Here is a 43,515-nt window from a genome sequence, read left to right on the forward strand (position 1 = left end):
GCATGATTCGATCTCCAGGCCCGGGTGCACAGACCGGATTTCCTCCAGCAGGGCGTAAAACGCCAGGGCAAAACAGCATCTACTGCTACCTAGTTGGGTGACCAGCCGTGATTTATCAACGCCGTTCGAACTTTCGCCACGGCAGACCGCGCACCATTGGCCATATGTCGCTTAGAGAGTCGAACCAGCGTCCATCCAGCACGGACGAAGTCCTCTTCCCTGGCAATGTCCTTGACGATCTGCGCCGTTTCCGAATGTCCGTCCCCGTCATACTCCACGGCCACAAGGAACTGCGGATAAGCAAGATCCGGTTGACGCACGACGTCGTCACTCAGGACTGCGGGAATGTTCAGTTCCGGTTCGGGCAACCCAGCGCTCTCCAAGGCCAGCCGAAGGCGGGTCTCAGGGGCTGAATCCGCTCCAATGCGCGCTTGTTCAAGGGCAAGACGTGCCTTCTGAATCCCTGGCGTGCCCTTGTGTCTGTCCAGCATGTCGGCCAGTTCATCAAGGGTTGCGTAAGGTTTCGTCCGTCCTTCAAAGTCCGGTCGTGGAAGCCGCACAAGATGATCTGCCACTACTGTCAGTTCGTCGATGCTCATTCGCCTTGCGCAATCCAGCCATGTCCTGGTCCGCGAAGTGACGAGCAGGCCGTGCATGCTGACAATCTCATCTGCAAAGAACTGCCCGCGATGTCCCACGACTCCGGTGCGTCTCGGGATAGCCACGGTGTCAGGTCGGGAGATGTGGATTCCTGGTTCATCATGCCCCGGATGGAAGCCCGGGAAAGACCAAAGGGAGAAGGCTGTTGCATGGGATGCGGCCGAGAACTCGGTGATCAGAGTGAACGGCCGGACCTGCTCTGAAAGAACGGGAGCGACTTCATTTAAGGGCTGCCTGATCCCACGACTAGGTGCGGCGAGCGAGCGGTGCCGCAAGCGCACTGGCGTGACACCGGCGTCGAGCGCTTCCTGAATCGTAAAGCCTGCGAACCCCAAGTGTTCCGGCAGCGGCCGGGGAATCTTCATTGCCCTATCGTGGCAAATAGCGCTGGGGTATAGGGAGTTATCCACAGCCCGATGTCGCGCCAGCCCAACTAGGTAGCAGTAGGTGACGTTTTGAGCGCTGAAAACAGCATCTACTGCTACCTAGTTGGGGAAGAAGGCAGAGGCATTAGCCGCGGGGCGCCAATTGGCCGGCCTTGTGCTCTGCCGCCAGCATGGCCAGGGTCGAGACGAGGAGCCGGCGCTCCACCAGCTTGATGCGCTCGTGCAGGCTCTCCTCGGTATCGGTGTCCTCGATGGCCACGGCTTCCTGCGCGATGATGGGGCCTGTGTCCACACCGGCGTCGGCCCAGTGCACTGTGCAGCCCGTAACCTTCACGCCGTAGGCCATGGCATCGCGAACGCCGTGGGCGCCAGGGAAAGCGGGCAGCAGGGCAGGATGGGTGTTGAGGTATTTGCCTTCGAACGCCTCGATGAAGCCAGGGCTCACAATGCGCATAAAGCCCGAGGACACCACAACATCCGGGTTGTAGGCGGCGACGGCGTCGGTCAGTGCCGCATTCCATTCAGCACGGTCCGGGTAGGCCTTGAAATCGACCACAAAGGTATCGAGGCCGGCTGCGGCTGACCGTTCCACGCCGTAGGTCCCGGGACGATCCGCGCCTACGGCTGCGATCTCGACGTCCAGCCCGCCTGCCTTGACGGCGTCGATGACTGCCTGGAGGTTGGAGCCAGTGCCGGAAACGAGGACTACGATGCGCATGGCTCTAGCTTAGGGGCCGCTCGCGTAGGCTTGAAAACATGAACCCCACACAGGATCCCGGCAGCATGCAGCGCGCCAGGCAACCGCTCAGCGAGGCCGCCCAGGCTTCGCTCGCCAAGACGCACACCCTCTTCCGCCTTTTTATCGTGGTGGTCCTGGGATCCCTCTTCGTGATCCAGCTGGATATCGCCTACGTTTGGCTGTCGGCCATCCTCACGGCAGCCAGCCTGGCGCTGGGGATTATCGTGTTGATCCGTGCCATCACGCGGAAGGAGTCCAAGCTGGTGCTGTTCGGGGTCATCACCGGGCTGCTGGTATCCGGTGTCATGGTCCTGGTGCTCCTTGTGATGGGCGCGTTCTTCAACCAGTTCAGCGACTTCCAGCAGTGCCAGCGCGAGGCTCTGACGCAACGCGCCACCTCTGAATGCCGCACGGACCTTGAGAACAGGCTGCCCGGAATGTAAAGGCGCTAAACAGCGCTTTGCAGGTCTTCTTCCGGCACGTTCTGCTGCCGTTCCAGCCAAGGTCCTGCCGCGTAACCGATCACGACGCCGGCGCCCACTTCCGCTGCCAGCCAGACTGCCGTCCACATCGGGTCGGGGCCGATGTCCGTGAGGCGTCCGATTCCGACGGAACCTCGCGCCAGCCAGGCCAGCACGCCTCCCAGGGCTCCGGCCACGGCACCTATCACAATCCCCAGGGCCAGCGTGGAAACCGTCGCAGTGAACCAACGGGCCCGGATCTTGATGGCCAGCCACTCATCGAAGTGGTTCTCCCCTGCCCGCAGGAACCACCATCCACCCAGGATCCCCGCAAGTACCGGCACCACCAGGGCGACGAACCCGTACTCGAGGTAACCCGAGGGCAATGCGGCGAAAACGGGGATGGACGGCAAGGGACCCACGGCGGTGGCGAGCGGACCGGCCTGCGATCCCGCCCCGAGGGCGAAGCCCGAGCCTGACGCCCAGGCGAGCGCATACACGGCGAGGTTGGGCAGGTATCCCAGCTGTGCAATAGTGAGCACCGCACCGCCGATCGCCCCGGCGTCGAGCCCTTCATACACTGCGATGATCAGGTCCCAATGGATCAGCAGATTCACAGCCAGCAGTGCCGAGGAGAGCGCGAAGGCGGCTATGACTGCCACCGTGGCGGCCTTGGCCACCGATGCCACGTACGAGCCCGCCCAGCGTGAATGCTGGCTGGTCCGCGAAATCCAGGCCACGGCGTCGACGCCGATCAGCCGGCTCCAGGAACCTGCTTCGCGGCGAGCGCCAACCACCATGCCCAGGGCAAATGGCACAAGCGGTATCAGGGCAGCAAACCAGAGGTTGATGGCGACGTCCGTGGTGCGGCACACGAAACCGGTCGCTGCTCCGAACGCTCCGTATACCAGCCAGGATCCCAGCAGAGCCTGCCACAACTGGTCCGTATAGGAGGCCCTGGCGAGGCGGCGTCCCGCGCGCCAGGCGAGCAGGAACGGAATAAGGGTCAGCCCCAAGGGAATCAAGGAGAGCGTCCCTGCGTCCGACTGGCTTGCCGCAGACCCCTCGATGGTTGTCAGATGCAGCGGCACTCCGTGAATCAACAACCACGCTTGTCCGGCCAGGCGGGCAAGGACCTCGAAACCGGAGTTCTGGAAGCCGGACGTAGCCCAGGCAGCCACAATCGGTGCAATCACCACCAGCGCTGAAATGATGGCTGCCTGCGCCGATTCGAGCGCTCCCTGCAGCCACAAGGGCATGGGAAGGCCACGTTCTCCGGTCTGATCAGCGCGCAGTTTCATCGTGTTCCATCGTGCCATGTACGGGCCGCTTCCCCCTGTTTCGACAGGCACCCCAGGCAACTACCAGAGTTCGTAATTGTCCACGCTGATCAGGAATCCATGGCCGGTCCGCAGGTGGGCGCACGTGACCGCGCCGGGTGCCCGCTCACACACCATATTGCCGACCCGAACCGCCTGGCCGTCTTGCAGCCACGGCCCGGGAAACGCCGGGCCGGCCACGTTCTCGGCCTCCATGGGCGATATTCCGTCACCGCAGAGTCCGTACTGTGCACCGGCGTCGACCGTTACCGCGGCATAGCCGCCGTGATACTTGCTGTCTCCGCCGCACTGGCTGCGCACATCGTCCGGTCTGGGCACCACGTCGCTCACCAGGTGGCACGCGGCGGCGTCGGCACTGATGGAACACTGCATATCCTTGTTGCCCGACTGCACCACCACCGGCACGTCCTTCTGCCAAGGTTGCAGATGCACCTTTTGCAGGAGCTGCTCGGCCCGGTTGATCGACGGCGCCGCCGTACTACCGGCGGGAGCGCCATCAGCAACGCGGAGGGCACCCAGCTCGGGAGCGCGGCTTTCCGGCACCGCAACGCTGCATCCGGCAGTGAGCAGCAGCACGGCTGCTGTCAGGATGGTCTTTGCGAGGCGGTTTTGGGGGCTCATGGTGTCCCAAGTCCAGCAGAAGAGGCCGGATCTGTCGCTGGGCAGAAGTACCCATCAGGGGTTCCTAACAGGGCTTCATCCAGCGCTTTTTGCGTCCACCCGCCGTAAACTTGGAATGTCCGCAAGTCAGTGGTTGGAGGCAGAAAATGACTACCGCATCCCCACATGCTCACGGTATACATTTTGGGCGCACAGACGTCCAGAACGTGGGCATGGGTGTTGGTATCCTCTTGATCGTGGTCGGTATCCTGGGCTTTATCCCGGGAGTCACCACGCAGTACGACGAACTAAGGTTCTTTGGACCTGATTCGAATGCAATGTTCCTTAACCTGTTCCAGGTTTCCATGCTGCTCAATATCGTGCACTTGGTCATCGGCGGAATTGGATTGGGAATGTGCCGCAGCGGTATGGGCGCACGGAACTTCCTGATGGGATTTGGTGCGTTGTACATTGTTCTCAGCATTTACGGGCTTAGTGTCGGAGTGGATTCGGCGGCCAATTTCCTGTCGCTGAACACCCCTGACAACTGGACCTTCATGGTGCTGGGTCTTTTGATGATTGGCGCCGGCTGGATTCTCTCCCGGCATCTGGCCGAGGACCGCAGGTAACCCGGATATTCGTAAGCCGGGAATAAGGAGCCGCGAATGAGGAAAGATTCATAGCAATCTGAAATGTTCGTATCTACCGGTTGGTGCAGTTGTTCTGCGATTCCCGCAGACAACTGCACCGACTTTTTAATGTCCACGGATAGACTTCCGAATAAGACACTACGAGGGTTATGCAGAGTACTAAATCCGCCGCTATCCAAAGCAGATCGAATCCAAGGAGCAAGCCATGATTCCAGAGATCAACTTTTGGGCCGTGCTATTGGCCACGCTTTCGAGCATGGTGGTGGGCTCCGTCTGGTACACCCCAAAGGTGTTCGGCAATTACTGGATGAAGAAGGCCAACGTCACCCCCAGCGGGAACTCCAAGGATGCCATCCGGCCCATCGCCATAACCCTGGTCGTCAGCTTCGTGACGGCGTGGGTCCTGGCCGGTTCGGTGGCCATTGCCCAGGATTTCTACGGCGGCAGCTTCCTGGCCAACTCGCTCATCACCGGGGCGATCCTGTGGGCCGGTTTCACCGCTGCCCGCTTCATTACCCACGATGCCTTCGACAACCGACCCGCCGGGCTGACTGTACTGAACTGCGCGCACGAACTGGTAACCATCCTGGTCATGGCCCTCATCATCGGACTCTTCGGTATCAGCGGCGCCTGAGGGTTCTCCTGTGCGGGCACTCAGCCCATCGTGTCCCCCTGCCCGTAACCGTGGCGCAGCCGTAAGCTCGTGCCATGGCCAGATTCTTTGATGTTCATCCTGAGGACCCCCAGCCGCGCGCCATCAACCAGGTGGTGGACATGCTCCGGGGCGGCGGGCTCATCGCCTACCCCACCGACTCCTGCTACGCCCTCGGTGCCCAGCTCGGTAACAAAGAGGCACTGGACCGGATCCGTACCATCCGCCAGCTGGACAATAAGCACCACTTCACCCTGGTGTGCAGCGACTTCGCGCAGCTGGGGCAGTTCGTGAACATCGGCAATGATGTCTTCCGCCAGATCAAAGCCGTGACGCCGGGCAGCTTCACCTTCATTCTGCCGGCCACCAAGGAGGTTCCCCGCCGTCTCCTGCACCCGAAAAAGAAGACCGTGGGCGTGCGGATCCCGAACCACAGGTTTGTCCACGCACTCCTGGCCGAGCTGGGGGAACCGTTGTTGACCAGCACGCTGCTGCTGCCGGACCAGGAGGAGCCGCTCACCCAGGGTTGGGAAATCAAGGAACGCCTGGATAACGAAGTTGATGCCGTCATAGATTCCGGCGACTGTGGAACGGAGCCGACGACGGTGGTGGACTTTTCGGGAGGAACCGCTGAAGTTGTGCGGCGCGGAGCCGGCGACCCTTCACGGTTCGAATGAGGGCCCGGCTTCGCTGAGGGGAAGCGTTGAACAGGGGGCAGAGTTGGATCAGACGCAGCGTTCAATCAGGGCAGCGGAGAGTTGAGCCATGACAGCCGTCATCCTGGCCTGGAATCCGGACCACTGGAACGACTGGGATTATGAGGCCGTCCGGAAGCAAGTGACCGAAACCGGTCAGTTCCTGCGCAGCTGGAGTGTGGGCGGGCACCTGGACATCCCCATAGGAGCGGACGCCTGGCTTCTTCTGCAGGGCCGCCCGGGCAGGGGCCTGATCGGTCACGGCAGAGTTCTTTCGGAGCCATACGCCACGGAAGGCGCAGCATCCCTGCACGTCGACGTCGCCTTCGACGCCTTCCTCCCGTTCGGTGAACAGATTGCCCCGGAGACACTTGTGGATGCAGTGCCTGGAGTGCGATGGGAGACCGCTTCCGGTTCGGGGCTCCCCATAGATCCGTCCGAGGAGCTAAGAGTCCGTCTGCTGTGGAGCGAGTTGGGACCGGCGCCCATCGCTGACCCCACCCTTCCCGCGCCTGGGACCTATCCGGAAGAGGCCCTCAGCAGGGTCGAGGTGAACCGCTATGAGAGGAACCCGGAAGCACGGAGGGCCTGCCTGGCCCATCACGGCACCACCTGCGCCGTCTGCGGTTTCTCCTTCGAAATCAAATACGGCGAGATAGGGAAGGACTTCATCCACGTCCATCACATCGTTCCGGTCTCGCAGCTCGCGGCCGACTACGAACTGGACCCGGTGACGGATCTGGTTCCGCTTTGTGCCAATTGCCACGCGATGGCCCATCACGGCGTGAGCATCCCCCGTACTGTGGCCGAGCTGCGAAGGATCATCTCCGGAGCCGGTTTCCTGGCCGGTCAAACCCTCAGCCCCGAGGAAGTCGAAGCGCAGAACGAAGCCCGGCGGATCCTGGGCCCGCCGTAGCCCGCCCTCCGGGTCGGTGTGCCCTCCGGGTCAGTGTGCGCTCCGGGTCGGTGTGCCCTCCGGGTCAGTGTGCGCTCCGGGTCAGTGTGCGCAGCAGGAGTCGCCGCGCCAGGCTTCACGGCCTTCCTTGATCGCGACCCCCGCGATGACCAGGGCGGCGATGGGATCGGCCCAGGTCCAGCCGAGGGTGCTGTTCAGGACCAGACCGGCCAGCAGGACCGCGGAGAGGTAGGTGCACAGCAGCGTTTGCTTGGAATCGGCCACGGCGGATCTGGATCCAAGTTCCCTGCCCGCACGGCGCTGGGCCCAGGAAAGCACCGGCATAATAGCCAGGCTCACGGCAGCCAGGACGATGCCCACCGGCGAGTGCTGCGGCTCGGCGAAGCCCAGGAGGCTGCGGAACGAATCGACTGCCACGATGACTGCGAGCCCGAAGAACGAGAAGGCAACGAGCCTTAGGGCTGTCTTCTCCCTGGCCTCAGGGTCGGGACCGGCGAACTGCCACGCGACGGCGGCTGCGGAAAGAACCTCGACTACGGAATCAAGACCGAAGGCCACCAAAGCCGCGGACGAGGCTACCGTTCCCGCACTGATGGCCACCACAGCTTCGATGATGTTGTAAGTAATGGTGGCCGCGACGAAGAGCCTGATCCTGCGGGATAGCACGGCCCGGCGCTCCAACGTGGGTGCCGTCGGGTGCAATGCCCCGGCGCTCATCAGCAGCAGTCCTTCGGGTCGTTGCTGCAATCGCACTCCGGCGCCACGGCAACGACGCCCAGAAGGTCCGTGAGTGCGTGGCCCAGTTTGGGGTCGGCGAGCTCATACTTGGCCTTGCGGCCCTCGGGGACGGAGACCACCAGCCCGCATCCGCGGAGGCAGGTCAGGTGGTTGGACATGCTTTGGCGGCTGACTCCGATCAGCTCGGCAAGGTCACTCGGATAGGCAGGGGCCTCCCGCAACGCCAGCAGGATCTTCGCCCGCGTCGGATCAGACAGGGCATACCCGAATCTTGCCAGGACGGCCGAATGCGTCAGTGTCTCCATGACAGCCCAAAGTACAGGGCAAGCTGGATTCACGCAAAGCTGTATCAAAATGCGTCGGAGCCCGTGCCAGCCATCAGCCGAAATGCGTAACTTTTGAACCTGGCAGCTCACGCCGGCCCCTGGATCGCGGGCAACTCTCGCGGGCCCCGGCGCATAAGTCACGCATTTCTGCCTGCCCCGGCCGACTTCCTAGCCGGCAACGGCAACGGTTAACCCAAACTTCCCCTCGCCGTCACGCTCCCTCCCCCGCGGAGTAAGCCGCCGCCCACACGGTGGAGGGGTGAGGATCGCAATTGTTGCCGAATCATTCCTGCCGCTGATGAACGGGGTTACGCACTCCATCCTGCGGGTGCTGGAGCATCTGCAGGAACGGGGGGACGACGTGCTGGTCATTGCGCCGTCAACACAGGACACGGAAGTCCTCGATGTTGTCCACGGCGCCTATGTTCACCGGCTTCCCTCAGTACCGCTGGCCGGGTACACCAACGTGCGTGTGGCGCTGGGAGGTGTGAATCGGGTCAAGCGAATCCTTGCCGATTACGCACCCGACGTCGTCCACCTCGCCTCTCCTTTTGTCCTGGGCTGGCGGGCGGCCCAGGCTGCACACCAGCTCGGCATCCCGTCAGTGGCCATCTACCAGACCGAGGTCCCCAGCTACGCAGCCCGCTACGGCGTCCCGTTCATGGAGAACTGGGCCTGGAACCGGGTGGAGAACATCCATCTCCTCGCCAGCAGGACGCTGGTCCCTTCCACTTTCGCGCTGAACCAGTTGCGCGGCCGCGGGATTCCGCGGGTGGATCTGTGGCGGCGCGGTGTGGATACCGCGCGGTTCAGCCCGGAAAAGCGCGACGACGGCTGGCGGGCTTCGGTGGCACCTGGCGGTGAGCGGATCATCGGCTATGTAGGGCGGCTGGCGGTCGAAAAGCAGGTGGAGGACCTTGCCGTCCTGGCCGACATCCCGGGCACCAGGCTGGTGATCGTCGGCGACGGCCCCCAGCGCGAAACCCTCCAGGATGCCCTGCCCCGGGCCGTGTTTACAGGTTTCCTCGGCGGCGAAGAACTGGCCAGCGTGGTGGCTTCCTTTGACCTTTTCGTCCATCCCGGCGAGCTGGAAACCTTCTGCCAGACCATCCAGGAGGCCATGGCCTCGGGGGTGCCTGTGGTGGCTACCGGCCGCGGGGGGCCCTTGGACCTGGTGGAAAACTCCCGCACCGGCTGGCTCTACGAGCCGGGAAATCTTGCCGAGCTGCGGCGCCGCGTGGTGGACCTGACGGGCGACGACGCCAAGCGCCGGGCGTTTGCAGCGGCAGCCCACACTTCTGTCCAGGGCAGGACGTGGCCTGCGCTCAGCGCCGAGCTGGTGCGCCACTATCGGCAGGTCATGGCCTCGCACAGCACTGCAACCACTCCGACAGTTAGGAACCCGGTATGAACATCTCCGTGATCGGCTGCGGCTACCTTGGCGCTGTCCACGCCGCCACGCTGGCATCCATGGGGCACAGTGTGGTGGGCATCGACGTCGACGCCGCAAAAGTTGACCAGCTGGGGCGTGGCTTCGCACCGTTCTACGAACCCGGCCTGGACGAACTCCTGCAGGACGGTCTCACCACCGGCAGGCTGAGGTTCTCCACCGATTTCGCGGACGCCGCCGACGCGCAGGTCCACTTCCTGTGCGTGGGTACACCGCAGTCCAAAACGTCCGACGGCGCCGACCTCAGCTACCTGCTCGCCGCCACCGGAGCGCTGCTCCCCCACCTGGGCCGCCGCGCCGCCGTCGTCGGTAAATCAACCGTGCCCGTGGGCACCGTCGACGTGCTGGGCGGCATCCTGTCGGAGCGCCCTGACGTGCTCCTCGGCTGGAACCCGGAATTCCTGAGGCAGGGAACCGCAGTGAAGGATTCGCTGGTGCCCGACAGACTGGTCTACGGCGTGCCCGGCGGAAAGCACTCGGTGGAAGGCCGCGGCGTGACAGTCGCACTGGACACCGTGTACGAACCCCTGCTCTGCGCCGGCATTCCGCGGATGGTGTGCAACTATGCCACGGCGGAGCTCATCAAGTCGGCGTCGAACGCGTATCTGGCCACCAAAGTGAGCTTCATCAACGCCATGGCCGAGCTGTGTGATGCCTCCGGCGCGGACGTCACCGAGCTCAGCGAGGCGATGGGCATGGACCCGCGGATCGGCGGCCGGTACCTGCACGCCGGGCTGGGCTTCGGCGGGGGCTGCCTTCCCAAGGACATCCGCAGTTTCCGGACGCAGGCAGTTGGGCTGGGCGTGGACTCTGTTGATGCGTGGATGGGACTGGTGGATTCCGTCAATATCGCCCAGCGCTCCCGTACCGTGGAGATCGCCCGTGAGCTGTGTGGCGGTCACTTGTCGGGCCGGACCGTCACCGTCCTGGGCGCCGCCTTCAAACCTGACACTGACGACATCCGCGACTCCCCCGCCCTGGACGTGGCCCTGCAGCTCGCGGCAGCAGGGGCCCACGTGACAGTGACCGATCCGAAGGCCATCAACAACTCCTGGATGCGCTATCCGCAGCTGCGCTTCGAGCGTTCCGTCGAGGCTGCGCTCGATGACGCCGAGCTGGTACTGCTGCTCACCGAGTGGGAGGAATACCGCAGGCTCTCGCCCGCCGCCATCGGGAAACTCGTACGACGCCGGGTGATGCTGGATGCGCGAAACGTCCTGGACGCCGGGCTGTGGCAGGCGGAAGGCTGGACCCTTCGGGGCCTCGGAAGGAACGCCGGCCTGGCCAGCGCATCCCTTGCGCTTTAGTCTCCGCCCCCTATGATTTCCACAAGGGGGAGGAAAACAAGATGGCTCTATTTAAGACCGAATACCTTGTTTCTATTGCGTGATGACGGAAGCCCAAGGGGACGCGTCCGCCGATGCAGGGCTTGATATCAGCCCTGACGCGCTGCTGATTCTGGCCCCTGACGGCACCATCCGCCGCGCAAACTCAGCCGCAGAGCGCCTGTTTGGGCGGTCCCGGGACGAGCTTCTGGGATCGGATCACCGGATCCTGCTGGCCGAGGGGTTCCTTGAGGCCATTGTCTGGGAATACGACGTCTTGCGGAAAAGTCCTGATCCTGTTCTTGGGAATGCGCCAATAGAGCCCGTCTGCCTGCGCGGGGACGGCTCCGAGTTTCCCGCCGAGATCGTCTGCTCCCTGCTTCCGGCACCAGGGCTTCCGGCACCCCAGGCGCCCGGATCACAGCCGCCCGAATCACAGACGCCGGGGCCGTCGGGCCAGGCAGCGCCCTCATTGGCAATGTCCGTCCGGGATGCAACGTACCGGAAGGTGGGCAACGCGCTCGCGGAGGAGGCGTCCCAGCTGAGGGCGATGGCGTTCCAGGATCAGCTCACAGGACTCGCCAACCGGCAGTTGTTCAACGACCAGCTGGCCCAGGCCATGCGGCGCCCACGGCATATCGCCGTCGACGTCATTCTGCTGGACCTGGACGACTTCAAGGAAGTCAACGACATCCACGGCCACCACGCGGGTGATCAGATGCTGATCGAAACGGCCCGCCGGCTGCGTTCCTGCGTCCGTCCCAACGACACCGTGGGGCGGCTGGGCGGGGACGAGTTCGTGGTGCTCCTGACCAACGTCGCGGATCCGGCTGCTGTGGCGGAACGCATCATGGAAACGCTGAACGTTCCCGTGAACATCGGCGGGGCGCAGCTGAAGCCAAGCCTTTCCCTGGGCCTGGCGTCCATGAGTGAAACCACCATGGAGCCGTCGGACCTGCTGCGGCAGGCTGATGTAGCCATGTATGCGGCCAAGGCCGGAGGCAAAAACCGGTACATGCGGTTCCGGCCGGAAATGCTTAGGGACCTGGCCCACCGCAATGACATGGAGGCCAGGCTCCGCGTCGCCGTGCTACACGGCGAGGTGAAGGTGCAGTACCAGCCTGTCGTTTCCACCGGTTCAGGGCGGGAGGTGCAACTGGAGGCCCTGGCCCGCTGGGAGCGCGACGGCGAATTCATTCCTCCAGGGCAGTTCATTCCCATGGCGGAGCGGAGCGGGCTGATCAGCGATCTGGGCAACAGCGTGATGGCGCGGGCCTGCGTTGAGCTGCAGCCGTGGCTTGCTGCGGACAAATCCCGCTCCCTGACTTTCAACGTTTCCGGCGGCCAGCTGCACGAGCACGATTTCGCCGACGTCGCGCTGCGGATCGCGTCCTCCTGCCGGGTTGATCCGGGACAGTTGGTGCTCGAAGTGACGGAGAGTGTGTTCCTGGATCCGGGCTCGCAGGTGATCGACCAGCTGAAGCACCTCCGGCGGGCACGGATGCGTGTTGCCCTCGACGATTTCGGCACGGGCTATTCGTCATTGGGGCGGCTGCAGGACTTGCCCGTTGACGCTGTGAAGATCGATGGCAGCTTCGTCTCGATGGTGCGGACCGGCGCGGAGAAACTTCCGCTGCTCAGTTCCATGATCACCATGGCGCACGGCCTGAACCTGTCCGTCACGGCCGAGGGCATTGAGACCCCGGCACAGGCCGAGTACCTGATGGATCTGGGCTGTGATTTCCTGCAGGGTTACCTCTTCTCGCGGCCGGTTTCTGACAACCGATTGGACATGGCCATGACGAGGGCTGAGACGGCCATGGAGTCCGTCCGGGGACTGCGCGTTGGCGGCCGGCGGTGAGGTTGAAGCGGCTGTAGGAGCACGTGAAGAAATGGAACGCAGAATTGATTCGTCGCCATTGATAATTGACCTTTGCACCTTATGATGTGCTTGGGGGAAGGCGAATATGAATAATTTTAGGTCTCAAAAAAAGGGCTCTATGGAACCGTCTTTACGCCGTGCTGCAGACAACAGCGGTGAAGTAATTCCCATCTCGGGGATTGAACACCGCTCTGTGCTGGAGTCCAGCCCGGACGCGGTCCTCGTCCTGTCCGCGGACGGCACCATCAGTCTGGTGAATTCAGCTGCTGAGCGCATGTTCGGGCATTCACGAGCTGAATTGATTGGCGCCGATCACCGCATACTGCTGGCCGAAGACTTCCGCCACGGATTCCTCAAAGTGTTCGACGCCCTACGGCGCAGCTCGCCGGAAACTCCCCTGCAACCATTCGAGGCTTACGGGGTACGCGCAGACGGCAGCGAATTCGCGGGCGAGGTGGCGTGTTCCCTTTTTGAAGCCGCCTCCGGGACTTTTATGACGGTCACGGTCCGCGATACCGCCCACCGGAAAGAATCGGACGCCAGTCTCCGCGAGGCCATGTCGCTGCTCACCGCCACACTTGAGTCGACGGCGGACGGGATCCTGGTGGTCAGCAGCGACGGTCAGATCGCCGGCCTCAACGACCAGTTCGTGTCCATGTGGGGCATCCCGCGGGAACTGCTGGACACCCACGACGACGAAGCCGTGATGAAGTTCGTGCTGGAACAGCTTTCCGAGCCCGAGAGTTTCCTGGAGAAGGTCAAGGAGCTCTACGCGAATCCGGATGCTGAAAGCCACGACGTTTTGGAGTTCCTCGACGGCAGGACTTTCGAAAGGTATTCCCGCCCGCAAAAAGTCGCGAACGAAGTCGTGGGACGCGTGTGGAGCTTCCGCGATGTCACGCCCCGGAGGAAGGCCCAGGAGCAGGCCCGGAAGGCCATGATCGACCTGGCCGAACAGGCTGCGCAATTGAAAGATCTTGCCTTCAAGGATCCCCTGACGGGGCTGGCGAACAGGCAGCTGTTCAACGATCAGCTCACCGAGGCCCTGCGCGGTCCGGCCGGCACTTCTGTGGACGTCCTGCTGATTGACCTGGACGACTTCAAGGAAGTCAACGACATCCTCGGGCACCATGCCGGGGATCAGATGCTCATCGAAGTGGCACGACGCCTCCGCTTCTGCGTCCGGCCCAACGACACAGTAGCCAGACTGGGCGGCGACGAGTTTGTGGTGCTGCTGACGGATGTTGAGAACGCTGAGGAGGTAGCCGAGCGGATTGTCGATTCCCTCAATGTTCCCGTCTTCCTTTATGGCACCATGCTTCGGCCGAGCCTGAGCCTGGGACTTGCTTCGCTGGGCGAGAAGCCGGTTGAGCCCTCGGATCTGCTCCGGCAGGCCGACGTCGCGATGTACGCGGCGAAGGCCGCCGGCAAGAACCGGTACATGCGGTTCCGTCCGGAAATGATGGCTGCCCTGGTCCAGCGCACCGATATGGAGGCGAGCCTGCGGCTGGCCGTAGACCGCGGCGATATTTACGTGAACTACCAGCCGGTGATGACTCCGCGGCTTGACGCCGTGGTGCAGTTTGAGGCGCTGGCCCGCTGGGACCGCGACGGCGAGATCATCCCGCCCACGCAGTTCATTCCGCTTGCGGAGCGCAGCGGATTAATCGGGGCGATCGGGGCCCTCGTGCTGCGGCGTGCCTGCACGGAGATGGGCCCGTGGCTGGCCGAGGACCGTACCCGGTCCCTCGCCGTGAACATCTCCGGCGTGCAGATCCAGGAACCGAACTTCGCCGAGGGCGTGCTGCGGGTTGCCGCCTCCTGCGACGTGGACCCTGCGCAGATGGTCATTGAAGTCACCGAGAGCGTGTTCTTCGATGCCGACTGCCAGGTGCTGAAGCAGTTGAATCAGCTGCGCGACGCCGGTGTGCAGGTTGCGCTGGACGACTTCGGCACCGGGTACTCATCGCTGGGCCGGCTGCAGGATCTTCCCGTGGACACCGTGAAGATCGATCAGTCGTTTGTATCCATGGTCCGAACCGGGGCGGAGAAGCTGCCCATCCTCAGCTCCATGATCAACATGGCGCACAACCTCGGGCTCCTGGTGACTGCCGAGGGAATCGAGACCCCGGAGCAGGCCGCCTACCTGATGGACCTGAAATGCGACTCACTCCAGGGCTTCTACTTCTCGCACCCGGAGCCGGAGGCCGGACTGGAAATGGCCATCCTGAGGACTCTGCACGCGTTCGAGCTGATCCACAAACTGCGGGTAAAGCCCTAATGGGTCAGCTCTGAACGTACTGGGCAGAAAACTCACCTGAGGGCTCAATTGGCTGTATCACGTCGATAAGAACTTGATCGGGTCCAATAAGTATGAAGTGGCGCTGCCCGAAGTCTTCCGACCGAATGTCCTGCGCCATCGGGAGCCCTTCCCGGACAATCAACCGCTCGTATTCTGAGTCAACGTCATCGACTTCGACATTGATCAAAACACCACCGGCCGGACGACCGAACCCCGCGGGAATCGTCGCATGGGCATGGTCGAGTAGCGCCAGCTCCCAGAGTCCGCGCCTGAGACTCACGTACCAGTCCGATTCGAATGTGGTCTCATACCCAAATGCAGTTCGGTAGTAGTCCGCGGATCCGAGTACGTCGCTCGACATGAGGACGGGGTAAGAACTGATCATCGCCACACCTCCTTTCACTTACATACACAGTGTATGTATGTGAGCTACAATACATACACCGTGTATGTATAGGCAAGGGGACGAGATGGCAAGAGCCACCCAGGAACAGAGCGAAGAAACAGCGCGCACAGTTTTGATCACAGCCCAAGAGCTTTTCGCCGAATACGGGTATGAGGCAGTTGGACTGGAACAAGTAGCGGCAGGGGCGGGGGTGACGCGCGGGGCGGTGTATCACCATTTCAGAAGCAAGAAAGGGCTGTTCGAGGCCGTGCTCGACGAGGCTCAAAGCCAGGTCAGCGCGGCAATCACCCAGGCCGCCCCCGGAGAAGGGTGGGATGCCATCGAAGAGGGATGCAAGGCATTCCTGCGGGCAAGCATCTCGCCAGGGGTGCGCAGGATAATGCTCGTCGACGCGCCCGCCGTGCTCGGATGGACAACATGGCGGCGCTCTGACGCCAGACACTCCGCACGATTGCTGGAGGAAGGTCTGGAGAGCGTCATCGGGCCGGAGGAGGACCGCAGTGCGATCGCTGCGCTGCTCTCAGGCGCCATGAACGAAGCAGCCATGTGGATTGCCGAGGGAGGCGACATCGCCTCGGCGGAGCGCGCCCTGTCACAAATTCTTCGCTCCCTGAGATCCCCGTGAGTTCGGCCTTCAGCTAGGGAGCCTGGACCATCTGCTCGCTGCGGTCCCAGAGCTCCCGCGCCAGGCCGGCGTCGTAGGCCTGTTTGTTCGCTTTCGCCAGTACCCGCCTGGCGTAGTATGCGCCCGAGGCCCAGTCCTCCCCGGGCTTTGACGTCGCGAGCCAGACGAGCGTATCCGCGCCCTGCTCCGGGGTCAGGAGGAAGCGGTTCAGGATCGTCTTGTAGGCGTGCCTGAAGGGGCTCGTGGAGTCGGCCGCAAAGTTGGTGGCTACAACGCCGGGGTGGAACGCCGCCGTCGTAATTCCCGGGGTTGTTCCTTCCGCATTGGTTCCGTCGGCCCCGAAGCGGCGGTGGAGTTCGCTGGTGAAGAGGATATTTGCGAGCTTGCCGGTGCCGTAGGCGCGATTGGTCGAGTAGTTGCGGGAGGAATCGAGATCGGCGAGGTCCAGCTTGCCGTAGCCGTTGGCCGCGCTTGAGGTGTTGATGACGCTGGCCTTGCTGGCGGTGAGCACGGCCATCAGCAGGGTGGTCAGCAGGAACGGGGCCAGATGGTTCACCTGAAAGGTCTTCTCGTAGCCGTCTACGGTGAGTTGGCGCTTGCCCATGATGCCGCCGGCGTTGTTGGCCAGTACATCGATCCTTGGGTAGTTACTCCTCAGCGCCGCGGCGAGCTCCCGGACTTGGGAGAGGTCTGCGAAGTCGCTCAGGAAGTAGTCGGCGTCGAGCCCTTTCGCCACCGCCTGTGTCTTCTCCGGTGAACGCCCGACGACGACTACCCGCTCCCCTGCCCGACTCAACGCCCGCGCGGCTGCTGCACCGATGCCGTCGCTGGCTCCGGTGATGACAATTGTCCGCTGGCTCATGGTGTCCTATTTATTCGGGGGTTTCGCGTGGGCTGGCGCTGGTACAACGACGGCGGCGCGGCTTACGTTCCGCCCCCTTCCCCCAACTAGGTAGCAGTAGATGCTGTTTTGCGCGCCCAAAACGACATCTACTGCTACCTAGTTGGGCAAACCAACGATTAGAGGCAGCGTGGCTGGTAGGCCGGATCCGCGGGGCCGGACGTCCTGCCGAGGGCGTGGGTGACCAGCTGGTGGACTACGGGATCGTTCGGCGTCTGGTCGTGCTCGAACACGTCGGCGGGGCATTTGTCCTGGATGGTGAAGTTGGTGACCTGGCGGGCCGGACCGGCGAGGAACTGGCTGTTGTACGGGATAACGATCTCGTCATACCTGGTCGAGATCACCGTGTAGGAGGGGCCGGCCACGGTGTCGCCGATCGAGTTCAGCTTCTGCATAAACGCCGAGCCGGCCTGCTGGTCGGCACAGGCAGCGCAGCCGAGGGCGTCGAAGTCCGGTTCCGGCAGGAAGCTTGGCGGCGGCACGATCACGCCCTCAGTGCCGTGGTTGGACGGGGCAATGCCGATGAGCTGGTTGACGTACTTCGCTCCACCGAGGAAGCCCATGTAGTAGCGGGGCATCATGCCACCCTGGCTGTGGCCCACCAGATTCACCTTTTTGGCTCCGGTCGCTGCACGAACCGCATCAACGAACGGGGCCAGTTCCCTGGCTGAGTCGGCTACCGGTGCTGTTGCGTAAACGCCGTTCGTCTCACCGTAGTTGAGGGCGAAAACGCAGTAGCCGGCATTCTTGAGGTAGGGCGACAACGTGATCCAGTTTTTAGCCATGCTCTCGAACGTTCCGGGGACCAGGACGACCGGATAGGGGTGCTCGGCGCTCGGTTTACAGGACCAGTCGTTGGCACCAGGAGGGGATATCTCGACGACGGCAGCCTGGGCGGGAGCTGCCGTCAGGGAGGCAGCGAGCACGAGGCCGGCGGCGAGGGACACAATCTTCTTCAGCGGTAGTTTGCTGGGCATGGTTTTAGGCAGCGACATTGAAACCTCATCGTTTTAGTGTCTGTTGGTGTGGGGCGAGAAGTGCGGACGGGCCGGTGTGTGAACCTGTCATCGAGGATTGGGTGTTTCGATGTTAGGCAACGTGGGCGCTTTTTCGACGGCACTTGCACGAACGTGCGGCCAGAAATTGCCCGCGCCTCGAACGCGGCCTCCGAAGTTTGCGCCACCTTTTGCCGCTAAGTTACTGACGGGTACAGCTCGGTGGGCACAGCTCGGCAGCGCGTCCCGCTCATGCCGGTTGCACAAATGTTCACACCCGAAAGCTTCGTCCCGCCCCCTTTGCGGCATCGCAGCACTCTCGCTACGCTGGAAAGGTAAGCATGCTTAGCGTCATGCCGAAACGCTGGATTCCAGCCATAGTCCGTGTTCAGACCAATCTTGCGGAGGAGCACCATGACCGATCAGTACACGTTCCAGAACCCTGTCACCGCCTATGAGCACATCGAACCGCCCAAGCAGCACCAGCCCGAGCCCGGCCTGGACGCGAAGCTGGTGCCGAAGGCCGATCTGGGCGAGGAAACCTACCGCGGCACGGGCCGCCTGGACGGCCGGAAGGCGATCGTTACCGGCGCGGACTCAGGCATCGGGGCAGCGACGGCCATTGCCTTCGCAAGGGAAGGTGCCGACGTCGTACTTTCCTACCTTCCGGAAGAGGAAGAGGACGCAACCCGCATCGCCAACCTGATCGAGAAGGCTGGGCGCAAGGCGGTCAAGGTACCGGGCGACCTCAAGGACGCGGCAGTATGCCGGGACCTGGTGGACACGGCCCTGCGCGAGCTTGGCGGCGTGGACCTGCTGGTGAACAACGCGGGCAAGCAGGTGGCCCAGGAGGACATCGGCGAGATCAGCGACGAGCAGTTCGACCACACCCTGAAGACCAACGTCTACGCGATGTTCTGGCTGACCAAGGCCGCGGTGCCGCACATGCCAGCAGGCTCCGCCATCATCAACACGACGTCGGTCCAGGCGTACAACCCGTCGCCCACTCTGCTGGACTACGCCACCACCAAGGCCAGCATCAACAACTTCACCAAGGGCCTGGCGCAGCAGCTGGCGCCGAAAGGCATCCGCGTCAATGCTGTGGCGCCCGGACCGATCTGGACGCCGCTGCAGGTGAGCAGCGGCCAGCCGAAGGAAAAGCTCCCCGAGTTCGGGCATAGCACTCCCCTGGGCCGTGCCGGGCAACCGGCGGAACTCGCCCCGGCATATGTGTTCCTGGCGTCGCCGGAATCGAGCTTCGTGATCGGCGAGACGCTGAACGTCAACGGCGGCAGCCCCACGCCTTAGACGAATCCAAGCCGGACGGGCCCTTCCTCATTGCACGGGGGAAGGACCCGTCCCTTTCAGGCTTTGGAAGAAATCCGCGGGTTCCGCGTCGGGCGGGCCAGCTGAGACGGAGAAGACCATGGCAAAGATCAGTGTTTTCCAGAGCGTCACCCTCGACGGCGTGATGCAGGGCCCCGGGCGACCGGATGAGGACACCCGTGGTGGCTTCAAACATGGCGGGTGGGCGAACGGCTACCAGGATTCGGTGTCCATGGAGTTCGCTGCGGAGGGAATGGCGGCCGGGGGTGCTCTCCTGTTTGGCCACCGCACTTACGCGGACCTGCTTGGCTTCTGGACAATGACGCCCGAGCCCAACCCGTTTACCTCTGTGCTCGTGGACTCGCAGAAGTACGTTGTCTCCCGGTCCTCGGACACCGTTTTGGAGTATCCGAACTCGACTCTGCTCGCAGGCGAGGCCGCCCAGACTGTTGCTGCACTTCACGAGAACGACGACGGCGACCTCACCATCCTGGGCAGCGGAGAGCTCGTCCGGACACTGCAGGCCGACGGGTTGGTCGATGAGTACATTCTCCAGATCCACCCGATCCTGCTCGGTTCCGGCACGAAGTTATTTGACGAGGGCGGGCGGGTCGATCTGATTCTGGAGCGTTCAATCACGACGACGACCGGCGTCATCATCGCGCAGTACTCGACGCATTAGGCGCCTGACAGCTCGAAAGCCAGGACCCCGCCAATACTGCGCAGGGTCCTGGCTTCGCTTCTTTCCGCCGAACTAGGACTGAGCCGCTTGTAGAAGCGAAAGCGGGGTGGTGGCAGGTACGGTGGTGATGGTGTTGCTGTCCAGGGTCACCGCTCCGTTCAGTGCCAGTGCACGTCCTTCAATGACGACGCCGGTCGTCACCGTGATTGATGCAAGCGCCATGACCGTCCCCGCGAGCGAGGACCCCGTGCCCAGCGTCGCTGAACTGCCGACCTGCCAGAAAACATGGGAGGCCTGTGCACCATTGATCAGCTTCACGCTGCTGGCCGAAGCCGTCGTGAGCGTGGAACCCATCTGGAAGATGAAGACCGCCTCCGGATCGCCCTGGCCATCCAGGACCAGTGTCCCGCTCAACCCGAGTGAACTGGCCGAGCTGTAAACCCCGGCCGTGAGCGTGCGGCCCACCAGATCCCCCGCAACAATCTCCGTCGGAGTGCGCCCGGCAGCATCATCGTAGGCAGCCTGCAGATCCGCATGCGCCGCACCGGCCTGCACATCAGCCGAGTGGGTGGTGCCGGCCACCTTGCCCGGCGGGAACCCGGTGATCGCCGTTCCCGGGCTGACCCCCAGATCCCCGCCAAGGTACGTCGGACCCGTATTCGTCACAGTCGAAGCACCCAACACCGAGAAACTCCCCGCAGCACCCAACTCCACCATCGCACCCGAGGGCAACGGATCCGCGGCAGGTACGGTGGTGATGGTGTTGCTGTCCAGGGTCACCGCTCCGTTCAGTGCCAGTGCACGTCCTTCAATGACGACGCCGGTCGTCACCGTGATTGATGCAAGCGCCATGACCGTCCCCGTGAGCGAGGACCCCGTGCCCAGCGTCGCTGAACTGCCGACCTGCCAGAAAACATGGGAGGCCTGTGCACCATTGATCAGCTTCACGCTGCTGGCCGAAGCCGTAGTGAGCGTGGAACCCATCTGGAAGATGAAGACCGCCTCCGGATCGCCCTGGCCGTCCAGGACCAGTGTCCCGCTCAACCCGAGTGAACTGGCCGAGCTGTAAACCCCGGCCGTGAGCGTGCGGCCCACCAGATCCCCCGCAACAATCTCCGTCGGAGTGCGCCCGGCAGCATCATTGTAGGCAGCCTGCAGATCCGCATGCGCCGCACCGGCCTGCACATCAGCCGAGTGGGTGGTGCCGGCCACCTTGCCCGGCGGGAACCCGGTGATCGCCGTTCCCGGGCTGACCCCCAGATCCCCGCCAAGGTACGTCGGACCCGTATTCGTCACAGTCGAAGCACCCAACACCGAGAAACTCCCCGCGGCACCCAACTCCACCATCGCACCCGAGGCATGAGCCGGGGAGGGTGTTGATAGAAGGCCCGCAAAAAGCAGTGTGAATGTCAGCGCGGCCGCGCTAACAACCGCCGTCCAACGGGTCGTTCCGGTACCTTCTGTGGTCCGAAAAAGGCTACTGAACATCATGGTCTTCCCCCAGGTTGACTGCCGCCCGCGGGTTTTCCCCGCGGAAGACTCATAGTGATGAATACAGGTGTTTGGGACGGATTAGCTAAGCCGCAATCAGCCCTGTCTTTGGTGCTTCGACGATTCCGGACGTGCCGGGACAGCTCTGGCTCTGGATAACTGCGAGATCGCAGTGGACATGTTGAAGAGTCGCCGAATACATGCTTCCGGGCCTGCTGATAGTTACTGGATCTCTGCGTAGGAGGACCCAAGAGAATACGTTCTGTGGCCCCCACCATGAACGAATATCACCAACGACGTGGTGTGTAGGCCCCCACAGTGAACCTCATCCAGGATGAAGTCAATAGCCGCGCTGGCTCAGAGAAGAACACGCAATCAGGGCAAAGAAGTTTTGGCGCGCATCATCGGCTACACGGTTTTGGGCGGTTTCATCGCGTTCGTCCTCGCAGTCATCATCGGAATGATTGTGCCGAGGGAAGAACGCTCCTATTCGGGGACAGCGGAAGTCGTGAAGTCGTACAAGCAGAAGAGCTTATGCACCATTGACGTCCGTTTGTCCGACCGTGCCGAGTACAGCTACGTCATCCGTGCCAACCCGGAGGGCGTGAAACCCTGAACCGTGCATGCGCCGGCTCCAATCAGGAACGGCCACAGCTTCCGAAGCTGTGGCCGTTCCTGTTGCTTTTCCTTGGCTGCTCACCGCTCCGGATAAAGCTCCTTGCTCCAGAGGACACCACCGTTGGCATTGCGGAGGCTGACCGTGAAGACGTCGTCCTCGCCCAGGTCCACATGGCCGAAGTACTGACTCTCGCCACTGCGCGGGGACTCGTTGGCGTAAGCGCCGGCCTTGAAGAAAGCCACCTCGGGTCCGAAGGTGCCGTCCAGCTGCCCGGGGCCGAATGTTCCGGCGTTAATGGGGCCAGCCACAAATTCCCAGAACGGGTCGAAGTCCTGGAAGGCCGCGCGCTGGGGCGAGTAGTGGTGGGCTGCGCAATAGTGGACGTCCGCCGTCAGCCACACCACGTTTTTAACCCGGTTGCGCTTGAACGCCGACAGCACCCCGGCGATCTCAAGCTCCTTGCCCAAGGGGGCTCCGGCGTCGCGGTTTGCGAGGGACTCCTGGTTCACCGGGCCATCAGGCACAATGAGTCCGAGCGGCAGGTCGGCCGAGATGACCTTCCACGTTGCCTTGGACCGGCTGACCTCCTTGATGAGCCAGTCCGCCTGCTCCTGGCCGAGGATGTGGGTGAGGTGCGTTTCCTTGCCGTCCGTGTTCGGGTCCTTGAAGGTGCGCATGTCCAGGCAGAAAATGTCCAGCTGCGGGCCGCGGGAAATCTTGCGGTAGATGCGGGACGGCTCGAAGCCGGTACTCCCGTCGCTGAGATCCGCGATGGGCTGGTACTCCTGCCATGCCTGGCGGCCCCGCGCGGCGAGCACGTCCACACTGCGCTCGGTGTAGCGGGCGTCGGTGAGGATCTCCCCCGGGTACCAGTTGTTGGTGGTCTCGTGGTCATCCCACTGGGCGATCACCGGAACCTCCGCATACATGGCCCGGACGTTCCGGTCCATCAGGTTGTAGCGGTGCCGGCCGCGGAACTCGTTGAGCGTCTCGGCCACTTTCGACACTTCTTCAGTGACCAGGTTCCGCCAGACCTGCCCGTCCGGCTCGGTCACCTGCGCGGCGATGGGGCCGTCTGCGTAGATGGTGTCGCCGGAGTGGATGAAGAAGTCCGGGCGCGTGGCGTGCATGGCAGCATAGCCGCGCATGCCCCCGATGCCCTCGTTGATGCCCCAGCCTTGGCCCGCGGTATCGCCGGACCAGACGAAGCTCTGCCCCCGGCTTGCCCGGCCGCCGCCAATCGCGCCGAGGCCGTTGGTGTTGGCACCGGGGGCCGTACTGAAGGATCCCTGCGCGGATTCCCCGGCGTTGCCTTCGGGGTCCTCGAAGTGCATGGTCAGGGCGAACCGGGTGCCGCTGGGGAGGTGTTGGGCGTTGATTTTCGACGTGAAGTCCGTGGCTTCGCTGGCGACGCTCCCCCGCAGTACCCGCTGGAAGGCGCGGCCGCCGCTGAGAGGCGACCCGCCGTCGTCGACCGCCAGCAGGCTGGCCACCAGCCGGCCAGAGCCCGACGCGCGGGACCAAAGGACACCGGAATTGGCGGTGACATCACCGGTGGCGATCCCGGACGGGAGCAGCAGGCGGTTGCGGACCAGCGCGACGGCGGATGGCCGGGCAGCGTGAGCGGTTGAGGCACCACCGGCTGCAGCAGCGGGAACGACGGCGGCAGCACCGGCGGCGGCAAGGGCACCTTTGAGGATGTTTCGGCGGGTGAAAGCAGTCATGCGTTCATCCTTGACGGCAGGGGTGAACCGCCGGTGGCTGGCGCGTGAACGTCAGTGCAGCATTGATTCCTGAACGCCCGAAGGGCCCTAGATTCTAAAAGTAACCGGGACTAGTCTTGGAGTTGGAGGCAGGTGTCGTCTTCGCCTCCCACGTTATTCGTCGGGAGGCGGACATGGAGAGCAGGGCAAAAGCAGCAGGGCACGCAATTCACCAGCAGTTGGTTGTCTTCCCGCTGGGGTTGCTCACCGGAGCGGTTGTGTTCGACATCATCGGGCTGGTGCTGAACGACGGGCGCTTCACCACAGCCGGGTACCTGATGATCGCCGCAGGCGTCCTGATGGGCCTTCTTGCAGCGGTTTTCGGCTTCATCGACTACCTCGCAGTGCCGAACCAGTCCCGCGCCAAGCGCGTCGGGCGGCTCCACGGGATCGGCAACGCGGTGATGCTGGTGCTGTTCGCGGTCAGCTGGTTGCTCCGAGGCGGCACCCAGAACTATCTGCCCACGACTTTGCCTTTCGTGCTGGAACTGCTGGCCATTGTCATCGCCACCGGCACGGCCTGGCTGGGTGGCGAGCTGGTCAGCCGGCTGGGAGTCGGGGTGGACGACGGCGCCAACCTCGACGCTCCCGCCAAACTCACCACCGGCATCTTCCTCAAGCGCGGAGCACGCCGGGCCCACTGACCATCCCTCAGCATGCCGGTGCCAACCACATCGAAACGCAAGGGCACGAAAGGAAGATTGGCTGTGGCTTCACCAACAGTTGGGGACTATCTGCTCGACCGGCTCCGGCAATGGGGAGTGGATAGAGTCTTCGGTTACCCGGGCGACGGTATCAACGCCATAGTGGCAGCCTTCGGCAAGGCCGAAAACAGCCCGAAATTCATCCAGGCCCGGCACGAGGAGATGTCCGCCCTGCAAGCCGTTGGCTATGCGAAATTCACTTCCAACGTGGGGGTCTGTGTCGCCACGTCAGGTCCCGGAGCGATCCACTTCCTGAACGGGCTGTACGACGCCAAACTCGACCATGTCCCCGTCGTCGCGATCGTTGGCCAGACGGCAAGGAGTGCGATGGGCGGTTCCTTCCAGCAGGAAGTGGACCTGCTGACGCTGTTCAAGGATGTCGCGTCCGACTACGTCCAGATGGTCACCGTCCCCGAGCAACTGCCCAACGTCCTCGACAGGGCCATCCGCATCGCCGTCTCCCGGCGAGCGCCCACCGCCATCGTCATCCCCGCCGATGTGCAGGAACTCGACTACACCCCGCCCACACACGCCATGAAGATGGTGCCTTCCAGCCTTGGCTTCCGGCCGCCGGAAATTCAGCCCGACGTCGAAGCGATCGCAGGAGCCGCCGACCTTCTGAATCAGGGAAAGAAAGTCGCCATGCTGATCGGGCACGGCGCCCGCGGTGCTGCGGCCGAAGTCCGCGAGGTAGCGGAACTGCTGGGTGCAGGTGTGGCCAAGGCACTGCTCGGCAAGGATTCGCTCCCCGACGACCTGCCCTACGTCACCGGGTCCATCGGCCTGCTGGGCACCCGGCCAAGCTACGAGATGATGCGCGACTGCGACACCCTGCTGACCGTCGGCTCAAGCTTCCCCTACTCCCAGTTCATGCCCGAGGCAGGCCAGGCGCGCGGCGTCCAGATCGACATCGACCCGGGCATGATCGGACTCCGCTATCCCTACGAATACAACCTCGTGGGCGATGCGGCAGCAACATTGCGGGCGCTGATCCCGCATCTGCAACGAAAGGAAGACCGCTCCTGGCGCGGGGACCTCGAAAAGAAGATCGGCCGTTGGTGGGAAACCATGCGTTCAGAGGCCATGGTGGATGCCGAGCCCGTGAACCCCTTGAGGCTCTTCTCCGAGCTCTCCGACCGGTTGCCTGAGAACGCCATTGTCATTGCAGACTCCGGCTCGTCCGCCAACTGGTACGCCCGCCAGCTGAGGTTCCGCAGCGACACCAGGGGCTCGCTTTCAGGGAGCCTGGCCACCATGGGATGCGCAGTGCCCTACGCGATCGGGGCCAAATTCGGACACCCGGACCGTCCCGTCATCGCCTTCGCAGGTGACGGGGCAATGCAGATGAACGGGCTCGCGGAGCTCATCACCATCCAGCGGTACTGGCAGGAATGGTCCGATCCCCGGCTCATCGTCGCCGTACTGCACAACAACGACCTCAACCACGTCACCTGGGAATTACGGGCAATGGGCGGGGCCCCCGCCTTCCGCGAATCACAGTCACTTCCCGACGTCGACTATGCGGCTTTCGCCTCCAGCCTCGGGCTGGAAAGCATCACCGTGACCGCCCCCGAGGAGGTAGGACCTGCCTGGGAAAAGGCACTTACCACTAACCGGCCTACCCTTCTGGATGTGCATACCAATCCCGACATCCCGCCGATTCCCCCGCACACCACCATGGAGCAGGCAATGAACACGGCGAAGGCCCTGGCCAAGGGCGACACCAGCACGTGGGGCATCATCAAAGAAGGCGTCAAGACCCAGGCTGGGAAGCTCCTGCCGAACAAGGATTCTTAGAACATCAACAGAACGAACCCGGCAAGGGTGCAGACCAGCCCGGTCGCGGTCAGGATCCACCCGATGGTCATGACGGTGTTGTCGTCCCGGTGCGGGCCTAGGCTCCATCTGCCGGGGTGGCATACGTCGTAATGGAGCGCCACTTCGCTGCCTGTCTCCAGACCCTTCGTTTCCTCAGCAGTGAGAAGGGAAAGGTGGGAGGTGTTGTCCCCGTCGGACCAGCGGAAGCCCTTGAACCCGCCGGCTTCGACGACCTCGGCGGTGGTCACCGTCCATGGGCAACGACGTCTCGCCAGCATCCAACCAGCGATCAGCAGCGGGATGCCAGGAATGAAGCCCACCCAGGTCATGAGTTCCAGGATGGGACCAAGAACTTCTGCGGGTCCGGGCATGATTCGATCATATCCGTCGATTTTGTTGCAGCCGGACCACAAGATTCGGAGACTTCCTGTCGCCGCCCGGAGCGGCCTGTTCCGTGGACTCTGCCCTTGAGACGGCAAAGGGACTACGCTTCTGCCCACCGGACGTGCCGTTCCTGACGCCAGGAGGATGCAGTGTCTACCTTCCTTTTCGCAACGCTCGACGCCGGCGGGAACCTGCCGCCCGCCGTCGGCATCGCCCGCGAACTGGTGAGTCTCGGGCACCGCGTGCGTTTCCTCGGCCATCCGCGGCAGGAGGCCGCCATTACGGCCTCAGGCGCCGAGTTCCAGCCGTACAATCACTCGCCAAGGATGGCACTCGCGGAGCAGCTGCCCACGCTGCAGCAGATCTCCATGCTGGTGTCCGTCTTCACCGACGCCGGCATCGCCCAGGACGTAGTGGAGGAAGCCCGGAGGGAACAGGCGGATGTGGTGATCGTGGACTGCCTGCTGCTGGCTGCCCTCGACGCCGCAGCCAAGGCCGGACTCTTCACCGTGGCGCTGGTGCACAGCTTCTATGCCTTCTTTGATGGCCCGTTCCGCCGGACTCCGATCACGGCGATGCTGGCACTGCGCGGGTTGGGCCCGCGCCGGGTGATGGGCAAGGCCAACCGCATCCTGGTGTGCGCGGACCGGCAGCTCGATCCGGCCGGACGCCCAGGCAGGACAGGGGCAGGCGACCAGAACGGGAGGGTGGTGTGGTCAGGAGCAGTGGTCGACGTCGACCGTCCGGCACCCGCTCCCGCCCCCGGTTCCACGCCGCGCGTGCTGGTCAGCCTGAGCACCACTGCATTCAGCGGGCAGGAGGCGTTTATGCAGAGGGCGCTGGATGCGGTGGCGGATCTGCCGCTCGACGTGATCCTCACCACCGGACCGGCGATTAACGCCGACAGAATCTGGGCGCCGGCAAACGTCACCGCGCACAGCTATCTGCCGCATCGGGAAGTCATGCCGGAGTGCGCTGCCGTGCTCGGACACGGCGGGCACGCCACCACCATGCTCGCGCTGGCTCACAATCTGCCGCTGGTGATCGCCCCGATGCATCCCCTGCTCGATCAGCGGATGGTAGGCAAGGCAGTGCAGGACGCCGGCGCAGGATTGCTCATCAGGCCTTCGGCCTCAGCGGAGGAAATTGCCGGCGCCCTCCGGACGGCTGTGGACTCGGCGAGCCTGCACCTTGGGGCCGCCACCGTGGGGCAGCGGCTCCGGGAGGCCGACGGCGCCCGCACCGGCGCGCTGTTCCTCGCGGAAATCGCGGGCTAATATCCGGCCAGGGCGCGCCAAAGGGCGGCAAACCCGCCTCCGAAAAAAATCAGGAATTTCCGCAAGCCTGTAAGGATCCGGGGCTGTCCGGAAATATTGAGTAAGCCGGACGCTTTCCGGCAGACAAAGTCTCAGGGTTACGGGGCGGTCCGATGTTGCTGGAGCGGGAAACGGAGTTTGAGGCGCTGTACAAGGCGCATTACAGCCACGTCTACCACTACATTCTGCGCCGCATCGGAGACCGGGACACTGCACAGGAGCTGACCGCCGATGTCTTCCGGATCGTGTGGAACCGGCAGGACAGCCTTGAGGGGACGCCAATCCCCTGGCTTCTTGGGATTGCCAGGAACGTCGTGGGAAACGAATACAGGGGCCGGAAGAGGCGGCAGGAACTCCAGCTGCGTCTGCGGGATTTCGCACTGCACCAGGCTACGCAGCAGGCGTCAGGCACCTCCGATGCCGTTATCGAGGCGCTGGGACGCCTGGCTTCACGGCACCGGGAGATTCTGATCCTGGTTTTTTGGGACAACCTCAGCACGCCGGAACTGGCCGAATTCCTGGGTTGCAGCGACGGCACGGCCAGCGTGCGGATCCACAGGGCGAAGAAGGCGTTCGCGAAGACGATGCCTTCGCTTCACGAAGCGAATCTCGAAACGAAAAGGGAGGACTGAGATGGACCCGCTGGAACGGCTCCTGAGGGATGCCAACCCTGTATCCGATACGTCAGATTCTCCGCGCGACCGTGACCAACAGCTGAAAGCGCTGCTGTCGGAACTGCGGAAGGCAGACGCTGCTCCGAAGCATGACCGTGCTGCATCTGACGCTGCCGTACGTGACCCTGCCGTACTTGACCCTGTCCGCGGGGGCAACCGTGCCGCGGATGTCCGGGGAACGGTCGGGCGGCGTGGTGCTCCGCGGCGTCTGATTCCTGTCCTTGCGGTCATGACTGTGGTGCTGGGACTTGCGGCTGCAGGTTTTGGCGCTGCCGTGAACTGGTTTTCAGACCTCTCGCCAGCCCCGGCAGGCAGCCCTTCCCCGACGTCGACTGCACCGGATGGCTGGCGTCTTGCCGGTTTTGCGCCGAATCCGGCTGGCTCCGAGACACACATCCACCTGATGGTCGCAGAGGGCTGGGAACTGATCGATTCTCTCCCCGACGATGACTACCCGGCGCGGACTGCCTTCCTCCACCCCGTTGACCCGTTGCAGCAGGGCCTCGTGCCCCAGATCATGCTCTACTACGGACCCTCTGGACCCCGCTACGATCCGGCAGCTTGCGCCGGCCCGCAGGAGAGCTTTGTTGAACTGGACAGCTCACCGGTGAACATCCCCTTTGACGCATCCGTGCCGGGAGCAGTGCCACCACGGTTCGTCTATCGGGTCTCGACGACCGGCGACCGGGTGGTGGCCTCCTTCGGCATAACCACCCGCCCGCCGTCGACGAGCATCGATCCGTGCAACCAGTATTTCCAGATCCGGGCTGCCCGCGCCGGGTACCTTTTCTCCTTCTCGAGCTACTCGACATACGTCCAGGGGAATCCTGGCTGGCTATCGCCGGTCCAAAGAACACCGATGGAGTTTTCCTCTATGGATGCTGCCCGGGCCTTCCTGGAGACCGACGACTACGCCATCATCAAGCGCACGTTCAGCTCAGTGACCATCAGCGCTCCCTGACCAAACACTCGCAACAAACAACACTCGCGACGATTCGTAGCTAGGAGTGCGCCATGAGCGTGCCTGATTCCGGTTTCTCCGGAGAACATGTTGAGCTGTTCCACCGAGTCTCGGACGTCCTGACCCGCAGGATCGGGGACGGTGACTACGCGCAGATGCTGGTCCTCGACGCCTTCAATGTCGCGTGGCGCAGGGCCCAGGAAGACGACGCCGAAATCACCTTCTCCTCTCTTCTCGCCCTCGCCATGGGGCCGGCTGCAGTTCTGATGCAGGACGCCGACGCCCGGCCTGCAAAGCATTCGACGGCGGCCGGTGTCATCGCGTCGCTCAGGCCGCACGACCGCGAGATTCTGAGGATGGTCTATTGGGACCAGCTCAGCATGGCGGAACTGTCTGACTTTCTTGGCTGCACCATAGGCCAGGCCGGGCGGCGCCTGGAGCGGGCCTACCGCAAGGCTGAACGCCGGATGCTGCGACTGGAACACTCTTCCAAAAGGGAAGACCGGTGAACCCCCTCGAGCAGCGTCTCCACGAGGCTGCACCGCCGGTGGCCAGAGCCCGTTTCCCGCTGGATGTGAAGGCAGAGCTGGAGATGATCCCTCACCGGGCCGACGACGTCGAGCTTCTCACCGCGTCACCGCGGCCTAAAGTCCGGACTGCTTTTGGGACACGGCGCAGTGTTAAAGCCGGGCATGGTGCCAAAACCTGGTCCGGCGTTACAGCGGGGTCAGGCGCACTGGCCCTGCTGCTCGCCATCATGATCGGTGCGGCGCTATGGGTGGTCGCAGCAGCCAATCAGCCTCGTGCGACGTTCGGCAATGCCGAGGAGGCCGGGATCCAGCCAGGCTTTGAGGCAGCGGAACCTGGGGCAAGCACTCCGGCGTGGCAGTGGGCCGTGGCGTACTCGTCATGGACGGACGTGCTTGTGTCCCGGCCGTGGGCGGATGCTTCGGCGGAATTGACCGCCGGCCTTGAGATACCCGCCGAGTGGAAGGTCCGGCGCCACAACATCTCGCCCGACTATCCTGGGCTCCATTTCACAATCCTCGATCAGGACGCCCTCCCAGTGGCGATGTTCTACTTCGGGCCGGTGCCGGCGGCAGCAGCCTGCAGACCGCAGGACAGGCAAGGAACCGAGCTGGAACGCACAGCACTGACTTCAGGTGCTGAACTGCTCGGTCCCGGGTTGGACAAGGAATTCACCTACTCAGTGTCCGCGGGACCGGAACCCCGGGGATCCTTCGGGCTGCGGCAGGTTTCGCCGTCAGCAGGCCCACAAGCAGGGCCATGCCGCGCGGATCAGACCACAACCGAGCGTGTTCTCGTGATGGACTTCGGCGATGCTCTGAAGCTCGGGTCTTCGGCAGCATCCCCGCGAAGCACTTATGCCCGTTCCTTCCCGTCAGTTGAGGACGCCGGCCGCTATCTGAAATCGGCGGAGTACGGCGCGCTCAAACGGATGTTCACGTCGTTGAAGCTCTCTTTTCCCTCAGGCATGTCCCTGTCCTGGGAGGTTCCGTCGGCTCCGCGGCGGGATTTCTGACAGCCGCCCGCCACTCCCCCGCCCGTAGTCCAACCATGCGGATCGCTGCTGGGCTAGGCTCACGTTATGACGCCTTCCGTCGGCCGCCTGCGGCCTAACGATTAGGGATAACGTATGGACCTGTTTGAAACGATCATGTTTCCGTTCCAGTGGCTGGTGTCCATCATTATGGTCGGCTTCCACGAGGGCCTGAGCGCCATCGGAATGCCGCCGGCCAGCGGCTGGACCTGGACGTTCTCCATCATCGGGCTGGTGCTGGTGATCCGCGCGGCCCTGATCCCGGTGTTCGTCAAACAGATCAAAGCCCAGCGCGGCATGCAGCTCCTGCAGCCCGACCTGAAGAAACTGCAGGACAAGTACAAAGGCAAGAAGGACCAGCTCTCCCGGCAGGCCATGGCGCAGGAACAGATGGCCCTGTACAAGACGCACGGCACCAACCCGTTCTCGGCCTGCATCCCGCTGCTGATCCAGATGCCGTTCTTCTTCGCGCTTTTTACGGTGCTCGCCGGCATCAGCCCGGCCAAGCAGGCCGGCGAGGGCATCGGCGCGATGAGCCCGGAGCAGGTGCTGCAGTTCGACGCATCCACCATCTTCGGCGCTCCGCTGACTATGGCCTTGCTCCACGGCGGAGCCGAGAACATCTCGGTCACCGTCCTGACCATCGTGATGATCCTGGCGATGACGGCCACGCAGTTCATCACCCAGAAGCAGATCATGGCCAAGAACATGTCCGAAGAGGCCATGGCCAGTCCGTTCATGCGGCAGCAGAAAATGCTGCTCTATATCCTGCCGATCGTGTTCGGGGTGGGTGGCATCAACTTCCCCATCGGCGTGCTGATCTACTGGACCACTACCAACCTGTGGACCATGGGGCAGCAGTTCTTCGTGATCCGCCGGATGCCGACGCCGGGATCCCCCGCCGCGAAGGCCCTCGCCGAGCGCCGTGCCGCCAAGGGCCTTCCGGCATTGCCCAACCCCGGGAGCAAAAAGGATCCTCACGCAGAGGCCGCGGCCGCAGCGGCCATTGCGCATGCGAAAGGCCAGCGCGTCCAGCCGCACCGGAAGAAGAGGAAGAAGAAGTAGCACGTGACTGCTGCGTACAAGTTCCGGGGCGAGTTGTGGCATCTTCCCGAGGAAGCCGGGTGGCATTTCGTCACGCTGCCGCAGGACCTGGCAGAGCAGCTCAAGGAGGACTCAGCACCCTTCCGCAAGGGCTTCGGTTCGGTAAGGGTCAACGCTTCCATCGACGGGCACCGTTGGTCCACCTCCGTGTTCCCGGACGCCAAGACCGGCTCCTACCTTCTTCCGGTGAAAAAGGCGGTCAGGACGGCGGCGGGCATCCGCGCCGGAGACGAGGTCGACGTCGAACTTTCCCTGCTGCTCAGCAGCTGATTTCGTTCCGGGAGGCTTCACCCGCAGCGCTTTCCACCGGCTCTATCCCGCCGCAGTTCACAGGAATACTATGCAGGTGCGGTGCTGCGTTGATACCGCGCCACGGCGAGTGCCGAAGCAACTTCATGGAAGGACATGTCATGGAATCCATCACCTGGTTCGCTCCGATCCTGCCCGGGAAGCTGGAGGAGTGGAAGTCGCTCATCGAGGAGATTCACGGCCCCCGTGAGGCGGACCACCGCCGCTCGCGGGAGCGCATGGGACTGACCCGTGAAGTGGTCAGCCACATGGAGACACCGCAGGGGGACTTCGTCTGCCTGTTCCATGAGGGCGAGGATCTGACCAGGTCCTTCCAAGAGGTGGCTAACTCGGACGATCCGCACGATCAGTGGTTCAGGGAGAAAATCCAGGCAGTTCACGGCATCACCGCTGACATGCTGCAAGGCCCTCTCCCGTCGACCCTTCAGTATGACTACAAGGCCGGTTGAGCCACCGTCGTGGAACATCCGGGTTAAACAAAAGCAGGGCCGGTCAAGTTGAACTGCTCCCCCAAAGTTGGACTGTAAATTCAGTTCTGACTTACGGGGAGCAGGTTTTCATGTTTAAGGGCAGCTCGTGTCCAGCGAGGCAGCTATGGTGTGCCCGATGACCAGGGCATCGACTCGGCGGAGGCGGAGAAGACGAGGGAATCCCGCCACTGCCCGCGAATAAGTTTGTCTGCCTTTCGCAGCCCGATCCGGGACATGCCAATCTTTTCCAGGACCCTGGCGGACGCAACGTTTTCGGGCCTGCAGGTAGCCGTGATTTCCGCCAAGCTGAGATCCTGCACGCCAAACACCAGCATGGCCTGTGACGCTTCTGTGGCGTAGCCGCGTCCCCAGCAATCCGCAGCGACCACGTAGCCGAGTTCACCTTTGCCACCGACTAAGGAAAGACTGACCGAGCCAATTGGATCGCCGTTCGGGACAGTCAGCGCGAGAGTGAATTTCGTCCGCTGTGGCTGGCTTTGAGCGAAGGAGCATGCTTCGAGGAATCTTCTGGTATCCGCTGCGGTGTTCGGGCCCCACTCAACGAATTCGGCAATTCGTCGGTCCGAGGCGAAGGCATGCACCGCATCGAAGTCGTCCAACGTGTATTCACGAAGCAAGAGGCGCTCGGTATGGAATTGCATCTCCCCATCATGCCGGGCTTGGACGGAGGCGAACAGGGGTACAAAGGTTCGTTCAAGCGTGTCGACGCTTGGCTTAGCGCTCTGTGACTCGGCTCCAAATCAGGTTAAAGCGGAAGGCCCCGTCCCAGATGGGACGGGGCCTTCTCAGAAAAGCTCGAAACCTTTACGGCTCCGGACTCAGAAGAGTTAGCTGAAAGCTAAGTCTTAGAGAGTCTGGATGTTTACGGCCTGAGGACCCTTGGGGCCCTGCTCGGTTTCGAAGGAGACCTTCTGGTTCTCTTCGAGTGAGCGGAAGCCGGAGGAAGCGATCGCAGAGTAGTGTGCGAAAACGTCCTGTGAGGAGTCATCGGGGGAAATGAAGCCGAAGCCCTTTTCAGCGTTAAACCATTTGACGGTACCAGTAGCCATTATTTTTGTCCTTCGTGAAGGTGGAGGAAAAGTCCCGACTTTCGGGTCCTCCGGTGTGGGGTGTTCAAAACCGCTACTTCAGAAGAACGCGGACTTTCGACCGCGCGTACTGCCTGAACTACGAACTGCTAAAAACACAACAACAAAAACGACTCTACACGAGAATCTGCGGCAACGCTTGCCGACTGCGAGCCCGGGCGCGTCGCACAGATTTATAAATTCGTTAGATTTAGCTCTGGTGCAGGGGATCCGGCAGGAGTAACCTCTTTCCTAGACGCCCTTCGCGGGCGTAGCCGAGCGGCTCCTCCCCCAGCCGCCCTCAGGGATTACCCGTACTTTCACGCAGCTTTTATGCGCCTTTCCCCAATACCGCTATGCCCAGATTTCGAGGAAGAAATGAACCCCAAAAGCACTCTTCTTGCCATCCCCGCAGTCCTTGCAGCAGCCATGCTCGTACCGGCCCTGCCGGCGTCGGCATCCGGACCCGAGGTGCCGGAAGTTCCCTCCTATATCCCGGTTGGCTATGCGTGCCCGGACTTCAACCTGGGCTTCACATGGTCCGGCGGAAAGGCCTGGTCGCGGGCGTTCTTTGATCAGGACGGCTTCGTGACCCGCACCATGGCACATTCCACCGGTACGGAAGTCACCTACATCAACTACGGCTCCGATCCGCTCAACCCGGTGGCAGGGAAGACCTTCACCTTAAGGATGTCCGGATCCGGCGTCCACACCGAAGGCGGCCCCGAGGGCCAGACCATCACGCTCACCGGAGACAACTACCTGACACTGATGGGGTCGGACATTCCTGACGGAGTTTCCACCACCCTGCACACCGGGCGGGTGGTCTTCACCTTTGACAACGCCACCGGCGCCTTGGAGTTGGTGAGCAGTTCCGGCAAGGAAATCGATCTCTGTGCACAGCTGAGGTAGTGGCAGCTATCCCAGCCAGGAACATCGCCTGCCGCCCCGCTTGGGGTCGGCAGGCGGTGTTCTGTTTCCGGCTCAGTTGAACCCTCCCCGCTCCCCTTGTAAAGCCAGCGGCCGGGCGTATGGTTCTTCCATGGGACCGATTCGCGTCATCCTGCTTCCCGGGAGCGTGCTCCCCGCCCAACCCGCCTATGGCGCGCTGATCGAGGCGTTGGGACCTGACGTCCAAGCGGTGGCAAAGGATCTGGAACTCTATGCTGACGACGAGCCTCCGCCCGGCTGGAGCCTGGACACAGAGATCGATGGCGTTCTGCGCGAAGCCGATGCCCAAGGCTGGGAGACCTTCCATCTCGCCGGATACTCGGGCGGCGGCGCGGCGGCGCTGGCGTTCACTGCCAAGCATCCCGAGCGTCTGTTGAGCCTGGCCCTGCTGGAGCCCGCGTGGGCCGGGAACTGGGACTGGAGCCCTGCGCACACGGAGCTCTGGAAAAAGTACGACCAGCTGGAGACACTTCCGCCGGAGCAGTTCATGCCCGCCTTTGTGAGGCTGGGAGTTAAGCACGACGTCGTCCTCCCGCCACCGCCAGAGGGTGACCCGCCGCCGTGGATGGCCAAGCGGCCAGCGGGAATCAAGGCGTTCCTGAGGACCTTCAAGAGCTATGAATTGGAGAGGGCGCGTTTGGCCAGCTTCGACAAGCCGGTCTTCTTCGCGCTGGGCGGGCTGAGCAACCCGGATGACTATGGCGAGATTGCCCAACGGCTGGCAAGGGTTTTCTTCCCGGACTTTCACCTGGAGGTGTTCCCCAAACGCCATCACTTCGACCCGCCCCACAGGATCGAGCCGGAGCGGCTGGCAGAGTTGCTGCGGCGGCACTGGGAGCAGTCGGAAGCGAGCACGGCTGCCTGAGGCGTGAAGGGTTGGTGAGTGACGTGGCACCCTTCGCCGTAACGTTGCTGGCGGCGGCCGCCCTCCTGCTGTCCGGTTGCACCAGCCCAGCGGAGCAGGTCAGTGATTCAGGGCTTGTCGAAGGGTACGTCCTGAGCTCTCCGGTCTGCCCCGTGGAACGTTTTGCTCAGGAGTTGTCCGCCGCGCCCTGTTCCGGGCGCCAAGGTCATCGCATTGGACGGCGACGCCGTCCGCGGCTCAACCATCACTGACACCACCGGCGCCTTCCAGCTCACTCTTCCTGACCGCTACCTTATAAGGGCGACCAATGTGGGCGGCTACGCTTCTACGGCCACCCAGGAAGTTGCCATCTCGGACACTCCCAACCACGTCACATTGATTGTTGACAGCGGAATTCGCTGAGCCTCCGGATGGTCTGGCCGCTTCTGGCTAACAGGCATATTCTGCAAGCAAGTCCACGCCCAGCCATCAGGCCTTTCAACCCGGGGAGAAGTTCACATGCAGATGCCAAAAGCGTCCGACGCCGACAAGGAACACTTCCGCTCCGTCCTGCCACAGGACGCAGATGTTGTGGTCAAGCCGATGTTCGGCAACCTGGGCGCCTTCGTCAACGGGAATATGTTCGCCGGCCTGTTCGGCCCGACCATCGGGATCAAGCTTTCCGACGCCGACCGTGCCGAACTTGAGTCCACCGAGCGGACTGTTCCGTTTGGTCCGGCTGAACGTCCCATGGGCGGTTACGTGGGGCTGCCGGAAGTCTGGAACGCTGACGGTGGCGATGATTCAGCGCGGGAAAGGGCATGGATTTCGAAGGCCTACGCCCATGTGGCCGGGCTGCCTGCGAAGGCTCCCAAGTAGATCGTGCGGTGGCCCTAACTACCGGACGGCGTTGTTGGCGTTGACGCGGCCGTGTGCCCAGTTGGTGCCGGTGCCTGCGATCTTGTCCGCGGTTGATTCCACCTTTGAGCGGATTGAGGTGGGTGTTGCACCCGGGTTGGAGCTCCAGGCAAGGGCGGCAGCAGCAGCGACGATCGGTGAGGACATCGAGGTTCCGTTGCCGACGTCGTAACCGAAAGAGCGCTTGTTCTGGGTGCCCAGGACGAAGGTGTGGTTCGGGAAGGTGGAGTAGACGTTGACGCCGGGCGCCGCGATATCCACCCAGCTGGCGCCGTAGGTTGAGAACGATGCTTTGGCGTCGTTGTTGTCGGTGGCTGCGACGGCAATAACGTTCGGGTAGGCGCCAGGGTAGATCTTGGTCTGGTTACCGCCATTGCCTGCGGCCGCAACCAACACGGCACCCTTATTCCAGGCGTTGTTGACGGCGGTTTCCAGGGTGCGTGATGCCCGTACGCCGAGGCTCATGTTGATCACCTTTGCGCCATTGCTGACAGCCCAGTTGATCCCGTTTGCAAGGCTCGACGTCGATCCGACCCCGCTGTCGTTCAGCACTTTGCCGTCCAGGATGGTGCAGCCGGGGCACGTACCGGCCACGCCGCGGGTGTTGTTTGCGGTGGCGGCGACGATGCCGGCCACATGGGTGCCGTGGCCGTAGTTGTCGTCACCGGTTTCTCCACCTGTGAAGTTGGCCCGTGCAACAACCTTCGGCGTGATGTCCGGGTTGTCGTTTGCAACACCCGAGTCGAGGACGGCAACTTTAGTACCGGCACCAGTGGTGACGTTCCACGCTTCGACGGCGTCGACGTCGGCGTCCACTTTGCCCCCCGCAATGGTCAGCGTCCCAGCGGTGTTAGTGAACTGCTGGCCATTGTTTTGCAGCGCATACTGTCGGGGGAAATACTCGTCAGCCGTGGCCGCTGTCACCAGCTCGTCCGGCTCGGCGTACTCAACTGCCGGATTCCGGCTCAGAGCTTCAATCAGTTGACGTTCTTTGCCCGCCGGCACGTTGACCAGTTGCGCGCGGGTACTGCCGATAGTCTCGCCCTCGCCGAGGCCGTGCTGGCGCAGCACCCCGGCCGCAGCACGATCGTCGCGGAACTTGACAATGACTTGCCCCTCAATCGGCGGCGACTGAGTCGCCGCATTGCCCGGGGCCGCAAAAGTGATTGCGCCAAATCCCATGCTCAGAGCTGCGAGACCCGCTACGACAACTTTTTTCATTTCATCATTTTGCTCCTACCCACCACCGGGTAAATAGGGCCTGCCGGCACATTGACATGCGGGTTTTCCATCAAGGCATTCCGGTCCCAGTGGGCCCCCGGACAAAAAGCGGACGGTGGTAAAAGTGGGACCAGAGAAATATATTGAGCCGCGACGATGACCATGCGCCTGATTGTTGATACTTTTTGATTGCCGTTCCGCAATGTGCGGGCCGGGGGGACCCATCATTCGGAAATTTGAAAGGCACATTCATGAGCACTCCGCAGTACCAGGGCTACGCGCCCGCACCCGTGCAGGCCAAGACCAACACGCTCGCTATCGCGGCACTGATCTCAGTCTTCTTCATCAGCCTGCTCGGCATCATCCTGGGCCACATTGCCCTGAACCAGATCAAGACCACGGGTGAAGGGGGCCGGGGCCTCGCTCTCGCCGCTGTGATCATCGGTTATGTTTCCGTGGTCATCGGCATCATCGTCGTCTTCGTGCTCCTCGGGACAGCTGCCGCGTACCAGAGCTGACCACGCTCCCAAAAACCCCCGTCCGGCAGCTGCCGGACGGGGGTTTTTGCGTGTGGCGGCACGTTGCGGTGTTTCGCTCAGGCCCTGTGGCGTGCGAGCAGGCTGAACGCATTCGGAACCTGGCCATTCCAAGCGGCTGCCTCCATGCCTTCGGGCCGCCAGAACGGTTGGGCGTGCTCCTCGAGGTGCAGGATCTCGAAGTCTGCAGCAATGATCGCCATGATCGTCTCCGCGAAGGTCCGCTGGTACTCGACGGCACCGCCCGCAGGAAATGAATCATTGACGTGGCTTCGGGCAAAGTACCCGCGGTCACTCCGCACCTCCACCTTGTCGCTGTCCCAACTCCACAGAGGCGTCAGCGGGTGCGCTTCATAGATGAACAGATGGCCTCCTGGCCGCAGCAGGCGGCACATCTCGGTCAGCCATGCTTCCAGATCCTCCACCCAGATCAGCGCACCCTTCCCGGTGTAGACAAGGTCCGCAGTGTCATCGGGAAGGCCACTCGCCGGCAGCGTCGCGGTCACATACCTGCAGTCGACGCCGAGTTCGTCCGCCCGGCGCTGTGCTGCTGACGCGGTCGTGGGGCTGTAGTCGACACCGGTGATGCTGCGCGCACCAAGTCGTATCAGCGCCACGTCGTCGATGCCGTGGCCGCTCATCGGATGCACCACGTCGGCGCCCGCCACAATGTCGCGCAGCAGGGTCTCCTCGACGGGGAGCAGACTGGCGTTCCTCGCCTCCTCCAGCACCTCTTCGTACTCGTTGACGTACTTGTGGGACGCTGATTCCCACGCTTGCTGCGTGTTGTTGTGAGCGCTCATTTCTCAACCCTTCCAGAGAAACGGTGCTGACACCATCCCCCGGGCAGTCGGGTGACTCCTGTGTAAGTAGCGGTCAGGCGCGTTCCACCGGAAGCCACAACTCGGTGGTTGCGGTGCTGAAGTCGGCGGCGCGGTCCAGGATGGCCACCACCGACGGGCCGGGCCGGAGCCGCCAGGGGTTGGAGGGGAACCAGTCGGAGGCGGTCGCCGCCCAGGTGGACTGGAGGGCCGCCGGGTAGGGTCCGGCGGTGCGGAACACCGCCCAGGCACCGGCCGGGACCGGGATGGCGTCGAGGTCCTCGGGCACAGGCGTTCCTTCGCTGACGGCGACGCCGTGCAGGTAGGTCAGCTCACTGCCCTCGGTGTAGTCGGGGTCTACGTCGGCGCTCACTTGCAGCAGTCCTGCCGGTTCCGTGTTGCTCAGTGCCTTGAGGCGAACGTGTTCCGCGTCGGGCAGCGAGGCAATATGCGCCTGGATGTGCGGGTTGGGGCCATGGTGAATGAGCGGTACCCGGGCCGTATGGCCGACGAGCCGGAAGGCCGGTTGATCTGCGATACGCGTATCCATGGTGGTATTCCCTTCTATGGTCATGCGGAACCTGAGCTGTGGTTGTGAGCGGAGGGGGCCACCGTCCCGGCGCGCCTCGCCTGGGCTGACGCCGTGCACGGCCCGGAAGGCCCGGCTGAATGCCTCGGTGGAGCCGTAGCCAAACCGCACCGCGATGTCCAACAGGTCGCGGCCTTCAATGACATCGGCCGCCGCTACGGTCATGCGCCGCCGCCGGATGTACTCGGACAGGGGCATGCCCGCCAGTGACGAGAACATCCGGCGGACGTGATACTCCGTGGTGCCCAGGCGGCTGGTCAGGCCGGCGACGTCGATCTCCTCGGTGAGGTGCTCCTCGACGAAATCGACCACTTGGTTCAGAACTGCGATCACGGTTTCCCCCTTCGGGATCAAGCCTGCTACACCGGCACCTGCCCGCACCCGACTATTGCGGTCCGAATCGGTCGCGCTCAGCTTCGCCGCGGAGACACCTCTGGGCCGGGCTGGTCGCCGCGTAATGCCTCTGCTTGGCTAGGCGCGCGAGTACGCCCGTTGGCTTTGGAACTGCGAAGTCCGGTACCGGGGCGATTTGGACACGCACGGCTGACCTCCCAACCCCGCGGCGGGTTGTCGAGCATTGGGGCAAACAGATCCACGCCCACTTGAGGTAATGGTCCAAGAAGTGCCCATTATCCGGTTTTATGGTGATGATAATGACAGTTAGCACGGACCCAGCTCCGCCGCCTGAAACATAACGTCAGGCTATGAGGGAATGTAGCCGGGTCGGGCCAGGAATTTGATCAAACGCCCATGGCTACCCCGGGAACCCAAAGCAGGGGAAGAACTCCTCCACACCGGGGCGGGCAATTTCGATACAGCGCGCCTTCACCTGTTGCAGGACTGCACTGCTGTCGGTGCCCGCAGCCGTAAATCCGTTGACCGTTACCGACACAGTTGCCGTGGCAGCACGAGCCAAATTGTTGTCGGTTGAGTTGACGTTGCCCAGACCCGGGACGTTTTCGTGGGAGCTCACGGTGGAATGCTCGAGCGGACCGGTGCCGATCCACGACGCGGCGAGACTGATGGTGACGGGGTTGCCGTCGCCGTCGAAGCCGGCCAGTTCGGTGGTGATGGATGCGCTGGTCAGTCTCGGCTGTGCGTCCAAGGGTGCCAGATTCCGGCCTTCGGCCTCGAACAGCACCACACCGCGGCCGGGCACCCCGGAACAGATGTCTGTGACGCGCACCAACACACTGGTGAGGCCCTGCTTGTTGACGGGACCGGGCTGGGCAGCGAACATGCCCACCATTGAGGAGACGAAGATTGAGGTCTGCTCGCAGCCGACGGTCTCAACCACGGCTGCAGAGCCGTGCGTTGACGAAATCGTGTGGTAGATGTTCGGAGCGGCACCGGCCGGCGCTGCAGTCAGGGCGACCGTAGCCGCCGTACATAGTCCGATCAGCAAGCGTTTCATGACGTCTCCTTTGTCCGCCACCCTCAGATTAGGCCTCCTGGATCGAGGCCGTCCAGAGTGGTGCACCCAGAGAGACGCCCGGAGAGTCAACAGTCTTTTGCCACGCAGTTAACCGAGCATTCACGTCCTTCTCAAGACCTGTCCAACCGGCCTTCCTACGTTTGAAGCCATGGACAACATTTCACGCAGGTCCCTTCTTTCCGTCGGCCTCGGGGCCGGACTGGTCGCCGCCCTGCCGGGTGCCGCCGTCGCCACTTCCATTACGGACGACGCCGGTCTCCGCGCCGATCCGTTCCTGCTGGGCATCGCCTCCGGCGAGCCGTGGCCGGACGGCTTCGTGATCTGGACCCGTCTGGCGCTGGACCCGATCGCCGAGGACGGACTGGGCGGCATGCCGTCCCGCAACGTCCCGGTGGCGTGGGAAGTCGCCGAAGACGCAAGCATGCGCACGGTGGTGGCCCGCGGCGTCGAGATTGCGCGGATCGAAACCGCCCACTCCGTCCATGTGGAGCTGAAGGGCCTCAGGCCCGGGCGCGAGTACTTCTACCGGTTCCGCACCGGCCCGCACATCAGCCAAGTTGGCCGCACCCTCACGACCCCTGCCCCGCACGAAACGCCGGCGGCGCTGGCCATGGCGTTCGCCAGCTGCTCCCAGTACGAGCACGGCTACTTCACCGCCTACACGCGGCTGGCCCAGGACCACCCGGACCTTGTGCTGCACCTGGGTGACTACCTGTATGAGTACAAGAAGGACAGCTACGTGATCGGCGGCGGCAACCCGCGCGACCACCAGGGTCCCGAGACCTCCACGTTGCAGGGTTACCGGCAGCGGCACGCGCAGTACAAGTCCGACGCCGACCTGCAGGCGGCGCACGCCATCGCGCCGTGGCTGGTGGTGTGGGATGACCACGAGGTGGACAACAACTGGGCCGACGAGGTCCCCGAGAACACTGACGCCGCCCAGCTGAACGACACCACCGAGCGTTTCCGGCAGCGCCGCGCGGCCGCGTTCCAGGCGTACTACGAGAACATGCCGCTGCGGGCCTCGTCCGTGCCGGCCGGGTTCGACATGAAGATCTACCGCACCATCCAGTGGGGCCAGCTGGCCAATTTCCACATGATGGACACGCGGCAGTACAGGGACGACCAGCTCGCCGGGGACGGCTGGAGGAAAAACGTGGCCGAACGCCTGGCCGAGGACCGCACCATCACCGGGGCGGAGCAGGAGAAGTGGCTGCTGGACGGCTTCAGGAACTCCACCCAGCGCTGGGACATCCTGGGCCAGCAGGTGTTCTTCGCCGAACGGGACAGGAACCAGGCTCCGGAGATCGACGACGTCTCCATGGACGGGTGGGACGGCTACGCCGCATCGCGCCGGAGGATCACGCAGGGCTGGGTGGACGCCAACGTGCGCAACGCCGTGGTCCTCACCGGTGACGTGCACCGCAACTGGGCCAACGACGTCAAGGTGGACTACAAGGACCCGGCGTCGCCCGTGGTCGGCTCGGAACTGGTATGCACGTCCATCACCTCCACCGGTAACGGCACCGGCTCCACCACGGATCCCGTGATGGCCTGGAACCCGCACCTGAAGTTCTACAACGACAACCGCGGATACGTGAACACGCGCATTACGAAGGATGCGATGACCGCTGACTTCAGGGTGCTGGACTACGTCACGACGCCGGGCTCCGCCGTCAGCACGAAGGCATCGTTCGAGATCCGGGACGGGGTTCCTGGGCTGCAGGCGCGGTAATAAGGCGCCGACGACGGCGGGGGGGGTGCCTCTATGTTTTTCGTCAAGCCGCTGACGGCAGATTCCGTGGTTCCGGTTCCTGGTAGAGGGTTCCGTCTCGGAGCATGGCGAAGAGGACGTCTGAGCGGCGGCGTGCGAGGGCGATG

47 protein-coding genes are annotated in these 43,515 nt (G+C 63.2%); 29 read left to right on the top strand and 18 right to left on the bottom strand.

Annotation, left to right across the window (positions count from 1 at the left end):
* Nucleotides 1-89: 89 nt before the first annotated feature.
* Nucleotides 90-1,025: a hypothetical protein gene (locus MU551_RS22260; RefSeq protein ID WP_247048747.1), complete on the bottom strand. Its 936-nt coding sequence runs from the start codon at nucleotides 1,023-1,025 to the stop codon at nucleotides 90-92.
* Nucleotides 1,026-1,170: 145 nt separating this feature from the next.
* Nucleotides 1,171-1,764, bottom strand: a complete 594-nt coding sequence (gene purN, locus MU551_RS22265; RefSeq protein ID WP_247048748.1) for a phosphoribosylglycinamide formyltransferase — start codon at nucleotides 1,762-1,764, stop codon at nucleotides 1,171-1,173.
* 38 nt (nucleotides 1,765-1,802) lie between these two features.
* On the opposite strand from purN, the gene MU551_RS22270 reads away from it, so the two are divergent.
* The gene (locus MU551_RS22270) at nucleotides 1,803-2,228 is read left to right on the top strand and encodes a hypothetical protein (RefSeq protein ID WP_247048749.1); all 426 of its coding nucleotides are present in this window, start codon (nucleotides 1,803-1,805) and stop codon (nucleotides 2,226-2,228) included.
* A gap of 5 nt (nucleotides 2,229-2,233) precedes the next feature.
* On the opposite strand, the gene MU551_RS22275 is transcribed toward MU551_RS22270, so the two are convergent.
* Both MU551_RS22275 and MU551_RS22280 read right to left on the bottom strand, forming a co-directional pair.
* Complete coding sequence (locus tag MU551_RS22275; protein WP_247048793.1) at nucleotides 2,234-3,547, bottom strand: cell division protein PerM; 1,314 nt, start codon at nucleotides 3,545-3,547, stop codon at nucleotides 2,234-2,236.
* Between the two features lie 60 nt (nucleotides 3,548-3,607).
* Complete coding sequence (locus tag MU551_RS22280) at nucleotides 3,608-4,207, bottom strand: hypothetical protein (RefSeq protein WP_247048750.1); 600 nt, start codon at nucleotides 4,205-4,207, stop codon at nucleotides 3,608-3,610.
* Between the two features lie 146 nt (nucleotides 4,208-4,353).
* Between MU551_RS22280 and MU551_RS22285 the strand changes: the two genes are divergently transcribed.
* The 4 genes from MU551_RS22285 (at nucleotide 4,354) to MU551_RS22300 (ending at nucleotide 7,099) form a co-directional block, all read left to right on the top strand.
* The gene (locus tag MU551_RS22285; RefSeq protein WP_247048751.1) at nucleotides 4,354-4,815 is read left to right on the top strand and encodes a DUF4383 domain-containing protein; all 462 of its coding nucleotides are present in this window, start codon (nucleotides 4,354-4,356) and stop codon (nucleotides 4,813-4,815) included.
* 226 nt (nucleotides 4,816-5,041) lie between these two features.
* Nucleotides 5,042-5,470 (top strand): DUF1761 domain-containing protein, encoded by a 429-nt coding sequence (locus tag MU551_RS22290; protein ID WP_247048752.1) that lies wholly within the window; start codon nucleotides 5,042-5,044, stop codon nucleotides 5,468-5,470.
* Nucleotides 5,471-5,544: 74 nt separating this feature from the next.
* On the top strand, nucleotides 5,545-6,165 hold the full coding sequence (locus MU551_RS22295) for an L-threonylcarbamoyladenylate synthase (protein WP_247048753.1): 621 nt from the start codon (nucleotides 5,545-5,547) through the stop codon (nucleotides 6,163-6,165).
* A gap of 88 nt (nucleotides 6,166-6,253) precedes the next feature.
* Nucleotides 6,254-7,099 carry an HNH endonuclease gene (locus MU551_RS22300; RefSeq protein WP_247048754.1) on the top strand — a complete coding sequence of 282 codons (846 nt, stop codon included), beginning with the start codon at nucleotides 6,254-6,256 and terminating at the stop codon, nucleotides 7,097-7,099.
* An 81-nt stretch (nucleotides 7,100-7,180) separates the two neighbouring features.
* Here MU551_RS22300 and MU551_RS22305 read toward each other — a convergent pair whose 3' ends face one another.
* The gene (locus tag MU551_RS22305) at nucleotides 7,181-7,816 is read right to left on the bottom strand and encodes a cation diffusion facilitator family transporter (RefSeq protein WP_247048755.1); all 636 of its coding nucleotides are present in this window, start codon (nucleotides 7,814-7,816) and stop codon (nucleotides 7,181-7,183) included.
* Entirely contained in the window at nucleotides 7,816-8,142 is a 327-nt protein-coding gene (locus MU551_RS22310) for an ArsR/SmtB family transcription factor (protein ID WP_247048756.1), read from the bottom strand. The genes MU551_RS22305 and MU551_RS22310 overlap by 1 nt, the downstream gene beginning before the upstream one ends.
* 280 nt (nucleotides 8,143-8,422) lie before the next feature.
* Here MU551_RS22310 and MU551_RS22315 point away from each other — a divergent pair, with 280 nt between their 5' ends.
* The 4 genes from MU551_RS22315 (at nucleotide 8,423) to MU551_RS22330 (ending at nucleotide 15,101) form a co-directional block, all read left to right on the top strand.
* A complete protein-coding gene (locus MU551_RS22315) occupies nucleotides 8,423-9,574 on the top strand; it encodes a glycosyltransferase family 4 protein (RefSeq protein ID WP_247048757.1) in 1,152 nt (383 codons plus the stop codon).
* Nucleotides 9,571-10,920, top strand: a complete 1,350-nt coding sequence (locus MU551_RS22320; RefSeq protein WP_247048758.1) for a UDP-glucose dehydrogenase family protein — start codon at nucleotides 9,571-9,573, stop codon at nucleotides 10,918-10,920. The genes MU551_RS22315 and MU551_RS22320 overlap by 4 nt, the downstream gene beginning before the upstream one ends.
* An 82-nt stretch (nucleotides 10,921-11,002) precedes the next feature.
* Entirely contained in the window at nucleotides 11,003-12,799 is a 1,797-nt protein-coding gene (locus MU551_RS22325) for a sensor domain-containing protein (RefSeq protein WP_247048759.1), read from the top strand.
* Between the two features lie 139 nt (nucleotides 12,800-12,938).
* Nucleotides 12,939-15,101, top strand: a complete 2,163-nt coding sequence (locus MU551_RS22330) for a putative bifunctional diguanylate cyclase/phosphodiesterase (RefSeq protein ID WP_247048760.1) — start codon at nucleotides 12,939-12,941, stop codon at nucleotides 15,099-15,101.
* Between the two features lie 4 nt (nucleotides 15,102-15,105).
* On the opposite strand, the gene MU551_RS22335 is transcribed toward MU551_RS22330, so the two are convergent.
* Nucleotides 15,106-15,507, bottom strand: coding sequence for a VOC family protein (locus tag MU551_RS22335; RefSeq protein WP_247048761.1), 402 nt, complete (start codon nucleotides 15,505-15,507; stop codon nucleotides 15,106-15,108).
* Nucleotides 15,508-15,592: 85 nt separating this feature from the next.
* Between MU551_RS22335 and MU551_RS22340 the strand changes: the two genes are divergently transcribed.
* Nucleotides 15,593-16,153: a TetR/AcrR family transcriptional regulator gene (locus MU551_RS22340; protein ID WP_247048762.1), complete on the top strand. Its 561-nt coding sequence runs from the start codon at nucleotides 15,593-15,595 to the stop codon at nucleotides 16,151-16,153.
* A gap of 13 nt (nucleotides 16,154-16,166) precedes the next feature.
* On the opposite strand, the gene MU551_RS22345 is transcribed toward MU551_RS22340, so the two are convergent.
* Both MU551_RS22345 and MU551_RS22350 read right to left on the bottom strand, forming a co-directional pair.
* Nucleotides 16,167-17,015, bottom strand: coding sequence for an SDR family NAD(P)-dependent oxidoreductase (locus tag MU551_RS22345; RefSeq protein ID WP_247048763.1), 849 nt, complete (start codon nucleotides 17,013-17,015; stop codon nucleotides 16,167-16,169).
* A 158-nt stretch (nucleotides 17,016-17,173) separates the two neighbouring features.
* Nucleotides 17,174-18,031, bottom strand: a complete 858-nt coding sequence (locus MU551_RS22350; protein ID WP_247048764.1) for an esterase/lipase family protein — start codon at nucleotides 18,029-18,031, stop codon at nucleotides 17,174-17,176.
* A gap of 432 nt (nucleotides 18,032-18,463) precedes the next feature.
* On the opposite strand from MU551_RS22350, the gene MU551_RS22355 reads away from it, so the two are divergent.
* Both MU551_RS22355 and MU551_RS22360 read left to right on the top strand, forming a co-directional pair.
* A complete protein-coding gene (locus MU551_RS22355; protein ID WP_247048765.1) occupies nucleotides 18,464-19,357 on the top strand; it encodes a glucose 1-dehydrogenase in 894 nt (297 codons plus the stop codon).
* Between the two features lie 118 nt (nucleotides 19,358-19,475).
* Entirely contained in the window at nucleotides 19,476-20,057 is a 582-nt protein-coding gene (locus MU551_RS22360; protein WP_247048766.1) for a dihydrofolate reductase family protein, read from the top strand.
* Nucleotides 20,058-20,129: 72 nt separating this feature from the next.
* Here the strand turns inward: MU551_RS22360 and MU551_RS22365 are convergent, their stop codons facing one another.
* Entirely contained in the window at nucleotides 20,130-21,548 is a 1,419-nt protein-coding gene (locus tag MU551_RS22365; RefSeq protein WP_247048767.1) for an ice-binding family protein, read from the bottom strand.
* A 334-nt stretch (nucleotides 21,549-21,882) separates the two neighbouring features.
* Between MU551_RS22365 and MU551_RS22370 the strand changes: the two genes are divergently transcribed.
* Nucleotides 21,883-22,164 (top strand): hypothetical protein, encoded by a 282-nt coding sequence (locus tag MU551_RS22370; protein ID WP_247048768.1) that lies wholly within the window; start codon nucleotides 21,883-21,885, stop codon nucleotides 22,162-22,164.
* An 80-nt stretch (nucleotides 22,165-22,244) separates the two neighbouring features.
* On the opposite strand, the gene MU551_RS22375 is transcribed toward MU551_RS22370, so the two are convergent.
* Nucleotides 22,245-23,891, bottom strand: a complete 1,647-nt coding sequence (locus MU551_RS22375) for an alkaline phosphatase D family protein (protein ID WP_247048769.1) — start codon at nucleotides 23,889-23,891, stop codon at nucleotides 22,245-22,247.
* 173 nt (nucleotides 23,892-24,064) lie between these two features.
* Between MU551_RS22375 and MU551_RS22380 the strand changes: the two genes are divergently transcribed.
* Nucleotides 24,065-24,574: a DUF2231 domain-containing protein gene (locus MU551_RS22380; protein ID WP_247048770.1), complete on the top strand. Its 510-nt coding sequence runs from the start codon at nucleotides 24,065-24,067 to the stop codon at nucleotides 24,572-24,574.
* 63 nt (nucleotides 24,575-24,637) lie between these two features.
* Nucleotides 24,638-26,431 carry a thiamine pyrophosphate-requiring protein gene (locus MU551_RS22385; protein ID WP_247048771.1) on the top strand — a complete coding sequence of 598 codons (1,794 nt, stop codon included), beginning with the start codon at nucleotides 24,638-24,640 and terminating at the stop codon, nucleotides 26,429-26,431.
* Here the strand turns inward: MU551_RS22385 and MU551_RS22390 are convergent.
* Entirely contained in the window at nucleotides 26,428-26,823 is a 396-nt protein-coding gene (locus tag MU551_RS22390) for a hypothetical protein (protein WP_247048772.1), read from the bottom strand. The genes MU551_RS22385 and MU551_RS22390 overlap by 4 nt on opposite strands.
* A 162-nt stretch (nucleotides 26,824-26,985) precedes the next feature.
* Between MU551_RS22390 and MU551_RS22395 the strand changes: the two genes are divergently transcribed.
* The 8 genes from MU551_RS22395 (at nucleotide 26,986) to MU551_RS22430 (ending at nucleotide 33,210) form a co-directional block, all read left to right on the top strand.
* A complete protein-coding gene (locus MU551_RS22395; RefSeq protein ID WP_247048773.1) occupies nucleotides 26,986-28,113 on the top strand; it encodes a glycosyltransferase in 1,128 nt (375 codons plus the stop codon).
* Between the two features lie 152 nt (nucleotides 28,114-28,265).
* Nucleotides 28,266-28,784, top strand: a complete 519-nt coding sequence (locus MU551_RS22400) for an RNA polymerase sigma factor (protein WP_247048774.1) — start codon at nucleotides 28,266-28,268, stop codon at nucleotides 28,782-28,784.
* 1 nt (nucleotide 28,785) lies between these two features.
* Complete coding sequence (locus tag MU551_RS22405) at nucleotides 28,786-29,787, top strand: hypothetical protein (RefSeq protein WP_247048775.1); 1,002 nt, start codon at nucleotides 28,786-28,788, stop codon at nucleotides 29,785-29,787.
* Nucleotides 29,788-29,840: 53 nt separating this feature from the next.
* Nucleotides 29,841-30,296 carry a sigma factor-like helix-turn-helix DNA-binding protein gene (locus MU551_RS22410; RefSeq protein ID WP_247048776.1) on the top strand — a complete coding sequence of 152 codons (456 nt, stop codon included), beginning with the start codon at nucleotides 29,841-29,843 and terminating at the stop codon, nucleotides 30,294-30,296.
* Nucleotides 30,293-31,330, top strand: a complete 1,038-nt coding sequence (locus MU551_RS22415) for a hypothetical protein (RefSeq protein ID WP_247048777.1) — start codon at nucleotides 30,293-30,295, stop codon at nucleotides 31,328-31,330. The genes MU551_RS22410 and MU551_RS22415 overlap by 4 nt, the downstream gene beginning before the upstream one ends.
* A 114-nt stretch (nucleotides 31,331-31,444) precedes the next feature.
* Nucleotides 31,445-32,413: a membrane protein insertase YidC gene (yidC, locus tag MU551_RS22420; RefSeq protein ID WP_247048778.1), complete on the top strand. Its 969-nt coding sequence runs from the start codon at nucleotides 31,445-31,447 to the stop codon at nucleotides 32,411-32,413.
* Between the two features lie 3 nt (nucleotides 32,414-32,416).
* Nucleotides 32,417-32,722 (top strand): DUF1905 domain-containing protein, encoded by a 306-nt coding sequence (locus MU551_RS22425; RefSeq protein ID WP_247048779.1) that lies wholly within the window; start codon nucleotides 32,417-32,419, stop codon nucleotides 32,720-32,722.
* Nucleotides 32,723-32,862: 140 nt separating this feature from the next.
* Entirely contained in the window at nucleotides 32,863-33,210 is a 348-nt protein-coding gene (locus MU551_RS22430; RefSeq protein ID WP_247048780.1) for a DUF6176 family protein, read from the top strand.
* Between the two features lie 143 nt (nucleotides 33,211-33,353).
* On the opposite strand, the gene MU551_RS22435 is transcribed toward MU551_RS22430, so the two are convergent.
* Together MU551_RS22435 and MU551_RS22440 are read right to left on the bottom strand one after the other, a co-directional pair.
* Nucleotides 33,354-33,893 (bottom strand): GNAT family N-acetyltransferase, encoded by a 540-nt coding sequence (locus tag MU551_RS22435; RefSeq protein WP_247048781.1) that lies wholly within the window; start codon nucleotides 33,891-33,893, stop codon nucleotides 33,354-33,356.
* Between the two features lie 204 nt (nucleotides 33,894-34,097).
* Nucleotides 34,098-34,301, bottom strand: a complete 204-nt coding sequence (locus MU551_RS22440; RefSeq protein ID WP_247048782.1) for a cold-shock protein — start codon at nucleotides 34,299-34,301, stop codon at nucleotides 34,098-34,100.
* 396 nt (nucleotides 34,302-34,697) lie between these two features.
* On the opposite strand from MU551_RS22440, the gene MU551_RS22445 reads away from it, so the two are divergent.
* From MU551_RS22445 to MU551_RS22460, 4 genes are all read left to right on the top strand, one after another.
* Nucleotides 34,698-35,231: a hypothetical protein gene (locus tag MU551_RS22445; protein ID WP_247048783.1), complete on the top strand. Its 534-nt coding sequence runs from the start codon at nucleotides 34,698-34,700 to the stop codon at nucleotides 35,229-35,231.
* 130 nt (nucleotides 35,232-35,361) lie between these two features.
* Complete coding sequence (locus MU551_RS22450; protein WP_247048784.1) at nucleotides 35,362-36,135, top strand: alpha/beta fold hydrolase; 774 nt, start codon at nucleotides 35,362-35,364, stop codon at nucleotides 36,133-36,135.
* Nucleotides 36,136-36,297: 162 nt separating this feature from the next.
* Nucleotides 36,298-36,537, top strand: coding sequence for a carboxypeptidase-like regulatory domain-containing protein (locus MU551_RS22455; RefSeq protein WP_247048785.1), 240 nt, complete (start codon nucleotides 36,298-36,300; stop codon nucleotides 36,535-36,537).
* A 96-nt stretch (nucleotides 36,538-36,633) separates the two neighbouring features.
* Entirely contained in the window at nucleotides 36,634-36,993 is a 360-nt protein-coding gene (locus MU551_RS22460; protein ID WP_247048786.1) for a TfoX/Sxy family protein, read from the top strand.
* An 18-nt stretch (nucleotides 36,994-37,011) separates the two neighbouring features.
* Here the strand turns inward: MU551_RS22460 and MU551_RS22465 are convergent, their stop codons facing one another.
* The gene (locus MU551_RS22465; RefSeq protein ID WP_247048787.1) at nucleotides 37,012-38,253 is read right to left on the bottom strand and encodes a S8 family serine peptidase; all 1,242 of its coding nucleotides are present in this window, start codon (nucleotides 38,251-38,253) and stop codon (nucleotides 37,012-37,014) included.
* Nucleotides 38,254-38,504: 251 nt separating this feature from the next.
* Between MU551_RS22465 and MU551_RS22470 the strand changes: the two genes are divergently transcribed.
* On the top strand, nucleotides 38,505-38,771 hold the full coding sequence (locus MU551_RS22470) for a DUF4190 domain-containing protein (protein WP_247048788.1): 267 nt from the start codon (nucleotides 38,505-38,507) through the stop codon (nucleotides 38,769-38,771).
* Nucleotides 38,772-38,848: 77 nt separating this feature from the next.
* On the opposite strand, the gene MU551_RS22475 is transcribed toward MU551_RS22470, so the two are convergent.
* The 3 genes from MU551_RS22475 to MU551_RS22485 all read right to left on the bottom strand — a co-directional run bounded on the left by MU551_RS22475 (nucleotide 38,849) and on the right by MU551_RS22485 (nucleotide 41,613).
* Nucleotides 38,849-39,592 carry a class I SAM-dependent methyltransferase gene (locus MU551_RS22475; RefSeq protein ID WP_247048789.1) on the bottom strand — a complete coding sequence of 248 codons (744 nt, stop codon included), beginning with the start codon at nucleotides 39,590-39,592 and terminating at the stop codon, nucleotides 38,849-38,851.
* Between the two features lie 73 nt (nucleotides 39,593-39,665).
* Nucleotides 39,666-40,532, bottom strand: a complete 867-nt coding sequence (locus tag MU551_RS22480; RefSeq protein WP_247048790.1) for an AraC family transcriptional regulator — start codon at nucleotides 40,530-40,532, stop codon at nucleotides 39,666-39,668.
* A gap of 421 nt (nucleotides 40,533-40,953) precedes the next feature.
* Nucleotides 40,954-41,613: a hypothetical protein gene (locus tag MU551_RS22485; RefSeq protein ID WP_247048791.1), complete on the bottom strand. Its 660-nt coding sequence runs from the start codon at nucleotides 41,611-41,613 to the stop codon at nucleotides 40,954-40,956.
* Between the two features lie 169 nt (nucleotides 41,614-41,782).
* Between MU551_RS22485 and MU551_RS22490 the strand changes: the two genes are divergently transcribed.
* On the top strand, nucleotides 41,783-43,369 hold the full coding sequence (locus tag MU551_RS22490) for an alkaline phosphatase D family protein (protein WP_247048792.1): 1,587 nt from the start codon (nucleotides 41,783-41,785) through the stop codon (nucleotides 43,367-43,369).
* The last annotated feature ends 146 nt before the right edge of the window (nucleotides 43,370-43,515 follow it).

This window comes from Arthrobacter rhizosphaerae, assembly GCF_023062595.1.
GTDB classification, from domain to species: domain Bacteria; phylum Actinomycetota; class Actinomycetes; order Actinomycetales; family Micrococcaceae; genus Arthrobacter; species Arthrobacter rhizosphaerae.

What these genes read in the sequence shown, in the direction of transcription:
- MU551_RS22460 (WP_247048786.1), top strand. Translation starts at nt 36,634, where the DNA reads ATGCAGATGCCAAAAGCGTCCGACGCCGACAAGGAACACTTCCGCTCC.
- MU551_RS22400 (WP_247048774.1), top strand. Translation starts at nt 28,266, where the DNA reads ATGTTGCTGGAGCGGGAAACGGAGTTTGAGGCGCTGTACAAGGCGCAT.
- MU551_RS22355 (WP_247048765.1), top strand. Translation starts at nt 18,464, where the DNA reads ATGACCGATCAGTACACGTTCCAGAACCCTGTCACCGCCTATGAGCAC.
- MU551_RS22450 (WP_247048784.1), top strand. Translation starts at nt 35,362, where the DNA reads ATGGGACCGATTCGCGTCATCCTGCTTCCCGGGAGCGTGCTCCCCGCC.
- purN (WP_247048748.1), bottom strand. Translation starts at nt 1,764, where the DNA reads ATGCGCATCGTAGTCCTCGTTTCCGGCACTGGCTCCAACCTCCAGGCA.
- yidC (WP_247048778.1), top strand. Translation starts at nt 31,445, where the DNA reads ATGGACCTGTTTGAAACGATCATGTTTCCGTTCCAGTGGCTGGTGTCC.
- MU551_RS22375 (WP_247048769.1), bottom strand. Translation starts at nt 23,891, where the DNA reads ATGACTGCTTTCACCCGCCGAAACATCCTCAAAGGTGCCCTTGCCGCC.
- MU551_RS22325 (WP_247048759.1), top strand. Translation starts at nt 11,003, where the DNA reads ATGACGGAAGCCCAAGGGGACGCGTCCGCCGATGCAGGGCTTGATATC.
- MU551_RS22470 (WP_247048788.1), top strand. Translation starts at nt 38,505, where the DNA reads ATGAGCACTCCGCAGTACCAGGGCTACGCGCCCGCACCCGTGCAGGCC.
- MU551_RS22365 (WP_247048767.1), bottom strand. Translation starts at nt 21,548, where the DNA reads ATGATGTTCAGTAGCCTTTTTCGGACCACAGAAGGTACCGGAACGACC.
- MU551_RS22335 (WP_247048761.1), bottom strand. Translation starts at nt 15,507, where the DNA reads ATGATCAGTTCTTACCCCGTCCTCATGTCGAGCGACGTACTCGGATCC.
- MU551_RS22360 (WP_247048766.1), top strand. Translation starts at nt 19,476, where the DNA reads ATGGCAAAGATCAGTGTTTTCCAGAGCGTCACCCTCGACGGCGTGATG.
- MU551_RS22370 (WP_247048768.1), top strand. Translation starts at nt 21,883, where the DNA reads ATGAAGTCAATAGCCGCGCTGGCTCAGAGAAGAACACGCAATCAGGGC.
- MU551_RS22485 (WP_247048791.1), bottom strand. Translation starts at nt 41,613, where the DNA reads ATGAAACGCTTGCTGATCGGACTATGTACGGCGGCTACGGTCGCCCTG.
- MU551_RS22330 (WP_247048760.1), top strand. Translation starts at nt 12,939, where the DNA reads ATGGAACCGTCTTTACGCCGTGCTGCAGACAACAGCGGTGAAGTAATT.
- MU551_RS22435 (WP_247048781.1), bottom strand. Translation starts at nt 33,893, where the DNA reads ATGCAATTCCATACCGAGCGCCTCTTGCTTCGTGAATACACGTTGGAC.
- MU551_RS22310 (WP_247048756.1), bottom strand. Translation starts at nt 8,142, where the DNA reads ATGGAGACACTGACGCATTCGGCCGTCCTGGCAAGATTCGGGTATGCC.
- MU551_RS22280 (WP_247048750.1), bottom strand. Translation starts at nt 4,207, where the DNA reads ATGAGCCCCCAAAACCGCCTCGCAAAGACCATCCTGACAGCAGCCGTG.
- MU551_RS22390 (WP_247048772.1), bottom strand. Translation starts at nt 26,823, where the DNA reads ATGCCCGGACCCGCAGAAGTTCTTGGTCCCATCCTGGAACTCATGACC.
- MU551_RS22300 (WP_247048754.1), top strand. Translation starts at nt 6,254, where the DNA reads ATGACAGCCGTCATCCTGGCCTGGAATCCGGACCACTGGAACGACTGG.
- MU551_RS22465 (WP_247048787.1), bottom strand. Translation starts at nt 38,253, where the DNA reads ATGAAAAAAGTTGTCGTAGCGGGTCTCGCAGCTCTGAGCATGGGATTT.
- MU551_RS22490 (WP_247048792.1), top strand. Translation starts at nt 41,783, where the DNA reads ATGGACAACATTTCACGCAGGTCCCTTCTTTCCGTCGGCCTCGGGGCC.
- MU551_RS22350 (WP_247048764.1), bottom strand. Translation starts at nt 18,031, where the DNA reads ATGCCCAGCAAACTACCGCTGAAGAAGATTGTGTCCCTCGCCGCCGGC.
- MU551_RS22380 (WP_247048770.1), top strand. Translation starts at nt 24,065, where the DNA reads ATGGAGAGCAGGGCAAAAGCAGCAGGGCACGCAATTCACCAGCAGTTG.
- MU551_RS22270 (WP_247048749.1), top strand. Translation starts at nt 1,803, where the DNA reads ATGAACCCCACACAGGATCCCGGCAGCATGCAGCGCGCCAGGCAACCG.
- MU551_RS22430 (WP_247048780.1), top strand. Translation starts at nt 32,863, where the DNA reads ATGGAATCCATCACCTGGTTCGCTCCGATCCTGCCCGGGAAGCTGGAG.
- MU551_RS22285 (WP_247048751.1), top strand. Translation starts at nt 4,354, where the DNA reads ATGACTACCGCATCCCCACATGCTCACGGTATACATTTTGGGCGCACA.
- MU551_RS22290 (WP_247048752.1), top strand. Translation starts at nt 5,042, where the DNA reads ATGATTCCAGAGATCAACTTTTGGGCCGTGCTATTGGCCACGCTTTCG.
- MU551_RS22260 (WP_247048747.1), bottom strand. Translation starts at nt 1,025, where the DNA reads ATGAAGATTCCCCGGCCGCTGCCGGAACACTTGGGGTTCGCAGGCTTT.
- MU551_RS22475 (WP_247048789.1), bottom strand. Translation starts at nt 39,592, where the DNA reads ATGAGCGCTCACAACAACACGCAGCAAGCGTGGGAATCAGCGTCCCAC.
- MU551_RS22295 (WP_247048753.1), top strand. Translation starts at nt 5,545, where the DNA reads ATGGCCAGATTCTTTGATGTTCATCCTGAGGACCCCCAGCCGCGCGCC.
- MU551_RS22305 (WP_247048755.1), bottom strand. Translation starts at nt 7,816, where the DNA reads ATGAGCGCCGGGGCATTGCACCCGACGGCACCCACGTTGGAGCGCCGG.
- MU551_RS22445 (WP_247048783.1), top strand. Translation starts at nt 34,698, where the DNA reads ATGAACCCCAAAAGCACTCTTCTTGCCATCCCCGCAGTCCTTGCAGCA.
- MU551_RS22275 (WP_247048793.1), bottom strand. Translation starts at nt 3,547, where the DNA reads ATGAAACTGCGCGCTGATCAGACCGGAGAACGTGGCCTTCCCATGCCC.
- MU551_RS22405 (WP_247048775.1), top strand. Translation starts at nt 28,786, where the DNA reads ATGGACCCGCTGGAACGGCTCCTGAGGGATGCCAACCCTGTATCCGAT.
- MU551_RS22345 (WP_247048763.1), bottom strand. Translation starts at nt 17,015, where the DNA reads ATGAGCCAGCGGACAATTGTCATCACCGGAGCCAGCGACGGCATCGGT.
- MU551_RS22340 (WP_247048762.1), top strand. Translation starts at nt 15,593, where the DNA reads ATGGCAAGAGCCACCCAGGAACAGAGCGAAGAAACAGCGCGCACAGTT.
- MU551_RS22320 (WP_247048758.1), top strand. Translation starts at nt 9,571, where the DNA reads ATGAACATCTCCGTGATCGGCTGCGGCTACCTTGGCGCTGTCCACGCC.
- MU551_RS22440 (WP_247048782.1), bottom strand. Translation starts at nt 34,301, where the DNA reads ATGGCTACTGGTACCGTCAAATGGTTTAACGCTGAAAAGGGCTTCGGC.
- MU551_RS22410 (WP_247048776.1), top strand. Translation starts at nt 29,841, where the DNA reads ATGAGCGTGCCTGATTCCGGTTTCTCCGGAGAACATGTTGAGCTGTTC.